Origin of the sequence: Paenibacillus maysiensis (assembly GCF_000520815.1) — a bacterium.
GTDB lineage: Bacteria > Bacillota > Bacilli > Paenibacillales > Paenibacillaceae > Paenibacillus > Paenibacillus maysiensis.
The window spans coordinates 1-57,671 of the sequence record NZ_ASRY01000141.1 but is presented as its reverse complement, the minus strand read 5'-3'; the positions used below and the strand labels follow the sequence as shown (position 1 = coordinate 57,671).

Here is a 57,671-nt window from a genome sequence, read left to right as displayed (position 1 = left end):
ATCGAATTTATACAACGATAAATAAGAAAGTTTATAACGATATGCGGCAGATTGCATCCAATCCGCAAAGCTTTTCTCCATACAGTAAGCAGAAGGGGCTCGAGCAGATTGCAGCCATCATGATTGATCATAAAACGGGGGCTATACTCGGTATGATCGAGGGTAGAGACTTTAATACTGAGCAAATGAACTATGCAACCCAGATGACGCGTCAGCCCGGTTCTGCCATGAAGCCTATTGCAGCCTATTTGCCTGCTTTGGAAAAAGGCTACACTCAGCCTGCTGGTCTTATTGATGATTCGCAAATTGTATTGAAAGACGGACGTAAAGGCTATCATATCCCTAAAAATTATAACAGACGGTACGAAGGACTGATGACAGCCCGCGAAGCACTCAATCGGTCAATCAACATTCCTGCGCTGAGATTGTTTTTATATGAAGTTAAAATTCCAAACGCCTGGAATTTTGTTCGTGCTCTTGGGATTACGACGATTCAGCCGCAGGATGAACATGCTCAGACAGGCGTTCTGGGTGGGCTCAGCAAGGGAGTATCTGTCAAGGAACTGACAGCGGCATACGGCACGATTCCTAATATGGGCGTATACAATGAACCCCATTTGATCAGTAAAATTACGGATGCCGACGGCAAGATCGTTTATGAATTCAAACCGCAGGCGAAGCGTGTATATTCCCAGCAAACCGCGTTTTTGATGACAGATATGCTCAAAACGGTTATATCGGACCCGAGGGGTACGGGCAAACGTATACAAAATGCTTTTAAAAGCTACGGTACCATTGACATTGCAGGCAAGACCGGTACGACACAAAACTTTGGCGATGTGTGGTTCATGGGCTATACCCCGGATGTTACACTCGGCGTCTGGGCAGGTTACCGTCAACAGGTTAACACACTATCTCAAGAAGGGCATTCCAGAGCACAATCGGTGTGGGCGCTTATCATGAACGAGGCAGTCAAGGATCAGCCCCAGCTTTTCAAAAATAAGCATTTTATACAGCCGGAAGGTGTTGTAAAAGTTACAGTCTCCCGTATTACAGGTAAGCTGCCGGGAAGTTATTCCCGTCAATCCGGTCAACTCGTGACAGACTGGTTTAACCAAAAATACGTGCCAACGGAAGTTGGGAGGGAACAACGACCACGTTCATCCACACCTGCCGTGCCGTCCAAACCGGATATAAAGGATAAAGCAGCTCCGGAGAAACAAGAACCTGCAACGGATCAGAAGGAGATTCTACCAGAAGAAACAGTACCTTCTGATCCTGACACAGAAATAGATACGAATGGTGAGAGTGATGATTTGCCACCAGCAGATAGTTCGCTGCCATCTGTTGAAAATAAGCAGGAGCCTCCTTCTGAACCAGAAACCCAGAATGAAGCACCAGAAAATAAACCTAGCGAAGCTATTCATACCGAAACACCTGATCAGCCGAAAAACTAAATAAAAGGGAGCGGACTAATTCAAAATGCCGTTCCCGACAATATCGACGGTGATCTGTGGGTGAAAGCGAACATTAGGGTACTCTTTATTCCATTCCAGACCTTTCCATAAGGTCGGGTGATGGGCAATCAATTGTCTGCCGATGCCAAAGCATCACAACCGCTTTTTTTGAAGCATACGGATAATTTCCTCCGCATCCTGGGTCATGATTTCCGAAAGCTGACGGTTCAGGTACGATGTCTTCTCCATCTTTGGAGAGACAGGGAAGAACAAAGTCCTGTCCTGGACCAAGCATAGGGGGAAGCAGTGTTTCTAGCGTCACTTCGGGAAATACACACATTTCCTCCAGGCTTCGGATTTTTTCGTTATAAATTCGCCGATTAAGAGGCTGCCTACACTTTTCTTGTTCATTAATTCTCCAACTGATCCTTCTACTATAGCTACCTTTACATGTGAGGTTGGGTGATCCGGCTCCCGATACAGGACATCCAGATATGGATACAATCTTTTTGGGCCAAGCTTGTGCCATACAAAGTAACTCCATATTTAACGCTTCGTCGCTATACCTCGTGGCTGCAAGTCTAAATCATAGAAAAAGAGTCGGGTGAGTCTGGAAGAGGGGGGAATGGCAGGCATCCCGCGTACAGGCTTGCTTTGCGTCTTATCGTACAGCGTGTGGCTGCCCATGCAGATGAGTATGGTCTGGACGCAGGTACAGGGACGGGGAATCTGGAGGGGGTGTTCGCTGAAAAGGGCATTCGTATGGCAGGTGTGGATCAATCGAATGAAATGCTCAAGTGTCCTGCCGTAGTAAATTTCCGCAGGTGGAGACAAGGCTGGGAGATATGATGTCGATTCCTTATATGGACGGGACCATTGACTTTGTGGTCAGCAGTTATGCCCTGCATCATCTGACAGGTGAACAGAAAATACTCCTCTGTCGGAAATGCAACGCACGCTTAAACCTCATGGACGTATTTGCATCGTGGATCTGATGGTGGATGTAGCGGAGCTGCTGGAAGCGGGGGAAAAGGTGTCCACGCCAGGAAAGGAGGAATCCAAGCTCCCAGTAAATTGTGCAGAACGCCCCCAATTTTGCGGCTTCCTGGCATATTACAGGGCGACTGGACCAAGGCAGCGGCATGGCTGCAAAAGCTAAGCACTGGCAATCCAGCTGCTCTTACTGCTGCGCAGGCCCTGCAAATGGCTACAGTCAATGTAGCCAAGCTTAAACTTTGAGCACAAAACCGGCACACTTGAGGTGGGGAAAAAGGCGGATATCATTCTGATAGATATGCAAAAGCCGCATTTACAGCCAATACACCAGATAGAGTCACTGCTTGCTTACAGCGCAAGCGGCGCGCATATCAATACGACAATTGTGAATGGGCGTGTGCTCATGCGAGGAAGACAGTTGCTAACAATAGACGAGAAAGAGGTGCTCACACAAGCAACGGTACGCGGAAAATGCATCGTGCAAGGATTGTAAACGAGACTACACAGTCGAGTGGCTTTGGGTCACATCAATTCCCAAATAATGTCCCAGTTCCCGTCGAACCTCGCTGCGTGCAAAGGAGGAAAGCATGAAAAACCGCTTGTGGTAGCCACGGCATACATAGAGAACCTCCACGCCTTCGTGATTCCGGGTTTCGTTGTATATTTTAACTCCCTGCCTTTTCATTCGCGCCTTTGTCTCCGCCAATTGAACAGCTACACGCTGTTGCACCCCGGTCAGACTGCGAACGTACAGATCGGGCATTTTTAAGGCAGAGGCATTCAGAATGCGAATGTCCCGCTCCAGCACATCCAGCACGAGGGTCAGAAGTACACAAGTTTTGATCAGCCCTGCGTCTTCCTCGGAAGGCAATGGGGCCTTATTCTTGTTGTCCAGTATCTTTTTCATAAGAAATCTCCTTTACTCATAACAGGAATACAATTATAATCAGCATACAGAACAAATGTTCTTTTTATACTTCATCATAGAAATTATTTCTTTGCCAAAGCAATCATCAATTATTGGAAAGAAAGAAGGTATACATATTGTCACGCTCGTTATATGCGGCGCTATTGCTGCTAAGCCTCATTTGGGGCGGATCGTTTTTGTTTATCAAGGTATTACTGCTCCATCACGTAGGACCTTGGACTATTGTATTTCTTCGTTCCGGCTTTGGCCTCATTTGTATTGTTTTGTTGATGCTGCTTATGCGCAAGCCATTTGAATTCAGAAGTATTCCATGGAAATCGGTTATTCTCGTAGCTATGGTGAACATGGTTTTGCCATGGGCCTTGATTAGTTTTAGCGAGACCAGAATTGCTAGCAGCATGGCTTCCGTATTGAATGCCACCACGCCAATCTGGACCATGTTGGTCGGACTTGTCTTGTTCGGAGCTATCTTTCATCGAATGCAGTGGTTTGGAATGGGACTCGCTTTTGTAGGAATCCTTATTTTACTGGGTATTAATCCTGTATCCATTATTTCTGTCGACCCCGTCGGCTTTGGATGTATGCTGCTTGCGACTCTCTGCTACGGCTTTGGAACGCAACTGTCCAAACGGTTTTTATCCAATCTGTCGATGTATCAGGCAACCTTTGCGACACTATTGGGTGCGACGGCAGGGGGCGGCATCATGACGGCAATTGTGGATCGACCTGATCTGTCGGTCGTCTTCATCCCCGGTATATTGGGTTCCCTTATAGGGCTGGGGGTTTTGGGATCGGGAGTAGCTTATATTTTGTTCAATTATATGATTTTGCGGGGAAGTCCGGAATTTGCCTCCTCGGTGACTTATTTTGTACCGGTGAGTGCTATCGTATGGGGCTTTTTGCTTCTGGATGAACACATCGGCTGGAACGTTCTGACCGGGCTGATCCTCATACTCGGAGGGGTCTTTATGGCCAACCAGCGCAGAACAGTCAAATTAGCCGGATAGTATCACTGAAAACCTGCATAAACCAAACTATAATGCACATTGTATATGCATTCGCCAAACCTTCGGTATAATGCGGTTATTCGCACATACAATAAAGCATGCTCACACATAAAATAAAAATATGGTGCGGCATAAAAAGCAAGCTGTTTAGCAGGTGGTAAGGTGTGGTATAATAAATAATAGAATTACATGTACCACAGAAATGTCGGAGTTTTATTCCACAAAAGAAAGGATCAGGATACCATGTGTCCCCGAAGGATACTTCCCCAAAGGACGATTTGGAAACGATTTGATCTGTCTTATACTTAGCTTTTCCGCGGAGTAACGTCAAGTTGCGAAAGCCAACTCTGCGGAAGAGGGGATTGTACATGCGAAGGACCAAGTCCTCCAGGCACATCTTACCCGGTAGCTTCCGTAAGAGTGGGTTCATCCACATCAAACTTACGAGAAACCGAGGGAGCCTGTATGAGGAAAACTTACGAATCTATCGTGAACAATGGAGCATTAAGGCAGATTGCTGTCATGCTGCTCGGAACATGCATTTTAGCTTTTACGTATTATCACATCAATGCTCAAAATCATTTGTCAGAAGGTGGATTTGCGGGCCTGGCTCTGCTGGGACATTACGCATTTGGCGTGTCTCCGGCTTGGAGTATGCTGCTGCTTGATATCCCCGTCATATTATTGGCCTGGGTACTGAAGGGCAGAAGATTCATGCTGCTGGCATTAATCGGGGCGGTCGCCTTTTCCCTGTTTTATGCAGGATTTGAAAAGTATTCGACGCTGGTGATAGATCTGCACGGCAACTTGCTGGTAGCGGCTCTGCTTTGCGGAGTGCTTACAGGCTTGGGAGCCGGGATCGTACTGCGATTTGGTGGAGCAACCGGGGGCGATGATATTTTATCCCTGCTGATCAGCGAGTGGCGTGGATGGAAAATCGGTAACGTGTTTATCGTTAGTGACATCATCGTATTAGGATTATCGCTGTTGTATCTGCCTGTGAAGGAAACAATGTTTACCATACTGGCTGTGTGGCTCGCCGGAAAAATAATTACATGGACGACAACGTTCCAACTACACCGACCTGTGAAAAAGGTACTGCCTGCGGCTATTCCAGCCCAAAAGGTAGTTGCCAAAACAGTGCCGGTCGTCCACAGCCTTCGTCAATAAGGAAAGGGTGTTACGTTAGAAGAGAAATCTTCCTGCGTAACACCCTTTCGCTGTATGCAGGCTTCAGCAGGAAGGCTTCAAAGTAGAATGAATACGTCCGTTCCGGTCATGAATAATCGCCAAAATCTGCTGGCGGTCTACTCATTTTTGAGCCTCGTCCACCGCTTCATTTTTGTGCTTGAAGGTTGAAGCAGGCTCGTCATGTCCTTCTTCCTTAATAGCCGAGCGGTCCTCATGTGGCACGACATGAATAGGCTCCTGAGACCCGGAAGAAGCGGAATCATTGCCTTTCCCATTTCCGCTTAAATGCTGTTTTTCATGTTTTTTCTGCTTCCCGTCTCGTTCAACTGGATGATTATCGTTCCATTCCTCGGCTTGAGAGGTTGCAATCGCAATGGAACGTCCTTCTTCATAGCCGTCACGAAGTAGTGCGTTAGCAATATTAACGGCTTTTTCCTGCACACGCGGCTCCAGATTTTTCATAGATGGAGGATAATCATGTTTGGTCCAAGGCATATCCAACACTCCTTATAGCAAATGATGTATTATGTATTACCCGCTGTCCGCTTAAACAAACGAAAAATCAAAGAAATGAATATATTGTAAAATGTATTTGGAGAAAAAGCGTATAATGGTGTGCAGAATACCTGAAAAGGAGTGGAGCAATTGCTTGCCTGGAGTTTCGTCTTTATGCTAACCATCATTATACATACTACAGACAGCTTGACCTATGCCCTCCGTCTTGGCGGTTTACGAGCGCGTAGAATTGGATTGGCCTTAACCGTAGCGGGCATGCTGCTGTTGGTTTCGCGCACCTCTAATATGGCGCAGGGACCTTTACTGGGAGGTATGGTCGATCAGGCGAAGGCTGCCATACGAGCGGGTGGGGCTAATGTTAGGCTGGAGCTGTACATGCACGGGGTTCTACTGGCAGCAACCGTCGGGACCATGATCGCTATTATTTTGTATCCGACCGTGGTACGCATGTCGGCCAGATGGATTGTGCATCTGGAGCATACCGGCTCTATTCCTGCACTGGTGCGTTATTTAATGGTGCACAACCGCTGAAAGCATGCAGGCTACTACATGAAGCGTCCAACCGTGTCCATGCTTACCTCGCTGTTCAGGGGAGCGATCCCCAAGCGCCTGATTACCCTGAATATGACTGTGACCGCGATATATACGACTGGAGTGGTATCTGCTTTATACGCATCTTTCCTCTGGCCCGCTCAAGGGACGACAATGTCGATGTCATCAGGTCTAATCAATGGTATGGCAACGGTGTTGCTGACCCTGCTAATTGATCCCAGATTGGCAGTATTGTCTGAAAAAACGCTGCGTGGGGAGCTGCCTTTGAACCGTATGAACAGCATGTACGGCTGGATGATCATCTCGCGTCTGGGAGGCACGCTGCTTGCACAGTTGCTATTGGTGCCGCTCGCATTCTGGCTTGGGTGGATTATGGGCTGACGGGAAGCACATATACTGATTTAATTCAAAAAAAGCTGACCCGAGGTCATCTGCGAAAGATGATTTCCGGGCCAGCCTAAAATATTTTTGAAGTCTATTTACTTTTCAAATAGTGACTTATAGTCTCCATAGCCTTCACGTTCCAAGTCTTCCTGAGGCACAAAACGGAGAGCGGCGGAATTAATACAATAGCGCAGGCGATCTGGACCCGGGCCATCATCAAATACGTGTCCCAAATGGGAGTCGGCTTCGCGACTGCGGACCTCGGTACGAATCATAAAATGGCTGAGGTCTGTTTTTTCTTTGACATTATAGCTGCGTAACGGACGAGTGAAGCTGGGCCAACCACACCCTGCATCATATTTATCAAGCGAGCTGAACAAAGGCTCTCCCGATACGATATCCACATAAATGCCTTCACCCTCATGGTCCCAAAACTCATTTTGAAAAGGGCGCTCGGTCGCGTTCTTTTGTGTTACTTCATATTGAATAGGTGTCAGTCGCTCTTTCAAATCAGATTTATCGATTTTACCTGACCAATTTTGCTCAATAAAATCTTCACGTCCAGAACCTTTACGGTAGCGCTTGTAATGCGCGGGGTTCTTCTTATGATAATCCTGATGATATTCTTCCGCTTCATAGAAGGTTGCCGCAGGCAGAATCGGTGTAGCAATGGGGGTGTCAAAACGGCCGCTTTCACCCAGCGCTTTTTTGGAAGCTTCTGCCTTGATTCTTTGTTCTTCGTTATGATAGAAAATAGCTGTTTGGTAGGACGAACCTCTATCGTGGAATTGTCCACCTTCATCCGTCGGATCAATCTGCTGCCAGAACAGCTCTAACAATTTTTCATATGGGAAGACTTGCGGATCAAATGTAATCTGTACGGCTTCTACATGTCCAGTTGTTTCGGAGCATACCTCTTCATAGGTCGGGTTTTCCGTATGTCCCCCTGTGTAACCGGATCTTACCTTTAAAATGCCGGGCAGTTCCTCGAAGGGGGAAACCATGCACCAGAAGCAGCCGCCTGCAAAAGTTGCCTTCTCCACGGTGTTTGGATTGTTGGTGCTCATATTTGTCACTCCATTCTGAGAAAGTTTCAATTAGTTGTTATTTAAATAGCTTACAATTAAATTATATACGACATGTCCGCAAAAACCAATGGAACGACAGAAACAAACCAGCTTTGCAAATTACTCTGGACTAAAAAGCCAAGGCCAATCTACATCCTTACAGTCCTAGCGGCAGGCTCACAGAGCTATGATTTATGGGCACGTTGAAGCCTCCTGCGGTAGAGCACAAAGCCTCCACCCACCAGTGCTGTATACAGCAGTAAAATGAGCAATCCAGTCACAGGATGTTCTGCAATTGTACCGCCTGCATAAGCGTATACCCCAATTGCAGGAAGCTTTCCAATGGCCGTACCCAGCATAAAGCTCCAGAACGGAAAGCCTGCGACCCCGGCATATACATTCACCGCTGCCTGCGGGATGATCGGAATCAGACGGGCCAGCAGCACAGCAGCAAAAGGTTCTCGCTCCATGACCCGATTCAAGCGCTCCAACGCTTGAATTCGCTCCAGATAAGCTCGTCCTTTGTCACGGAAGAGAATACGGACCGCGCCGTAAACGACCAGCGCAGCGAATGTAGTGCCAAGCCAGCAGATCAGAGCGCCTTGCCAGGCACCTGCTGCATAAGCAATGGAAGCGATAATCAGCTTGTAAGGTACAAATGGAATTAACGCGAACAGAAACGCGAGCAGCAGCAGAGCCGGAAAAGAGGTTTGCTTGTTCGCCCAGGCGAGCCAATCATCTTTGTAGATAAACGCGATGCAGAGCAGCGAAACATAAGCCGCAGCGAGTAGCCATTTTTTCATTTACATACCTCTTTCAATATCCCTGTTCGGCCTGTCGCTTATACAGAAAAAAATAGGGTTCACATTCCCAATAATGTGTGCTATACTGCCACTAACAGAATAGTTCCCAAAGGGGAGTAGCTCAACGAGTAAAGTCGTCATTACGGGATTTTAAAATCCCCGGCTTTATTGGCAACGTAATGTTGTAAGCGAGACCTTTGCCAGGATTTTTGGAATCCGGGTAAATGGTCTTTTTTTGATGCTAAATTTGGGTCAAGCGCCGTTTCCGGATTCCGTGAAATGGCGCTTTTTTAGTATAAAGCGCAGAACTATGTACAGTATAACAAATAAATAAAGAAGGTGGGAGAAACGTATGGATTTTTTGTCAATCGAGTTTTTGACCGCATTATTGTCCATCATTGTCATTGATTTGGTGCTGGCTGGTGACAATGCGATTGTGATTGGTCTGGCAGCCCGTAATGTCGAGAAGGCCAATCAAAAAAAGGTCATTATTTGGGGGACGGTCGGCGCGGTTGTCATTCGTGTTATCGCTACTTTGCTGGTCACGTACTTACTGGAAATTTACGGCTTGCGTTTAATCGGGGGGCTTGCGCTCATCTACATTGCTTACAAGCTGCTGGTTGAGGAGAAAAAACATGAAATCTCTGCAACCAATCAAATGTGGGCCGCGATTCGTACCATTATTATTGCTGACACCATGATGGGGCTCGACAATGTGCTTGCTGTTGCGGGAGCTGCTCATGGAAATATGTTGCTTGTTATTTTGGGACTGGCGATTTCCGTTCCGATTATGGTATGGGGCAGTACAATTATCTTGAAGCTGACCGAACGTTTTCCGATGGTCATTACAATTGGAGCTGCTGTACTGGCCTATACTGCTGCCAAAATGGTAGTGGCCGAGCCGCTGATTGCACATTGGTTCACGAATGGGGTCGTCAAATACGGATTTGAAGCTCTGATCGTTGTTCTGGTCGTAGCCATTGGAATGCGTGTTAAAAAAATAAAAAGTGAAAAAACAAGAAAACAAGCGCTGCACGCCTAAGCTGAGCACACTGAAATCATCGTAGCTGAAGCTGGACGCTCATGCATAGAGGCTGTTCCGTCAGGTCTAACTGGATCGGGGACAGCCTCTTTTCTTTGCTTGTCAGCGGACTTCCATGTAAACTAGACAACAGAAGAAATGAGTCATCAGAGGTGGGTATGATATGAATAAGCAAACGAAAACAAGAGTGGCTATTGCAGGTCTGGGCGGTATTGCCCGCAAAGTGTATTTGCCGCTGCTGACTGCGCACGAAGGTGTAGATATTGTAGGTGTCATGAACCGTTCGCAGGAGCCGGTTAGTTCCATTATGGAGCAGTACAGGCTGCCGAGAGGAACGACAGATGTAAAGGAAATGCTGGCATGGGAGCCGGAGGCTGTATTCATTCATGCTGCGACCGAAGCCCATTTTGATCTGGTTATGGCGTGTATTGAAAAAGGTGTTGCGGTGTATGTGGATAAACCGCTGTCCTATGATGTGCGTCAAAACCTGGAAATGACCGCGTTTGCGGAGGCACAGGCTGTGTTGCTGGCGGTCGGCTTTAACCGACGTTTTGCCCCGCATTATGTAGCTGCTAAAGCGTGGCTGGAGGAAGCAGGAGGTTTCAGCCAATGCGCGGCGATCAAGCATCGGACGGGATATGGTCCGAGACCTGCGGCACAGACGGTTTATGATGATTTGATTCATATGCTCGATCTGCTATTGTGGCTGGGTGGCGATGATTATGAGCTGCTGCACAGCAGTCTAGACACGACGAGTGAAGGATATATGAACGCTGCTTTCGGGTCCGTACGTTTGGGAAATGCCTCCGGTAGCTACAGTATGAACAGACAGGCAGGGGCTGACATTGAGAAGGTGGAGCTGCATGGTGCGGGTCGTTCCGTCGAGGTGACCAACATGGAACAGGCTATTTTTATGCAAAAAAATAAGCCGCCATTGTCACAATCATTCGGAAGCTGGGACACGATTTTGGAAAGACGGGGATTCACTGGAGTGGTAAATCATTTTCTGGAGCATATTCATCGTCCAGAGGAATGCAGTGTACGTGCTGGCAGGGTGCTGGAAAGTCATATGTTGGCGGACGAACTCATTAGCCGTTTGGATGACTAACACAAAACGAACGACAGCCGTCAAGGTTGTCCAGACATCTAGAAACAGATTGAAGGAGAAATGAACGAATGGAAGAGTACAACCGCGGTAAACAGCTAGAAGAGGCTATCATCGAAAATTATAAGCAGGAAGAGGATATGATGATCCTTGTGTTTGCGCAATGGTGCATCAATCACGGGCTGGAGCCAGAGGAACTGTATCGTGCAGCTTATCCGCAGCAGGATAGCAATGAGCGTCTGCTCCGAGTACGCAAGCTGACCGTATCGCGTGAAGAAGCGGGAGATATCCCGCTGGACACAGTATTAGGAGTACTGTCCATGTTCGGAAATGAGGACTTGGCGATGGTCGTATCGGAAGCGGCTGCCCAGCTCCCGCCGGAACGGAAGTAAGGTCCTCCAGCCGCATGTACTCAGGACGTTGTTGAAAGAGAGGGTAAGCCGATGATGGATGCTATAACCGCACCAAACACCTGTAAAGGGTGTGGAAGGGACATCGCTATTTCGGAAGAGCAAATTACCAGAATTATAAACAACATGAGGCCCGGAATGGAATGTGTGACCGATGATGTGTACAAGACCAGACTGTTAGCCTGCTCGCAATGCGATGAGTTAATGGGTGGGCATACGTGCAGGATCAGCGGAAGTATTGTCCGTGTGCGTGCTCTGGCAGTCAATCAAAATTGTCCCGGCTATAACGGCTCTCACTGGCATGGGATATCCTTGAAATGAATAGGCACACACGATCACGAGTTAAAGTGGTCATACCAAAAAGTCTGCCTTGAGGGCAGACTTTTTGGTATGGGTGGAGCTATGGCTTAACGATTGACAAATAGAAGGCGATAAAATATATTAAACATATAAAACGTTTTTATTTAATTATTAATATTTATATTTACTATCAAGCTGTTACATTGGATGATTGTAAACGTTTAGATGGAAAAGAGATCAGCTACGCCATATTTTTTAATTTTATGAAAGCGCAATCACTGAAGTGTATGATCCCCATGCACTTTACTATTTTTGAGGAGGGCTTGTCATGAAGGGTTCTATTGTTGTCCACACGGATTGGGAGCAAGGCGTTATTAATAAAAATATTTACGGACAATTTGCCGAGCATCTTGGACGATGTATTTATGAAGGTTTGTGGGTTGGACAGGATTCCCCGATTCCAAATACGGACGGGATTCGCAATGATGTGATAGAAGCGCTCAAAAAGCTGAACATTCCTGTGCTGCGTTGGCCGGGAGGCTGTTTTGCCGATGAATATCATTGGAAGGACGGCATCGGGCCGAAGGAAAATCGCAAAAGAATGGTCAACACGCATTGGGGCGGTGTGGTGGAAAATAATCATTTTGGCACCCATGAGTTTTTTCAGCTGTGTGAGCTGTTAGACGCAGAGCCTTATATTTGCGGGAATGTTGGCAGTGGTACGGTGCAGGAAATGTCGGAGTGGGTAGAGTATATGACATTTGACGGGGAATCCCCTATGGCCGCATGGCGGCAGGAAAATGGGCGTGAGCAGCCATGGAAGCTCAAATATTTTGGCGTAGGTAACGAAAACTGGGGCTGTGGCGGCAATATGCGTCCGGAATATTATGCCGATCTGTATCGTCGTTATCAGACGTATGTTCGTAACTATGGGGAAAACCGGATTTATCGGATTGCAGGTGGGGCGAATGTGGACGATTACCGCTGGACTGAAGTGCTGATGCGTGAAGCTGGGCATCTTATGGATGGCTTGAGTCTGCATAACTACACGGTCCCGGGTACCTGGGAAGCGAAACGGCAAGCACTTGGTTTTGACGAAGCGGAATGGTTCGAAACGATGAAAAAATCGTTGCACATGGATGAATTGATCACTCGTCATTCTGCCATTATGGACCGATATGATCCTGACAAACGGGTTGGAATGATTGTGGATGAATGGGGGACCTGGTTCTTGACCGAGCCGGGTACAAATCCAGGCTTCCTGTATCAGCAAAATACGATGCGCGATGCGCTTGTAGCCGGACTGCACCTGCACATTTTCCACGATCACCATGACCGTGTACAAATGACGAATATTGCCCAAATGGTCAACGTTTTGCAGGCTATGGTTCTGACCGAAGGGCCTGCTATGCTACTGACGCCGACATACCATGTATTTGAAATGTTCAAGGTGCACCAGGATGCACAAGCGCTTGCTACCCATGTAACCGTAGGCAATTATGAATATGATGGTGATTCCATTCCACAGGTGAGTGTATCTGCGTCCAAGGCGCAGGACGGATATATACATGTGAGTTTGTGCAACGTTCATCCGGGCGAGGTGGCTTCCTTGAATCTGGAGCTGAGAGGGCTGGAAAACGTTAAGCAAATTAGCGGTGTTGTACTCGCCAGCGACGATATGCAGGCACACAATACCTTTGACCAGCCGGAGCGTGTGAAAACGGAAACCTTCACGTCCTTCCAGCAGCAAGGTCACAGCCTGGATGTTACACTGCCACCGATGTCGGTAGTGATGCTGACGATTGCACCGTAGAACCTTTATAAGCTCAGAAGAAGAATGATTGAGAAATGGGAACAAACAAAACCTTGATGGAGCCAAGAAAGGCTCTCTCAAGGTTTTGTTTTGTTCCCAATATTACAATTGCTCACGGTGGATCACTCTGAATTCCTTGGGCGACATGCCGAAGCGGGAGCGAAATACGCGGTGAAAATACGTATAGTTTGCAAAACCGGACGATTCGGCTGCCTGTTCCAAAGACATGGGGCTGAAAATAATGCGCTCCCTCGCCATGTTGAGCCTGATATCCAGTGTGTACTGCATAATACTCGTATCGAATGTTTCCTTGAACAGATGTACAGCTCTGGATACGCTGATGCCGATGTGTGAGGACACGTCATCCAGCTTAAAATTGGAAGAAGCATTTTCTTCGATATAATTTTTAATCTGATAAGCGAGATAATTATGATGGGTGGAAGTCGGATGCTCGGACAGCATACGGTCAAACTCCAGGCAAAGAATGCGCATGTAATAGCTTGATATTTCCGGATAAGGATTAGAAATACGCCGCTGCTCCATCACAAGCTGCCGAAATAGGCCAAGCAGGGCTTCGGTAAGCTGAACCTTGATGCGGTTGGGTCGTTTGTGATGGTGCCACCACTCATCTACCCAGGAGCCTCCAAAAAAAATGTGATAATCTCCGCTCTCCACGACCTGTTCCCCCATTGGATTTAACTCACTGTGAATGTCCAGCTCATAAGGCTCGGTAGGATTGAACAGCAGCAGGTCACCCGCCTCAATCCGTGTCATTTCCCCGTTAATGCGGGCCTGGCAGCGTCCGTCTGTTTGTAGACGAAACAAATAATTTTTGATCCCTTCAGGCTGGTTCGAATAAAAAGGCTTACGATGGAAGGAATAGCCTGCGGTTAGAACCTGACAAGGCTCGACGATAGACATGATGATGACTCCTTTGGGTATATGGCTGCTTCAAATATTGACCAGATTGTTCATGTTTTAATCATATTATTCATTTTAAACGAAACGGAAATAGAATACTATTGTGTCTGTAAGGCTTATAGCAGAATACAGAACATGTTGGAGGCCAGGGGGTGTGACGACGTGGAACGAATGAAGGCCGGGATTATCGGCTGCGGTAACATTAGCGCGGTATATCTTGAAAATCTCCAAAACAGTCCGCTTATCGAAGTGGTGGCCGTGGCTGATTTATTGGAGGAAAGGGCCAAAGCGAGGGCCAATGAATTTAACATTGAAAACGCATACAAGGTAGATGAATTGCTTCGCCAGCCTGAGATTGAGCTTGTATTTAATCTAACCGTGCCTGGCAGCCATGCACTGACGGATATGGCGATATTGGAGGCAGGCAAGCATGTGTACAGTGAAAAGCCTTTGGCGGTTTCCTTGGAGGATGGCAAACGTGTTCTGGATCTAGCCAAGGCAAAAAACCTGCGTGTCGGCTGCGCCCCGGATACATTTCTTGGGGCGGGTATTCAGACTGCACGTCATGCCATACAAAACGGAATGATTGGGCAGCCCGTAGCCGCTACTGCCTTTTTTATGGGGAGAGGCCCCGAGTGGTGGCATGCTGATCCGGAATTTTTCTATGCCGCTGGAGGCGGTCCGATGTTTGACATGGGACCTTACTATTTGACGTCGCTGATCCATGTGCTGGGTCCGATCCGGCGAATCAGTAGTTCAGTGGGCATTCAGATTCCTGACCGTCACATACATTCTGGTCCCAAAAGCGGCACGCCGCTGCGGGTACAGACACCAACGCATTTGGCCGGAACGATGGATTTCCATAACGGACCCATTGTAACGCTCATTACCAGCTTTGACATTCAGGGGGCGTCAGATCTGCCACGTATTGAAATTTATGGTACGGAAGGAACCTTAAGTCTGCCTGATCCGAACTTTTTTAACGGAGATGTCAAGCTTCGCCGATCTGGAGAGGAAACCGCAGAGCTCGTGGAACCTTTATTTGAGTGTGGAAAGAACGAACGCGGAATAGGCGCGGGTGAGATGGTGAGAGCCATTCGCAGCGAAAAGAACCATCGTGCCAATGTGGAGCTTGCCTATCATGTATTAGAGGCTATGCATGCTTTTCAGCGCTCCTCATTGGAAGGTAAGCATATTACGTTGGAAAGTACATTTGAGCCAGATGAAGATTTGTATCATGGTACAGACATAACGGTTCATCCATCCTAAATGAAGAGGTGAAGGGTAATGGCTAAAGTAGGATTGCAATTGTACACAGTAAGGGAAGAGCTTGAACAGGATTTTGAAGGTACGTTGCGCAAGGTAGCTGAGCTGGGCTATAAAGGGGTAGAATTTCATACCTTTTTCGGACGCAATGCCAAGGATGTCAGAGCGCTTTTGGATGAACTGAATCTGGAAGTTGTCGGAACTCATGTACAATATACCAGTCTGTTGGATCATTTGGATGAGGAGATCGCTTATCACAAAGAATTAGGGAATAAGTACCTGATCGTTCCTTATTTAACCGAGGAGCAGCGCCAGTGGGATGAGCTTTTTGCCAACCTGAACCGAATTGGTGAAAAAGTGAAGGAACAGGGCTTGATACTGGCTTATCATAATCATGATTTTGAATTGACGGAAAAAATCAATGATCGTCCAGTATTCGATGCTTTATATGATGCGGTTTCGGCTGATTTGTTGCAGGTCGAAATGGATACATGTTGGGTATACTACGGAGGCTATGATCCTGTGGAATACATCGGACGTTATAATGGACGCCTGCCTATCATTCACTTAAAGGATATGGCACGTGACGAGCACCAAAAAGCAGTTACCGTAGAGCTTGGCAAAGGAGAAGTGCAGCTTCAGGCCATTACAGACGCCGCTATTGAGGCAGGCGTGGATTGGGTTGTTGTGGAACAGGATTTCAGCTCAAATCCTCCAATCGAAAGCATTGAAACCAGCTTTAAGTGGCTCCAACAATACGCAGCTCAGGGAGGAAATATTCATGTCTAAAACACTCAAAATCGGAATTATTGGTTGTGGGGGGATTGCCAACGGCAAGCATTTGCCTAGTCTTGCCAAGCAAAAACGTGCAGAGATCGTCGCTTTCTGTGACATTATTCAGGAACGTGCTGAGGAAGCGGCAGAAAAATTTGGTGTTGAAGGTTCACAAGTTTATAACGATTATCGGAAGCTGCTTGAAAATAAAGATATTGAAGTCGTACATGTATGTACACCCAACGACTCGCACTCGGAAATTACGGTAGCCGCGCTTGAGGCAGGTAAGCATGTGCTGTGCGAAAAGCCGATGGCCAAAACCGCCGAGCAGGCTCGGGAAATGCTGGATGCCGCAAATCGTACAGGTAAAAAGCTGTCCATTGCGTATCAAAACCGTTATCGTAACGACAGCCTGTATCTGAAGCAATTGGTCGAGCAGGGAGAGCTTGGCGAGATTTACCTGGGCAAAGCTATTGCTCTGCGTCGCCGCGCGGTTCCGACGTGGGGAGTATTTCTGGATGAAGAGAAGCAGGGTGGAGGGCCGCTGATTGATATCGGGACGCATGCGCTCGACCTGACCCTCTGGCTGATGGATAATTACAAGCCTAAAAGCGTGCTGGGCTCTACCTTCCATAAACTTGGAGATCGTAAAAACGCGGCAAATGCCTTTGGTCCGTGGAACCCTGAGGAATTTAAGGTGGAGGACTCTGCTTTCGGATTTATTACCATGCAAAATGGAGCCACTATTGTGCTGGAATCCAGTTGGGCACTGAACGTTTTAGAATTTGGCGAAGCGAAGACGCTGTTATGCGGAACTGAGGGCGGAGCCGATATGCAGGATGGTCTGCGCATTAACGGGGAGAAGAATAGTCGCTTGTTTGATACGAAAATTGATCTGGACGCAGGCGGTGTAGCCTTTTACTCTGGAGAAACGGAAAACGAAGCGGATCGCGAAGCCCGTCTGTGGATCGAAGCCATTCTGGACGATAAAGAGCCGGTTGTGAAGCCCGAACAGGCGTTGGTGGTTACTGAAATTTTGGAAGCTATCTATGAATCGGCTCGTACAGGAAAAGCTGTCTATTTCGATTGAGATTAAGCCCGTAAGCAACCGAATAGGTCATCATTATAAGATAAGCAGCTTCTTTTGCATATGATACAGGGAGGGATTACGTTTGAAACTTGGAGTATTTATGGTATTGTTCGGCGGACGTTCATTGGAAGAGGCTCTGGACTATGTAGCATCCCAAGGACTGGATGCAGTAGAAATCGGTACAGGTGGTAATCCGGGCGATAGGCACTGCAAGCCGGATGAACTGTTGGACAACGAAACAGCGCTCAAAAACTTCAAAAAAGCAGTAGAGTCCCGTGGACTGACTATTAGTGCACTCAGCTGTCACGGCAACCCGCTCCATCCGCAAAAGCATTTGGCACAGGCCGATCACGAAACGTTTCTTAAAACGGTTCGTTTGGCGGAAAAGCTGGAAGTTCCTGTTGTAAACACCTTTTCTGGCTGTCCGGGTGATCATGAGAATGCGAAGTACCCGAACTGGCCTGTTGCGCCGTGGCCCAATGATTTTCAGGAAGTGTTAAAGTGGCAATGGGAGAATAAAATTATTCCTTACTGGACCGAAGCGGGAAAATTTGCAGCAGACCATCATGTTAAAATTGGGCTAGAGTTACACGGGGGCTTCTCCGTTCATACACCAGCGACCTTGCTTCGTTTGCGTGAAGCAGCGGGAGAGGTCATTGGTGCTAATCTGGATCCGAGCCATATGTGGTGGCAGGGAATTGACCCAGTGCAGGCGGTTCAAATTTTGGGCCGAGAGGGAGCTATTCACCATTTCCATGCCAAGGATACGACGATTGATCCGGTGAATGTAAATAAATATGGACTTACCGATATGCAGGAATATACGAAAATGCTAGATCGCGCATGGCAGTTCCGTACCGTCGGCTATGGGCATGATATCAAAACCTGGGCGGATATTATTAGTGCTCTCCGTCTGGTGGGTTACGATTATGTAGTGAGTATTGAGCACGAGGATGGTCTGATGTCCGTCGAGGAAGGCTTTACTAAAGCCGTTCACAATCTTCGCCAGGTCCTTATTGAAGAACCGCTGAGCGAGATGTGGTGGGTCTAACCTAATAGGGGGAAGTATTGATGATTAACGTCACCATTTGGAATGAATTTTTGAACGAGAAGCTGAATGATGAAGCCAAACAGGTATATCCTGATGGAATACACACGGCATTGGCTAATGGCCTGTCAGACGAAGGATTCGTCATTCGAACGGCTACATTGCGTGATGATGCCCAGCATGGTTTGGGAGAAGAAATCCTGAGTTCCACAGATGTGCTGCTGTGGTGGGGGCATAAAGCACACGATCAGGTAAGTGATGAAGTTACAGCCCGTGTTGTAAAGCGGGTACAGGAAGGCATGGGCTTGATCGTGCTGCACTCGGGACATTTTTCCAAGCCGTTCAAAGCCCTGATGGGCACAAGCTGTGATCTGAAATGGAGAGTGGCAGACGAACAGGAAATTATTTGGTCCGTCAATCCGTCCCACCCTATTGCGGAGGGCATTGACGCTAAAATTCTGTTGGAGCACGAAGAGATGTACGGTGAGTTTTTTGATATCCCGACGCCGGATGAATTGGTCTTTGTCAGCAATTTTGAAGGTGGAGAGGTGTTCAGAACCGGTTGTACCTTCCGTCGTGGCAGTGGTAAAATATTTTATTTCCGCCCGGGTCATGAAACGTATCCAACCTATTACCAGCCCGATATTCTGAAGGTTATTGCTAACAGTATTCGTTGGGCTTATCCGACAAGCATTGTTCAACCAGTTTATGGTAAAAGCCAGCCTGTCAGACCTCTCGGTGGTATATTGGTATAATTGCCATTTATTGATTCCTATAAGCTTGATATTGAACAGACTGATAGGCGGAAATCTCTTGAGATTCCGCCTGTTTTTGATTTAACGTATTTGCCATATACCTCTTATGCAGGTTTGTTGTATAATCAGCTGTGGTCATGGCAACTTTATCGGATTGGGTATTAAATTAAGAAGAAAGTGTTTTCTTTCGGGATAAAGTATGCTAAAATGATATATACTAACAAAAGGAAAGCTTTATCAAACCGAAATGCTAAAGAAGGTGAAAAATATGGAGGGTCAACCGCAACTTGCGAAAATGTGTCCGCGTTTTGAAAGTGCCTTTTCGTGTCTGGGTAAGCGCTGGAACGGACTGATTATTCAATCTATGATGAGCGGTCCCAAGCGTTTTAAGGATATTTCCAATCTGATTCCCACAATGAGCGATAAAATGCTGTCTGAGCGGATGAAGGATCTGGAGAATGCAGGGATTCTTACACGTCATGTATACCCGGAAACTCCTGTCCGCATTGAATATGAGCTGACGACCAAAGGCCGTGCACTTCAGCCGGTCATGGAACAGATTCAATATTGGGCCGAGGAATGGATTAGATGAGTATCAAGCCGAATAAACGTTTTTCATAGCAAAACAGCCTTTTCCTAGGAAAAAGGCTGTTTTTTATTTTGTAATACTTAATAGCCTTTGGCGCGGCCTGCGATTGAAAATAATCCGGTTGCAGTACGACGGGGGACACGGGTTTGAATTTCAAGCGCTGCCATACGGAACGTACCGAGACAGGAATGGCAAAGTCTTCCTGCATAAATCGGGGAATGGCAGGACTCGCAAGGATAATCAAGCTGACTATAGGTGGTGGGAAACTTGCCTGCTCTTACCCAGTCTGTGAGCAAATCCATAGGTGTGCCGGTTGCTTCACTAAGCTGGCGAGTATGAGTAGCGGGATGTTTCCACAAATAATTGGAACAGCGATCATAAAATAAATTTTCTTCTTGGATACAGGTATTGCAGAGGTTTCTAAGATTTTGCCGGAAAACGGAACCACATTTTGGGCAATTAGCAGTATGTATATCCATAGAAACCAGTCCTTTATATCGATTTATAGTGAATATTTAAAATTTATTAGTTACATATTACTATGACTTTATACCTATATCAATCTTTATTTAAAGAAGCGACGTTTTTTAAGTGTATGTTAAAATCTGTATTGACATAACCTTGTTACTTATGTATTATCGCTTACATAAAGTTACTAATTGATAAAAATAAATCGATGAATGATAAGGAGGTTTTCACATGATGCCATCCTTTGTTTTTAGCCCACGGATCACCTATGCTTGCTATTGAACAGACAGAATATACTGCTTTCTGGAGCAGTTTGGAAAGAGCATTCGCCCAAAGGCTATTGTTATCTTCACCGTCCATTGGGAGACGCAAACATTGACAATTAGTCGATAGACGGCATTTACGATACGATTTATGATTTTGGCGGTTTCCCACTGGAACTGTATGCAGTGAAATATCCGGCTCATGGTTTGGTGGAGCTGGCGGCCAAGTTGAAAGAATTATATGAGCAAAGGGCATTGATGTACAAACAGACCGGGTGCGAGGGCTGGATCATGGGTCCTGGACACTTCTACATCGTATGTATCCTGAGACGGATACCCGGTAGTTCAGATTTCCGTGAATCCGTTTCTATCACCAGAAGCACAATATGCTATCGGTGAAGTGTTGCGCGGGCTATTTAGGTGGAGGGGGAGTGTAAAATTAAGAGAGTGTTCTGAAAGCCATACAGCTTACAGAACACTCTCTTTTACATAAAATAAAACAAATAATTTAGATCCGGCAAATCTCACGCGGGCACAGTTCACAATGACATACACCTTGTAGCATTTCCAAATCCTTGACAACGATCATGCCGTTATCATATTCGACTGCATTTTTTTTGCGCAAATCACTCAGCATCCGGTTTACACTTTCACGGGTGGCACCGATCATATTGGAGAGGTCGGTATGAGTAATTTTTTTATGAATAAGAATATGCTCGCCGTGAGGCTCTCCATAGGTGTTGCACAGGCGGATTAGCGTGGAGCATAGAGCACCTGGCTTGCCGTACATCATCAAATCGCGAAACTTGGTCTGGGTAATACGGTGGTGGGACCCCATCCATTTCATAAAGTCAATGGCAAAATCACAGTGCTGGCAAATGAGCAGCTCCAAATCCGTATGATCGACAACACCGATATCACTGTCCTCCAGAACTTCGGCAGAAAAGGAATGCTTGGTACCGAAAAATGGATCAGCTTGACCAACAAGATCGCCGCTTTGGTACATATATAGTATAAGTTCCTTACCCTCATCCGTTGTTTTTGTGACTTTCACGCGTCCGCGCTTGATATAAAACAGCTTATCCGCTGTATCTCCTTCCCAGAATAGATGCGAGCTTTCTGGCATGACCCGATCCTTCATCATCACTTGCAGCCGGTTGAAGCTGGTCTCCGAGAAGCAACTGGTGTTGCCGCGGGCTTCCATTACGTTTGTAGGGTTTCTCATCGTCCATTTCCCCTTTGTTTCCTATGTTTTTATCTGCAACTTGATCAATTCAAATTCATTATATACCTGTGCTATGCGTTTTTGGGGCAAGAAGAGGGGGTAAAAGTGGCAGAATTCCAAACTTTGTGATTTAATTCACTTCTTAAAATAAAATTTTAAATACATTGTGAAAAAAATCACAATATATTTCGAAAAGCTGTGTTACGATCAGTGCGTGAACAAGAGATAGTACACGAGATAACAGGAGGATGAGGGAAATGGCTGTTAAAAACGAGGTTATCCAAAAAGAGCAAAGCGCTGAGCAGTATATTCAAACGCTGATTGACCGGGGGAACCGGGCACAGCAGGCTTTCATGAGTATGAATCAGGAGCAGATTGACGAAATCGTACAAGCAATGGCACTCGCAGGAATGGATAAGCATATGCACCTGGCGAAGCTGGCTGTTGAAGAAACAGGACGCGGTGTGTACGAGGACAAAATCACCAAAAACATGTTTGCAACTGAATATGTCTATCATAGTATCAAAAATGAAAAAACCGTCGGTGTCATTGAGGACAATGATTTTGACAGTTTTCAAAAAATAGCAGAACCGGTCGGTATCATTATGGGGATCACTCCTGTGACTAACCCGACTTCCACTACAATGTTTAAAGCGTTGATTGCCATTAAAACACGCAACCCAATCATATTCGGTTTTCATCCATCCGCTCAATCGTGTAGTGCGGAAGCAGCTCGTGTTTTGCTTGAAGCAGCCGTCAAACATGGTGCTCCGGCCGATTGTATTCAATGGATTGAAGCTCCTTCGATGGATAAAACCAATGTACTTATGAATCACCCGGATGTGGCGCTGATTCTGGCAACTGGTGGATCAGGCATGGTTAAGGCAGCATATAGCTGTGGTAAACCTGCACTAGGTGTAGGTCCTGGTAACGTGCCTTGCTTTATTGAAAAAACAGCAGACATCAAGCAGGCTGTGAATGACCTCATCCTCTCCAAATCTTTTGATAACGGTATGATCTGTGCTTCCGAGCAAGCGGTTATTATCGAAGAGTCAATCTTCGAACAAGTGAAAAAATTGATGATCGCTAACGGTTGCTACTTTGTAAATAAAGAAGAAGCAGCTAAACTCACTCAGGGAGCTATTAATGTAGAAAAATGTGCAGTGAACCCGGCCATCGTCGGACAGTCCGCTGTAAAAATCGCTGAAATGAGCGGCATCACAGTACCGGCAGGGACAAAAATTTTGGTCGCTGAGATTGAAGGGGTAGGAACGAAATACCCATTGTCCGCAGAAAAATTGAGTCCTGTACTGGCTTGCTACAAAGTGAAAAATGCGGAACAAGGTATTCAACGCGCTGCCGAAGTCGTGGAATTCGGGGGCATGGGTCACTCGTCCGCTATTCACTCGCAGGATGAGGACGTTATCGCCCGGTTCGCAAACCGTTTACAAACAGGCCGTATCATTGTAAATGCACCTTCCACACATGGTGCGATCGGTGACATCTACAACACCAACCTTCCATCGCTGACGCTCGGTTGTGGTTCGTACGGACGTAATTCGACTTCGTCGAACGTATCGGCAGTCAACTTGATTAATGTGAAAAGGGTGGCGAAACGTACGGTGAATATGCAATGGTTCAAAGTACCTTCCAAAATTTATTTTGAAAAAAATTCGACTCAGTATCTTACTAAAATGCCTGATATCACACGTGTAGCCATTATCACAGACCCTATGATGGTGAAACTCGGATATGTGGATCGTGTCATCCATTATTTACACCAGCGCCAAACACCAGTAGCTATCGAAGTGTTCTCGGAAGTAGAGCCAGATCCGTCGACAGATACAGTAGAACGTGGTACTGAAATGATGAGACGTTTCCAACCGGATTGCATTATTGCATTGGGCGGTGGTTCGCCGATGGATGCAGCTAAAGGCATGTGGTTGTTCTATGAATACCCAGATACTGATTTCAACAATCTGAAACAAAAATTCATGGATATCCGCAAACGGATCTACAAGTACCCACGTCTGGGTCAAAAAGCGCAATTTGTAGCCATTCCTACAACTTCGGGTACAGGTTCGGAAGTTACGTCATTCGCAGTTATTACAGACAAAAATCAGGGCAACACGAAGTATCCGCTGGCTGACTATGAGCTGACGCCTGATGTGGCAATTATTGACCCAGTGTTTGTATATTCGCTGCCTAAAACGGCTGTAGCGGATACAGGCATGGACGTTCTGACACATGCCATCGAGGCTTACGTGTCTGTAATGGCTAGTGACTACACAGATGCTCTGGCGATTAAAGCCATTCAACTGGTATTCCAATACCTGGAGCAATCGTCTCTGACTGGCGACAAGCTAGCTCGTGAAAAAATGCATAATGCTTCCGCACTGGCAGGGATGGCGTTTGCCAATGCGTTCCTAGGAATTAACCATAGCCTTGCGCATAAATGGGGCGGACAATATCATACAGCCCACGGCCGTACGAATGCCATTTTGTTACCACACGTCATTCGCTATAATGCGAAAAAACCGACAAAATTTGCTTCGTTCCCTAAATATTCGCACTTTGTTGCGGATGAGCGTTATGCAGAAATTGCGCGCATACTGGGACTGCCTGCCCGTACGACTGAAGAAGGGGTTAACAGCTTGATCGAAGCAATCCGCAAGCTGAACAAAACACTTGGTATCGAGGAATCGTTCCAGCAAATCGGCTTTGATGCGAAGGATTTTGAATCGCGTGTGGATTATCTGGCTGACCGCGCTTTTGAGGATCAATGTACAACTTCGAATCCGAAGCTGCCGCTGGTTACCGAATTGGCTGATATATACCGTGATGCCTTCTACGGACGTTTTGACCAATAATATAATAGGTACGAAGAGGCTTGTGACTAAGCATTTTCCCGTTCAATACCAACGCAGGCTCTCTATATAGAGGGCCTGTTGGTTTGGGAAGGGGGGTGAACGGCAAAGGTACGGGCGTGAAGCTAGGAAAAATAAAGTGATAAATATCACCTGTATTGTGATTTTTGTCACATACTACACTCTATCATTATTCTACAATAAGGGTGTAAGAAAGGTCCCGACACTGAGCGTAAGACATCGGTGAAAAGGCCGGGCTCGAGACATTATTTAATTGTGAAAAAAATCACAAGTCCGGAAGACCAAACAATTTGGAGGGATTTACATGTCGGTGATTGAGAGAGAATTACAAGAGCAACAATCTGGTTGGAGAGGCTTCAAAAAAGGCAAATGGACTAAAGAAGTTAACGTCAACGATTTTATTGAAACCAATATCTTACCTTATGTCGGCAACGAAGAATTTCTGGTTGGCCCTACCGCCAACACAACTGCACTGTGGGATATTGTATCCGATCTTACCAAAAAAGAGTTGGCAAACGGCGGCGTGCTTGATGTAGACGTGAATACGCCATCCACCATTATTTCACATAAGCCGGGCTATCTAGACCGGGATAAAGAACAAATCGTCGGTGTACAAACAGACGCTCCATTTAAACGCTCCTTGCAGCCGTTTGGTGGAATCCGGATGATGATCGACGCTTGCAAAGCCTATGGCTTTGAAGTACCGCAAAGCATTGTTGACATCTTCACTCATATTCGCAAAACGCATAATCAGGGTGTATTCGACGCTTATACTGATGATATGAGAGCAGCTCGTAAAGCGGGTATTATCACTGGTTTGCCAGATGCATATGGTCGTGGCCGTATTATCGGTGACTACCGTCGTGTAGCACTGTATGGTACAGATTTCCTGATTAAAGACAAAAAGGCTCAATTGAAAAGCCTTGAAGTGGATTCAATGGAAGAAGACGTAATCCGTCTGCGTGAAGAAATTTCCGAGCAAACTCGCGCTTTGAACGAGCTGAAACAAATGGCTGCTGAGCATGGTTTCGACATCTCAAAGCCTGCTAACAACGCGAAAGAAGCTTTCCAATGGGTGTATTTTGGCTATCTTGCAGCGATCAAAGAACAAAATGGTGCAGCAATGTCCTTGGGACGTGTATCTTCCTTCCTTGATATTTATACTCAACGGGATATGGAAGAAGGCACAATGACAGAAGAGCAAGCACAAGAATTGGTCGATCATTTTGTTATGAAACTGCGTATTGTTAAATTCCTGCGCACACCTGACTATAATGAACTGTTCAGCGGAGACCCAACATGGGTAACTGAATCCATTGGCGGTATGTCCATTACTGGAGAAACTCGGGTTACTAAAAACAGCTTCCGTTTCTTGCACACCCTGTACAATTTGGGAGCTGCACCGGAGCCAAACCTGACTGTACTGTGGTCAGAAAAATTGCCTGAAGGCTTCAAAAAATATTGTGCCAAAGTTTCTATTGAAACTAGCTCCATTCAGTATGAAAATGATGATCTGATGCGTCCGATTTATGGCGATGATTATGGTATCGCTTGTTGTGTATCGGCAATGAAAATCGGTAAACAAATGCAATTCTTTGGTGCCCGTGCCAACTTGGCTAAAGCTTTGTTGTATGCCATCAACGGTGGTGTGGATGAAAAATCAGGTGCTCAAGTGGGTCCTGAATATCCTGCAATTACAGGTGAAGTGTTGGATTACGAGGAAGTGCTGAGCCGCTTCAAGCCAATGATGGAATGGTTGGCAAAACTGTACATGAACACTTTGAACGTTATTCACTACATGCATGACAAGTACAGCTACGAACGGATTGAAATGGCACTGCACGACCGTGATATTGTCCGTACGATGGCTTGTGGTATTGCTGGTCTGTCCGTTGCTGCCGATTCCCTGAGCGCCATTAAACATGCGAAGGTTAAACCGATCCGTAACGAAAAAGGCATCGCCATTGACTTTGTGATTGAAGGGGAATATCCTTGCTACGGTAATAACGATGATCGTGTAGATAACATCGCAGTAGAACTGGTAGAGTCCTTCATGGGCATGATCCGCAAGCACAAAGCTTACCGGAATGCGATTCCTACTCAATCTGTACTGACCATTACTTCCAACGTGGTGTACGGTAAGAAAACAGGTACAACACCGGATGGACGTAAGGCTGGTGAACCGTTTGCACCAGGTGCGAACCCAATGCACGGACGCGACAAAAAAGGTGCTTTGGCTTCCCTTAGCTCCGTAGCTAAGTTGCCTTACGAGCACAGTCTGGATGGTATCTCGAATACCTTCTCCATCGTGCCTAAAGCACTGGGTAAAGAAGAAGAAACACGCAAAACGAATCTCGTTTCCATGATGGATGGTTACTTTGGAAGCCATGCGCATCATCTGAACGTCAACGTGTTTGCTCGTGAACAATTGCTGGATGCGATGGATCACCCAGAAAACTATCCACAGCTTACGATTCGTGTATCGGGTTATGCCGTTAACTTTATCAAGCTGACTCGTGAACAACAGTTGGATGTTATTAACCGTACTTTCCACGGTACAATGTAACAAAGCTTTACGTATCATATATTATAACGACGCACGCATAGCGGATGCGGGAAGGAAGATGCAACATGCTGAAAGGTCACATACACTCATTGGAAACCTTCGGGACCGTAGATGGTCCCGGCATCCGCTTCGTGCTTTTTATGCAAGGATGCTTGTTAAAATGTCAATATTGCCACAACCCGGACACTTGGGCTTTAAATGAGGGCAATCCAATGACACTGAAGGAGGTATTGGCTGAAATTGAGCCATATTTAGCCTACTACCGTTCTTCGGGAGGCGGTTTGACCGTATCCGGTGGAGAACCGACACTGCAAGCTCATTTTGTGGCAGAGCTGTTCAAAGAAGTGAAGCAACGTTGGAATTTGCACACGACGCTGGACAGTAACGGTTTTAATGATGCAGGCCGTATCCAAGAACTGCTGGACGTAACGGACTTGGTGTTGCTGGATATTAAGCATATTGACAACGACAAGCATATTAAGCTTACAGGCAAGTCCAACGATCGTATGCTAAGTACGGCACGCTGGTTGTCTGAACAAGGGCGCAAGATGTGGATTAGACATGTTTTTGTACCGGGTATTCATGATGACGAGCAGGATCTGCTGAATTTGGGTCGATTTATAGGAACGTTGAACGGAGTCGAAAAGTTCGAAATTTTACCCTACCACCAAATGGGTGTATACAAGTGGGAAATGCTCGGCAAGGCGTATCCGCTGGAAGGGGTTCCGTCCCCCACAGAAGAAGAGGTTCAACGGGCTTACCGTCTCATTGAAGAAGGCCGCATGGAGACCGCAGGGACAAATGTCGTCGGCAGTTCGTCATAATGTTGAATGGTCTTTAAATTACTTTCTGGTTATGAACCGCCGCCCATCAGGTCAGATGGGGCGGCGGTTTTTTGTTATAAAATTTCTTGCAGTGACAGGAGGAAGTTCCCTTTTTTTCATGTTCAGCAAAATTCCCAGCAACTTTTGGACAACAGCTGCGTCTAATAGTATGACTTTTTACGGGAATGATAATAATTTGGTAATAGAAGGAGACAGAGAATGAATTTCAAGAAATGGACCATGCTCACCGCGCTTGCGGTAGCTCAGGTGGCCGCAGTAGCCCCTGTAGGAGCAGAAGCAGTATCCACTGTTCAATCCACCGATTCGGTTAGCGGACAGCAGGCTCAGGCCAATGTCACAGATTCCGGCGTTCAGAATAGCATCGGGGGACAAGATAACACTGGAACACAAAATGACACGGTGACACCTGATAACACAGGCGTATCTAATGATCCTTTGTCTGGCTTGCCGACGGATACAACCAACGGATCGAACGTATCCAATGATGTATACGGTGGAGACGGAACGATCACCAATCCTGGTGGTTCTCCAACATCCATGAGTGCAAATCAACTGATTTTGTATTTGAACAGCGCAAAAATGGAACAAAACGGACAGGTGTATACAGCGACTCAGCCGATGACAGTCAAGAATGGTGTTTCTTATGTAGCTATCCGTTCGCTTGTCAGCCGCGTCGGATTACAGTTTAGTTATGACACTGCTACCAAGGAAACCGTTATCACCCAAGGTACAAACGTGCTGCGCTTCAAGACTGACAGCAAGGTTTACACGGTTAACGGTGAAGCTAGACAAATGAAGGGGCCGGCATTCCAGCAAAAGAACGTATTTATGGTGCCATTGACGTCTATTACACAGGCCTTGAATATTCCTTATACTGTAAATAATATAACAAAACAGGTTATTATGGATTTGAATCAAAAGCCTAAAGCTTCCTTCACGGTTCAGCAAAAAGATATCTATGCAGGCGAAACCCAAGTTACGTATTTGACGAAGGAATCTTCTCCTACAGGTCTTCCGATTGTGAATCAACGTTGGGAAGGCAAGCAGGACGTATTTCAGGAGCCAGGTACATATGTAGTTACCTATTCCGTTCTTGACTCCGCAGGGAACTGGAGTGATCCATACTCAGTTACGATTACGGTAAGACCGCCGAATCAGCCGCCAGTGGCTCTGTTTACAACAGATAAAAAAGAATACAAAATGGGTGAAAAAATCACGATTACGGATCTGAGTACGGATGATGAAAATGCGATTACCAAACGTGATTGGGTGAATAAGAAACTGGCATTTTTCGAGCCGGGTGATGTGACCATTACGCTGACCGTGACTGATAAGCATGGTGCAACAGGTACTGTAAGCGAAACGATTAAAATTACGAATGAATTGCTGTACAACGAAGATGATTTTAACAAAATCTTCACGCCTTATGGTGATAAATACAGTGTGGACGGCAGTCAGGTGACCACGATGGCTACTATACCTTTGACCAGTACATCTTCACCACGTCTTCTGATCCGTGCTAACAGCCCGGAACGTGTATTCCAAGATGGGATTGTGTATCAGGAAATGGGATCAGGCAGCACACGTGTACTCGTCCATCATGTGAATGAAACGGGCCGAGATGTGAAAATGTACGTAATCGCGACCAATAATAATATTACTGCTGCTAATATGAACGTCGAAAATTCCGGTTTTGCCGGACCATCTGAGTTTGCAACCGCTGCGGGTAAAATTTCGATCCAACGGTACTTTCAATCTATGCAGGATGGAAGCAAACGCTCCAGCACAGTCCTGAATCCGGGCGAAAGCCGCGTTATTTTACAGGATCTGAGTGCGCAAAAAATTAAGCAAAAACAGGTTATTTCTCTCTTGTCTGATCTGTATACAGATCAACCGATCCAATACACAGTTATTGTGCTAGATGCAAATGTAGATCCACTTACCGTAATGCCTACCTTGGCAAAACTGCCGAAGGATGGAATTCATAACCGCGGAACATACGCTAATTCCGATATCTCGCTTGAATATACAGAAGAGGTTGGTAAAACAGCTCAGCGTATCGTTCTTGGAGATAATAAGACTGACCCGAACCTGATTGGTACGGATGGTCTGGACGGTTCTTCTGCCTCCAATGCGGGTAACTTTGGTGTTGTATACAAAATCAAGCTGGACCATGTAGCGCCGTATTCCCTGATTACATTTAACCCGCGTGGTGGTGAATACTCCGGCTATGCTATGGTGAACAATCAGGTCGTGGGCATCCCGACGAACGGCTCCGTATGGGCTCCGAATGAGATGAGTGTACTGTATCGTACAGGTCATATCGAGGAAAGTGTAGAAATGTATTTCACTGCTGCTGCGGGTAGTAACTTGCCAGTTTCCGTAGTAGTTATGCCATTACCAGCTATTAAAAATTAATATGAATATCCGGTTTTGTTTATCGGCTTAGACCGTAGGGTCTCATCATTCACCGTTTAAAGTCAGATCACTTACAGAATAAAGGCGTTCTCCTGCTGCGGATTCGGTTCCAGTACAGGAGAGCGCTTTTTTCTTTATCAAGAGCGCGAATATCTCTTATAACTTTGACTTTAATCGTGGTATAATAAGTAGATGCAAGCCTAAGCCTGCATCAGAAAACCTGAAACTACAGACAGGGGAGGGTGAAACGCATGCTGACAAAGGATGAGATTATCGCAACAATGTCCGCTCAGGGGCTGCGTATTACGGATCAGCGCAAGACGCTGGCCACGTTATTTTCCGAGAATGAAGGGTATCTGTCCCCCAAAGACGTTTATGAATATATGGGTAAAAAATACAGTGGACTCAGCTTCGACACCGTTTATCGTAATTTGCGTGTAATGCAGGAATTGGGTGTGCTGGAGCAGGTATCTTTTGAGGATGGAATGAAGTTCAAGGTGAGCTGTAATGAGCATCATCACCACCACCATATGATTTGCTTGAGCTGTCAGAAAACATTACCGATCTCTTTCTGCCCGATGCAGATGACAGATACGATAGATCAGTTTCAAATCGTCGAGCACAAGTTTGAAATATTCGGCTATTGCAAGGAATGCCAGGGAAAGAACGGGCACGCAGAAGCCAATTCTAAAAGGGGATACAAGCAGGCGAGCGGTCACACTCACAGCCACGTAGGCTACTGAAATGAAGATTACCACACGAAGAGTGGTTCAAGCTCCGATTAAGTTATACCGATCCTATATTTCACCATTAAAGCCACCGACCTGCCGCTTCTATCCGACGTGCTCACAGTACGCGCTGGAGGCGGTGGAGGTGCATGGAGCGCTCAAGGGCTCCTGGCTGGCCGCCAAACGTATAGCGAAGTGTCATCCCTTTCATCCAGGCGGTGTAGATCTGGTGCCTCCTGCTAAAAAGAGGGCAAATAGATCTGACGAAGATCGTTTTGCTGATCGTGCCGGGAAGGGCTTGACTTGACATAGCTATGCGCGTTTGGTTATATTTTGGGTAATAATGTTTTCCTGCGAAGGGATGAGTAGGGTCAACCGTCCAGTACAGAGAGCCGGGGTTAGCTGCAAACCGGTCTGGAACGAAGCCTGAATATGGTCCTGGAGGAACCTTTTTCGAGCGTGTTTGCCACCAGCTCAATGGTGATAGGGCGAACGACCGTAAGGGAAAGGCGTGATCCAGCGTTAATGGGCGGTCAGAGTGACCGGTGAAGCCTGTAGTCTGCGAGGATACAGGAAATTTGGGTGGTAACGCGTGAGGTGACTCTCGTCCCATAGGGGCGGGGGTCTTTTTTGTGCCCAATTAGTGTGAAAAGCACGAATTGGAGTACCAAATTCAAGGGAGCATGTCTTATTTCGCTACCGTGAACAAAACAGGAGGCAATACACATGTCCAATGAGAAAACATTTTACATTACGACACCGATTTATTATCCAAGCGACAAGCTACATATCGGTCATGCGTACACTACGGTAGCCGGAGATGCAATGGCACGCTACAAGCGGCTGCGCGGCTACGAGGTGCGCTATTTGACAGGAACGGATGAGCATGGTCAGAAGATTGAGCAGAAAGCGAGTGCGGCTGGCAAAACACCGCAACGTTTTGTTGACGATATTGTGGCAGGGATTCAGGATTTATGGCGGAAGCTCGACATTTCCAATGACGATTTTATCCGTACAACGGAAGAGCGTCACAAGAGTGTAGTACAGGAAATTTTTGATCGTTTGCTCAAGCAAGGGGACATTTACAAAGGCGAATATGAAGGCTGGTACAGCATTCCTGACGAGACTTACTACACAGAAACTCAACTGGTTGACGTGGTGAAGGACGCAGAAGGCAATGTAGCTGGAGGTAAAAGCCCGGACAGCGGACACCCTGTAGAACTGGTCAAGGAAGAGAGTTACTTTTTCCGTATGAGCAAGTATGCTGATCGTTTGCTGCAATTTTATGACGAGAACCCGCAGTTTATCCAGCCGGAATCCCGTAAAAAAGAGATGATTAACAACTTCATCAAGCCGGGGCTGGAGGATTTGGCTGTATCCCGTACAACCTTTGACTGGGGCGTTAAGGTGAAGGGTGATCCGAAGCATGTCGTATACGTGTGGATTGATGCGCTCTCCAACTACATTACAGCCCTGGGCTATGGTTCCTCCAATACCGAGCTGTACGATAAATTTTGGCCTGCCAATGTGCATATCGTAGGGAAGGAAATTGTACGGTTCCACACGATTTACTGGCCAATCATGCTGATGGCGCTGGATCTCCCGTTACCTAAAAAAGTATTTGCACACGGCTGGCTACTCATGAAGGACGGTAAAATGTCCAAGTCCAAAGGTAACGTCGTAGACCCTGTAACGCTGATTGACCGCTATGGTCTGGATCAACTTCGTTACTACTTGCTGCGCGAGGTGCCTTTCGGCGCGGATGGAACCTTTACTCCGGAAAGCTTCGTTGATCGGGTCAATTCTGATTTAGCGAATGATCTGGGCAATTTGTTGAACCGTACCGTAGCGATGGTAGACAAATATTTTGAAGGCAAGGTCCCGGCTTATGAAGCGAATGTAACAGCATTCGACGGGGCTTTGGAAGAAATGGCAACAGTGACTTACAGTAAAGTGGAAGAAGCAATGGAAAACATGGAGTTTTCCGTGGCGTTGACGGCGATTAGTCAATTTATTAGTCGCAGCAACAAGTATATTGACGAAACACAACCATGGAACCTGGCCAAGGATGAGGACAAGCGCCGTGAGCTGGCATCCGTTATGGTGCATCTTGTAGAAAGCCTGCGCATTGCGTCTATTTTGCTCCAACCGTTCTTGACCCGTGCCCCGCATAAAATTTGGGAACAACTGGGCATCAAGGAAGGCGAACTGACTGTATGGGACAGCGGGAAGCAGTTTGGTCGCATGCCGGAAGGAACGCAACTCGTCAAAGGCAATCCCATCTTCCCGCGTCTGGATTCAGAGCAGGAGGTTGCTTTCATCGTGGAAGCGATGACGGGCGGCAAGAAGGCGGAGGAAGCTATTGTGCAGGTTCAACCGCAGAATGCGGCGGAGGAGGGCCAAGAAGCGCCAGAGGCGAAGGAAGAGATTGGTATTGAAGACTTTGCCAAGGTAGAGCTGCGCGTCGCTCAGGTTATCGCCTGTGAGCCTGTGAAGAAGGCCGATAAGCTGTTGAAGCTTCAGCTTGATCTTGGTTATGAGCAACGTCAGGTGGTATCAGGCATTGCCAAGTTCTATACGCCGGAGGACATGGTTGGACGCAAGGTGATTTGTGTGACCAATCTCAAGCCTGTGAAGCTGCGCGGGGAACTTTCTCAAGGAATGATTTTGGCAGCATCGCACGGAGATCAGCTTACGCTAGCTACAGTACCGGAAAGCATGCCTAATGGCGCGATTGTAAAATAAATAAAGCTCGTCATGAGCGTATGTCTTTCGGCTTGTACGCCGTGGCATACGCTTTTTGGGGTTGCAACATATTTGGCTGCTTCCTCACGTATGTTTTAGTAATAGGGCTTGTTTGCTCGTGTTTACTTAAGACAGGCGGGAGGAAATGCTGATGACGGATGTTAACGCCGGGCTGGCGATCATAGCGGGACTGGTTTCTTTTTTCTCACCTTGCTGTTTGCCACTGTACCCCTCTTATTTATCTTATATGACAGGGATGTCGGCACGCGAGCTGGCCAAAGGACGGCATAAGGCTGAGGTGCGTTACCGTACGATGGGACATACCCTAGCTTTTGTACTGGGCTTTTCCGTAGTGTTCTATTCCTTGGGTGCAAGTGTAGGGTTGCTTGGAGAATGGTTTGGCAATTATAAGGATACGCTAAGGGTAGTTGCGGGGCTATTGATCTTAGTGATGGGGCTGGTATCTCTTGGCGTGGTACGGCCTTTGATTTTGATGCGGGAGCATAAGCTTCGCTGGACATGGAAGCCTGCCGGTTATGCCGGTTCCTTTGTGATCGGAATCGGATTTGCGGCAGGCTGGTCTCCCTGTATTGGTCCCATGCTGACAGCTATTATCGCTTTGGCGGCAGTAGAGCATCATACCTGGTTCAAGCTGGTCACAGGCTACGCGCTTGGTTTTGCGATTCCATTTTTTGCATTGGCTTTATTGGCCGGCTCTGTTCGTCTATCCTCGCGTTACACGTCAATTATCGTCAAAACAGGCGGTATACTGCTGATCATTACCGGGATTTTACTAGTAACAGATCATATGACGGATGTAACGCTGTATTTACAGCGGATAGCGCCGAATTGGATGCTGGTTATGTGAAATATTCAATACGACTTAATGGAAAATGTTCAAAAATGCGCTCTGTGATAAATTCTCGCAGTGCGTTTTGCTGTTCATCGGGATAAACGTATTTGTTCTGTCCCCAACGGCCCCATTTTTTCTCGCGTTTTTCCATGTCCATTTCCAGCTTGGTTTTTGGATAACGCTTCTCAATCACAGCCTTGGACGTTTTGGTAAAACGATGCTGGATCAATTCGAACGTCAGATCATTTGTGGCATCCTGAGGCAAGGTTTCACTCAATTTGCGCAGCAGCTCGCCATATCCTTCTTCCCAGCCGTCATACCAGATGATCGGCGCAATAATAAAGCCTAGCGGATAACTGGCTCGGGCGATTTTACCTGCCGCTTCAATGCGTTCCTCGAAGCGCGAAGTCGCAGGCTCAAATTGTTTAATAACATAATCGGAATTAATGCTAAACCGGATGCGAGTATGTCCATTATGCTTAATATCCAGCAGTGGATCAACATGATGATATTTGGTAACAAAACGCAGGCGACCCCATTCTTCGTCTGCCATAAAACGAATCAGTTCTCCGAGCGATCCGGTGATATGCTCCAAACCAACCGGATCAGAGGTGCAGGCTGCTTCAAAACGAGTTATTTCGGGCGCACGTTCCTCGATGTAGCCTTTAGCTGCCGATAAGATATCATCGGTATTGACATAGACGCGTATATACGGCTTTGCCCCTAATGTCGTTTGCAAATAACAATAGTGGCAGTGTCCCATACATCCGGTCGAAATGGGAATGGCATATTCAGCAGAGGGCTTGGACTGGTCAAAGGTTAGCGTTTTGCGAATACCGACGACCAGCGTTTTTTTAGCCATTCTATATTTTTCAACTTCGGTTTCGCCCGGTAAATTGGTAATCCGGTTATGGGATGTGGTCATACGATACGGAATGTCTTTGACTTTTACCCATTCCATAATACGCTGACCCTTGGGATAATTCAGTGCGTCCGGCTCGAAGAATACCAGATCAGGCAGGAACGGTTTGGTTCCTTTGGTTTTGACAGGAGTACGCTCAAGCGTGGACATGGGTAACGCTCCTTTCAGGAATAAATTATCCAGTAGTAGCTTGGGTGTCCAACTCTAACTCATGCCATAAGGAGAACGATACAGGGACGCTATTAGTGTGCCCTGCTTAAATTGAACAAATCGTGGCAATAGCTGTGAGCGGGGGGATGAGACTTGCCAATAGGCAATGATAACATGTATCATTACATATGTAGGTTCAACGCAGGAAATGAAGGCGGTAAGCGCCCGTTCAATAACAGAAAAGAGGGAAACAAGTGCCAACGCCAAGCATGGAAGATTATTTGGAGCGCATTTACCAACTGATTGATGAGAAGGGATATGCCCGTGTCTCAGATATCGCAGAAGGTCTGGAGGTTCATCCTTCGTCCGTTACCAAGATGATCCAGAAGCTGGATAAGGACGACTATCTCGTATATGAGAAATATCGGGGATTAATTTTGACACCCAAAGGGAAAAAGGTCGGCAAACGGCTGGTTGATCGCCACCAGTTACTAGAGCAATTTCTGGATATGATTGGGGTCGACAAAGACCTGATCTATAAAGATGTGGAAGGTATTGAGCACCATTTAAGCTGGGATTCCATCACCCGCATTGAGACATTGGTCGAATATTTCCGCCGGGATGAAGATCGTTTGCGCCAGCTTCACGATATACACAAGGAATTGAGTGGTGATTCCTGACAGGCATCGTCCGTAAGGACAGGTGCTTTTTTATTTGTCCCTACCGCAACAAATACCCGGGTATTAGCGTCTATCCATTATATAGCAGGACAAGACAGGGTTAAAAATTAACGGGTTAGCGGAGGATTGTAATCATATGAATTGGAAGAAAACATGGACACTGGCTGCGGGTTTACTGCTGGCGGTGCAGACGGCAGTGGTGCCTGGAGCGCAAGCGGCTCCAAACGGAGAGATTGAAATTATATTGGACGGGCAATTGCTGCAAAGTGATGCGTCACCGTATATTGTGCAAGGAGCCAACGTAACGATGGTGCCTTTACGAGTGATTAGTGAGGGATTAGGCGCTCAAGTCAACTGGTCAGCATCGTCCGGTGCGGTAACCATCACAGCGCAGGATAAAAACATCTCTATGGAGAACGGCGGACAGAGTGCTACGGTGAATGGCAAGTCAGTTCGATTGGACGCATCTGCGCGTATGACCAGCGGAAGAGTCATGGTGCCGCTGCGTTTTGTTGGGGAAGAGTTGGGATTAAAAGTGGACTGGCAGGCTACAGAGCGAGTCATTACGTTAAGTAGTGGTAAAGAAGGTGCCTCCACAGGCGGAACAACATCTTCCGGTGGCGGTTCCAGCTCCAATACGTCCACACCTGATAATCAGGGAAGTGTAGGTACGAATCAGGGAATCGATGATGATGAGCAGGCGAGCGTCATTTCTCCGTCTACTTCAACCAATGAGGGCAGCTCCAATTCTTCGCAGGGAAATGTCGTGCAAGTGAAAGCTTCGACTTCCATGCGCGGGGCTTGGATTTCTACGATTAACGGGGATTGGCCTTCTTCTGCCGCCCGAAGCAGCACCGAGAAGCAAAAGCAGGAATTTACCAAAATGCTTGATGATTTGCAGGGGATGGGTATTAATGCGGTTTTTGTTCAGGTCCGGGCCAGCGGTGATGCGCTGTATCCGTCCAATCTTGTGCCATGGAGCAAGTACCTGACGAACACCCAGGGGAAAAATCCGGGCTATGATCCTTTGAAATTTATGATTAGCGAATCGCACAAGCGGGGGATGGAGTTTCATGCCTGGTTTAACCCTTTCCGCGCCAATTCTACAGGAACGACCAGTGGCTTAGCTGCAAACCATGTGGCTAACCAGCATCCGGATTGGATCGTTAAGAATGGCAGTCAACTCTACATCAATCCGGGAATTCCTGCTGCTCGCCAGCATGTCATTGATGCGATTATGGAAGTTGTGGATGGATACGATATTGACGGTGTTCATTTAGACGACTATTTTTATCCATACAGCGGCACTTTTGATGATAATGCGACCTTTAAAGCGTATAACGCTAACAAAATCTCTGACAAAGGCGACTGGCGGCGAGATAATGTGAACAGCTTTGTCCGTGATCTGGGCAAAAGCATTCATGCAAGCAAGTCCAAGGTGCAGTTCGGGATTAGTCCTTTTGGTGTGTGGCGCAACAAGTCTCAAGACTTGACCGGATCAGACACCAAGGCTGGAGTTACAGCGTATGATACGACGTTTGCGGATGTACGTACCTGGATTAACAAAGGCTGGATTGATTATGTAGCTCCACAGATTTATTGGAGTATCGGTTTCCCGGCTGCTGGCTATGACAAGCTTGTGGCATGGTGGTCCAATGAGGTCAAAAATTCAGATGTTAAGCTGTACATCGGACATTCCCCCTATAAAATCGGCACTCCTGAAAAGGGTTGGCAATCCGCCGAAGAGTTGATTAAGCAACTCAAGCTGAACGAGAATTACAATCAGGTTAAAGGGGATATTTATTTTAGCGCACAGCATTTACGGAAAAATCCGTACGGACTCATTCAGCTACTTCAAAATTATTATCAATAATTATGTAAACTGGGTCATATAGGTTCTAAATAAGCCTTCGTTCTCATACATAAGCAGTAGAACTGCTTACTCCCAAGAGAACGGAGGTTTTTTGATCTATGCTGATCAATGCTGTGTTCCAGGGTGGAGGGGTTAAGGGTATATCGCTGGCGGGTGCAGTTAAGGCTGCGGAGGAGCATGGAATTGTATTCAACCGCGTAGCGGGTACATCATCAGGTGCTATTGTAGCTGCTTTGTTGGCGGCAGGATATTCGGCAGATGAAATGAAAGCCGTGATCGAGAAAACCCCCTTGGTCAGCTTGTTACGGCGTTCTCCGGTGTTTAACATCAAATGGGTTGGACCGGCAGCTCGTATTTTTCTTAAAAAAGGACTGTACTCCGGAGAAGCATTGGAGCATTGGGTGCGGGAGCTATTGCTTGCCAAGGGAGTGCGTACGTTCGCGGATCTGCCTCCCGGCAAGCTGCGCATTATTGCTTCAGACATAACGAACGGACGCATACTGGTGCTTCCTGAGGATATCAAACGTTTCGGTATGAATACCTCTTCACTGGAGGTGGCCAAGGCCATTCGGATGAGCACAAGCATCCCATATTTTTTCGACCCCGTTATGCTAAGACTTGATCCTTTGCACACGAGAGGGAAAAAATTCTCACAGCAATTTGTGTTTGTAGTCGATGGGGCATTGTTAAGTAATCTGCCTTTATGGCTTTTTGATGAGCCTGTAAACGAGCAAAAGGCTAAAACTATTCCAACAGTAGGTTTTCAGATGGTAGGCAAAACGGGAGCCGAAACGAAGGTTTCTTATATACGGGGACCGTTGACGATGCTGCAAGCTATTTTTGATACGATGCTATCAGCGCATGATGAGCGTTATATTGAGCAGGAGAATCGATATCGGACGATTAAAATCCCGACGCTGGGCATTCGCACAGCACAGTTCAACATTTCTCTTGAGCAGAGCAATTTGCTGTATGATTCTGGTGTGCAGGCAGGAGACGCTTTTTTCCACAAATGGAGCATCACATCTTACCAACAGCAGTATAACAAGTATCAATTAATGAAGGATACGATGTATGCCATGAAATAATAACTTGTTAGTTGGAGGTGTAATCAAAAAAGGAGCCATTCCCGGTCATTTTCACTACGCGGGTGATGGCTCCTTTGTGTATCATGTTAGAATGTGATCGACTAATGATATTTAGGTTGTTCTTCTTCATTTTTGCCCTTAGAACCTTCAATAACATGAAAAGGATACGCTTTGCGCTTGCCTGTAGTCTGCTGCTTGCGTGTATTTGCTGTTTTGGCCATAGTGCGTGCAGAGGGTTTAATCTTGGGAGTACGGGGGCGTCGTCCTGGCAAGTATTTGTACAGCAGAAATATAACTGCAAAAATAAGGACAGGAATCAATAAATTCATAAGAAAGCCCCAACTTCCTCTCCATACCATATCCACAATCCCATATGCGCCCAAGGCAAGGGTAAGCCAGAAAATAACCGCATGTCTGTTCATCATTCACTCATCCTTTCACAGGATCAAGGACCGAGCTGTTAAAGGTCTCATTTACAGGTACATTTTCCAACTCGGCATCCAACTCCAGCATACGCTTGAATGAAGCAATGGATACCTCTACTTGATCATCGGTCGGTTCTTTGGTTGTCAGTAGTTGCAGCCACAGACCGGGGTATCCCAAATAACGGAGTACCGGAATCTCCCGCAGGGCATTGGTCAGCTTGAGAAATTCAAAGGAAAGCCCCAGCACGATTGGAAGCAGCAAAAGCCGCTGTCCCATACGCTCCAACAGATTATCATACGTAAACAGGGAATATACGAGTACCCCGATGATCACCGTGAGCATAATAAAGCTACTCCCGCAACGGTAATGCAGACGACTGTATTTTTGCACATTAGCAGGAGTTAGTTCTTCACCTGCTTCATATGCGGTAATCACCTTATGTTCCGCTCCGTGATATTGGAACAGTCGCTTAATCAACGGAGTTTGGGAAATCCCCCACAAATAACCCAATAGCAGAATTAGCTTAATCGCCCCTTCCGCGAGGTTATGCAAAATCTGCTCGTGAAATAAATTTCCAAACAGGAAGTCCTCTACGACAACCGGAACGAGGGTTAACACAATTTTGCCGAATAAAAAGGATAAAATCCCAATCGCCGCCACACCGATCATCATACTCAGGCTCCAGCGAGATTCTTCTTTTTTCTTTTGTTCAGCGCGTTCTTCCGGGTCCACTTCATCATCGGCGTAGGCATCGGCTGAATAGTTTAAATGCTTTGTACCCTTGGCGCTGGAGTCGATGATGCTTACAATCCCCCGTAACAATGGGATTCTGCGAAATTTGGACACCCAGGATTGCTCCTTGCGCGGTACTTCCAAATATGTGATTTCGCCAGTCTTGCGGCGAACTGCCGTGACATTGACACGCTTGCCGCCGAACATGACACCTTCAATGACTGCCTGACCACCGTAGCTTACAGGCTTGGATGCTTGTGACAACCGCCTCACCTCTCTTTACACGTGCTTTTTATATATTGTATCGAATTTGGAAGGGAATATCTAGTTGGGGGAAAATGAGAGGTGGTATTTAGGCCGCTCCAAGCTCGGATCATCCTTCCGATCGCTGTTATCCCCCAGATTTTTTGATTTTGTAAAAGATGTAATGGTAAAAATCCGGGGATAAAGGCGAACGCTACCGCTTCTTTAGGACGATTCCGAGCTTTCCGCTACCACCTACCTCTCGATTTGCCTTGGTTGGGGAGAGTAAGATTTTTCCAAACTCTATTTTAGAGTGAAAATCTAGTTGGCCTTACAGCCAGAAGGCTTTTAGTCCTTTTTAGCTTGTATCGAATTTAAAAGCCTTACGGTTGGGAACAATTTGCGAAGTTCTTGCCTCCGTAGTAAAATTCCTGTATCAATATTTACTAAAAGTCCGATTTTACTGGCTTTAACCTTAACAAGGGATGTGAATTTATAGACTCAGAGCTTTTGAGTGTTGAATAATAAACGTAAATACGTTTCTTTTCTAATGCTTGTTGTGGGTGGTGAAAAGCAAAAAAGTTGGCTTAACCACATAAAGCAGTGGAGAGAACGGAATCGTTCTGAAGAAGCGATAGCGTCCGCCTTTGCCTCCGGATTTCTACCCTTGGGGGTATAAATCAGAAATCTGGAGGCAACAGCGATCGGAAGAATGATCCGTTCGCGTAGCGGCCACATACACACGTAGTAGAATTCATAAGCAGTCTTCGCCACACAACCCCCTCATCATGTAACAACAACTCATCAAGTTCAGTGTTAAACTCATCCCCATCAGAGCATACTACCTAGCAAAATGGATATGCACGAATCCATCGGAAATGCAGCCTTCTTCATGCGCCAATAAAAGTCATCCTTTTAGCATGGAAAAAGTTTTGCATCTTGAAAGGGGATCAAACAACATGAGCGAAACCTACTCCATACCCAATGCAGGCCATGATCAGGAGCAGTCTAGCCAATCTCAGGATCAACGCGACCATAACAATAATAACAGCCGTAGAGGCAGGCAGCAGTCGGGCAAAATACATACGCCTCTTATTCCTTTTGCACTCGAATTGGGCTTTTTTGCAGGCTTGCTCTGGGGATTACTGCGCTGGTTGTTTTATACATTGCATTTTACGGTAGTCGCACCGGGATTTTTGGCAGAGCCTTTTTTCAAGCATTCGTTCATGAAAACGACGGCGGGACATTTGGTGGGTTTACTGTTTTTCATCGCATTATCAGTTGTAGTGTCACTGGTGTACACATTGATGTTTCGTAGATATAAGGGGCCTGTACCTGGCATCGTTTACGGTCTGGTCTGGTGGGTTATTTTATTCGTGTTGACAGGTCCCAAGCTCGGGATGATGAATCCGCTCCATCGTTTGACCTGGGATTCCATATATACGGAAATTTGCGTGTTTATACTGTGGGGACTGTTTATCGGATACACCGTTGCTGTTGAGTATACGGACGAGAGAAAGCGCGAGCCTGAGAAAGCAGGGGACTGAGCGTAACAAAAACTTCTCAAGCGGCTATCGCCTGTGTTAAAATAGCATTTGGTTATTTGACAGAGGGGAGCGGGATGAAAGATGAAGAATGACCGGGTGTTAAAGCTGCGGCAGGCGCTGGGCGAGCATGATCTGCGGGCTATACTGATCACAAGCCCTGTCAACCGCCGATATTTGACAGGCTTCACCGGTTCGGCGGGGTATGTGCTGATTACGGAATCTCACAGCTATCTGCTGACCGACTTTCGTTATATGACGCAGGCTGCCGAACAAGCGGAAGGCTTCACGGTGGTACAACATGCTGCGCAGGTCATGGAAACGGTGAAAGAGTTGCTGTCCTCCCATCAGATCGGTGAAACAGGCTTCGAGCAGGACCATGTATCTGTTGCGACGCATAAAGCTTACAGCGAAGATTTGTCACCTGTTACATTAATTCCGGTATCGGGAATTGTTGAAAAGCTGCGGGTGTACAAGGATGCGGAAGAGCTGGAAGTGATGCAGCGAGCGGCGGATTTGGCAGATGCTACATTTGCACACATTTTGCCTTATATCAAACCGGGTGTCAGCGAGCGTGAGCTGGATCTGGAAATGGAATTCTTCATGCGCAAGCAGGGAGCTACGTCTTCCTCATTTGACACGATTGTGGCATCCGGGGTTCGTTCGGCACTGCCTCACGGTGTAGCCAGCTCCAAGCTGGTACAAGCGGGCGAACTGATTACGTTTGATTTCGGTGCGTTGCTGGATGGCTATTGCTCCGATTTGACACGTACAGTAGCCACGCAAGGGGATTTGTCACCGCAGCTACGTGAGATCTACGATATTGTGCTCAAGGCGCAGCTTCACGCGCTGGAACATATTAAGCCGGGCATGACGGGCCGTGAAGCGGATGCACTGACTCGGGATATTATTGCAAGCCATGGTTATGGAGACAATTTCGGACACAGCACAGGTCATGGTCTAGGTCTGGAAGTCCATGAATCGACGCGTCTGTCGAAGGCAAGCGATGATATTCTGAAGCCCGGCATGGTTGTAACAGTTGAACCAGGTATTTATGTACCTGGATTGGGCGGCGTACGGATCGAGGATGATATCGTTATTACAGATAGCGGCATCAAGGTATTAACACATTCAAGCAAAGAATTTACAGTCGTTTAATAACGATAACAGTCCTGTAGGAGGGGTATTTTAGTGATTAACGTTAATGATTTTAAAACAGGCTTGACCGTCGAGGTAGACGGAGATATTTTTACAGTTCTGGACTTCCAACACGTAAAACCGGGTAAAGGTGCGGCATTCGTGCGCTCCAAGCTGAAAAACCTGCGTAACGGCAACACTGTTGAACGTACATTCCGTGCGGGTGAAACGATTGGCCGCGCGCAAATTGAAAATCGTGGTGTGTCTTACCTCTATGCGAGCGCAGATGAGCATACATTCATGGACAACGAAACGTACGATCAATTCACACTTTCCAGTGATCAACTGAAATGGGAACTTAACTTCCTGCAAGAAAACATGAATGTAAACATCATTAGCTATAATGGTGAAATTCTTGGGATTAACCTGCCTAACAGCGTAGAGCTGAAGGTTATTGACACTGAGCCTGGTATTAAAGGCAACACTGCTACAGGTGCTACCAAAAATGCTAAAGTTGAAACAGGGCTGAATGTTCAGGTTCCTTTGTTTATCAACCAGGATGATGTATTGCTGATTGATACACGCGATGGTAAATACATTTCCCGCGCATAGAATGGCCTAGCTTCTTTATATCCTCTGTCCTTGTCAAGGACAGGGGATTTTTTGCTATGAACAACTGTTATTAAAAAACATTGGCTCCACACAGCACTTTCGTATTATACTGTACTAAAGTTATGCCGTAGGATGTCACGTTCAAAGTCGGTTGTGCCATCTCAAGGTTACATACTGCTGAGTCTGAGGGAGTGAATGTCGTTGTCTTTGTATGTCATGAAATTCGGAGGCAGTTCCGTCGGTGATACGGAGCGCATGAAACGTGTGGCAAAACGCGTTGTTGAGAAACAGAGTGAAGGGCATCAATGTGTAGTTGTTGTTTCCGCAATGGGAGACACAACTGACGAACTGATCGACCAGGCCAAATTGCTGAATGAGCAGTTGCCTGCACGTGAGTTGGATATGCTGATGACGACTGGTGAGCAAATTTCGATTGCATTGTTGTCGATGGCTATTCAACAGTTGGGACATGAGGCGGTATCGTTTACAGGATGGCAGGCTGGTTTCCGTACGGAATCCGAGCATGGTCGAGCGAGAATTACGGACATCCAACCTCAGCGGGTACTGGATGCACTAAGCAGCAATAAGATTGTCGTGGTTGCGGGTTTCCAGGGGATGTCTGCTGAAGGAGATATTACGACGCTGGGACGTGGTGGCTCTGATACGACGGCGGTTGCACTGGCGGCGGCGATCCGGGCGGATGCTTGCGAAATTTACACAGATGTGGATGGCATATATTCTACAGATCCACGAATCGTAAAGGTTGCCCGTAAGCTAAAAGAAATTTCCTATGATGAAATGCTGGAACTAGCCAATCTGGGTGCGGCAGTATTGCATCCACGTGCGGTAGAATATGCGAAACATAACCGGGTACCACTGATTGTGCGGTCCAGTTTTAACCATAATGAAGGAACGGTCGTAAAGGAGGATGCAGTAATGGAGCAGGGCGTGGTAGTCAGTGGGATTGCTTATGATAAAAATGTAGCAAGAATCAGTATTTTGGGCGTAGCCGACACTCCTGGTGTACTGGCGAAAGTATTCGGAACGCTGGCGGGAGCCAAAATTGATGTAGACATTATTGTACAAAGTGGTGTTGAGGCTGGCAAAGCAGACTTTTCCTTTACAGTGGCTCTTACGGATCGTGAAGCAGCCTTGAAGACATTGGAGAGCATTCGCCTAGAGCTTCCATACCGTGAAGTGACGTCTGAGGAAAACCTCGTCAAGGTATCCATTGTAGGAGCGGGCATGGTTAGCCATCCAGGGGTTGCAGCGCAAATGTTTGCTGTGCTAGCAGACCAAGGCGTGAGCATTAAAATGGTAAGCACATCTGAAATCAAGGTATCGTGTGTGATTGAGGCAGGCAAACTCCATGAGGTCATTCAGGCGTTGCATACAGCGTACAATCTGGATACTGAGGAGCAAGCATTTGTGGGTGGACCTCAGGATCGTCGGTAATTGAATGGGAATATTGCGCCTCCTATTTATAGTTTGATAATCATAGAATATAGCAATAGGTTAAGAGGTTGTCTTTTCAGCGAGTGTCAGGCTGAATGGCAGCCTCTTTTTTAGTGTGAATCTATTGTTTTTGTTCCAGGGTATCCCTTAGCGGTCAAGGCTTCGGGGTGCCTTTTTTGATTTATGAAGATTCCCAGAAGGGGCTTTAGAGGGCGGGGAATATGTTTGCAGAAAGCCGATAGGAGCTTTGAAATTAACGACTAGGTTTTCAATATATTTTCGGCATAAAAAGCGAGAGTCGGCCATAGACTTGTCTTAAAGAAAAAGGACAACTGTGGAGGGGGCGGCATCGGTATGGAATGGCTGGAGTTATTTCCCGAACCGTTGCACGGTATACTCGGAAAGCTTCCGGAAACGGTATTCAAGCAACTGGAAGAAATTCGGGTCCGGGAAGGAAGGCCGCTGGAAGTTAATACGAATGGTGAACATCATTTTGTAACGTCCGCCGGTCGGCTGACTTTGAACCATATGGAAGCCTATAAGCCGGACCGGGAGGATGCCCACCGTTTGCTGGATTTTATCAGCAATCATTCCCTGTACACCATGGAGGAGGAGCTTCGCAAAGGGTTTATTACCATTCCTGGGGGGCACCGGATCGGGTTGGCAGGAAGAACTGTCCTTAGCCGGGGGCGAGTGGAGCATTTGAGGGATATTAGCAGCTTTAATGTAAGAATTGCCCGGGCAATTCCCGGTATAGCGGATCGTATATTGCCCTATGTAGCGGATCGGAAGTCCGGTAAAATCCTTCACACCCTCATCTTGTCCCCACCTCAGCATGGCAAAACAACACTGCTTAGGGACTTGGCCCGGCAACTAAGCTACGGTGGGCTGGAAAGCAACGGGGGACGACGAAGCGGACTCAAGGTAGGCATCATAGACGAACGCTCGGAAATTGCCGGCAGTCACAAGGGCATCCCCGGTTTTGACGTCGGACCTCGAACCGACGTATTGGATGGATGTCCGAAAGCAGAAGGCATGATGATGATGATTCGTTCCATGTCGCCAGATGTGCTGATCGTCGATGAAATCGGACGACCAGAGGATGCCGAGGCGGTGCGTGAAGCGCTCCATGCGGGGATTGCAGTCATTGCTTCCGCACATGGGCGCGATGTAGCTGAAATGGCGACCCGGCCTGCATTTGCCGGATTGACGACAGGGCAGGAGCTGTTTCAGCTTTACGTCATGCTGGAGCGGACGAGCCGGGGCGTCTCCTTCCGGCTGGCAGATGCCAAGCAGCGTAGGCTGACGCTGCCCGGAGAAGGGCAGCACGGAGGTATTTCCTATGCTTAAGCTGCTGGGAGCCGCTTTGGTTATACTTGCCGCTACACTGGCGGGCTGGCAGCGGGCAAGGCAGTATGCACTGAGGCCGCGGCAGATCAGAGAACTGATTCTCGCGCTGCAAAGGCTGACCACTGAGGTTTCCTATGGGGTGTCCCCGCTGCCGGATGCTTTTGCCAAGACGGGAGAGCCGTTGCGGGAGCCGCTGCGAACCTTATTCCAGCAAGCCTCACACTGGATGCACCCCTCCTTTGGGCTGACCGCCAGAGAAAGCCTGCATAAAGCGATTGAGGCCTCGTGGAGCCGCTCCAGCATGCAGCAGGCCGAGAAGGAAGCGATGCGGCAGCTTGCTTACAGTCTCGGAACCAGCGACCGTGAAGACCAGATCAAGCACATTGCGCTAACCATCCAGCAGCTAACTCATGAGGAAGCACAGGCACAGGCGGATCAGGTGAGATACGAGCGCATGAGCAGAAGCCTGGGACTGCTGATCGGAGCATTGATCGTCATTTTGATCTATTAGCGGGGTGCTCGAATGAATTTAGAAGTGAACGCTATTTTTCAGATTGCCGGAATTGGCATTATTATCGCCATGATTCATACCGTACTCAAGCAAATGGGCAAAGAAGACATGGCCCACTGGGTAACGGTTATCGGCTTTGTTGTAGTGCTGTTCATGGTGGTACGAATGCTGGATAACCTTCTGCAAGAGATCAAATCTATCTTTCTTTTTCAGTAGGTGGACACATGGAAATCATTCAGGTGGTCGGCTTCGCCCTGATTGCCACAGTTCTTATTTTGGTCATTAAGGAACAGAAGCCGATGTTTGCTTTTCTAATTGCGACAGCTGCGGGAATCGTCATTTTTTTACTGTTGATTGGCAAGATTGGGTCCGTGGTTGCTGTGCTGGAGCGTCTGGCAAGGTCATCGGGCATGGATATGATTTATTTTAAAACCGTTCTGAAAATTATCGGTATCGCTTATATTGCCGAATTTGGAGCGCAGGTGGTTCGGGATGCGGGACAAGACGGGATTGCCTCCAAAATTGAGCTTACAGGAAAGGTGCTCATCATGGTGCTGGCAATCCCGATTATCAGCATAATTATTGACACGATTCTGAAGCTGATGCCCGCCTGAGGGGGTGATGCCATGAAAAGGCTGGAGGGCATGCCGAATCTCAAAGTGGTGGTCATTTTGCTACTATGCCTCTGGTGTGCCTCGGCTGCGGTTATCTTTGCAGATACACCTACGAATGAATGGATCAGACAACAGGCGGAGCAGATGCCCAAAGATGAGGTAGAGCATTATTGGGACGGGCTGATGCAGCAATACGGCGGATTTTTCCCCGATCAGAAAACGCCTTCCTTCATGGACATGCTGCTTCCGGGCGGTGAAGGGTTCAGCATTAAGGGTGTATTGAGCGCCATAGCCGACTTTTTCATCCACGAAATCCGGGTCAATGCCAAGCTGCTCGTCACCATTGTCATGCTCAGCATTATGAGTATGGTGCTGGAAACACTGCAAAGTGCTTTTGAAAGTAATCAGGTCAGCAAAGTCGCCTATGCGATTGTGTATATGGTCATTATCATCCTGGCGATTAACAGCTTTAGTGTGGCGATTGGTTATGCAAAGGAAGCCATTGACAGCATGATTCACTTTATGATGGCGATGCTGCCCCTGCTGTTTACCATGTTGGCCTCGATGGGCAACGTCGTAACGGTTTCGGTCACCCACCCGCTAATTGTATTTATGATCAATACGGTCGGGACGGTCATTCATACGCTGGTGTTTCCGCTGCTGTTCTTCTCGGCGGTGTTGTATCTGGTCAACTCATTGACAGGCAAATACAAGCTGACCCAATTAGCCGATCTGCTGCGCAACGTCGGAGTGGGGGTGCTGGGGGTGCTGCTGACCATTTTTCTGGGTGTTATTTCGGTTCAGGGATTAACGTCGTCTGTTACTGACGGATTAACGATCCGCACGGCCAAGTATGTTACAGGCAGCTTTGTTCCAGTGGTGGGCAAGGCGCTGGCAGATGCGACAGATACGGTCATTTCGGCTTCGTTGCTCGTGAAAAATGCCATTGGGCTGGTGGGAGTCATCATTATTCTGTTCCTATGTGCCTTTCCTGCCCTCAAGATTCTAACACTGGCCCTGATCTATAAAGTCACAGCAGCGATTATGCAGCCTTTGGGAGATACGCCTATTGTGGAATGCCTGGATGCAATCGGTAAAAGCATGATTTATGTCTTCGCAGCGCTGGCGGCAGTGGGGTTAATGTCCTTCCTTGCGATTACGATTATGCTCGCGGCAGGCAATATGACGGTCATGATGAGGTGAGTGAATGATCGACAATCAAACGGGGGGAGGGGAGTAACGTGACCTGGCTGGGAGGCTGGCTTAAGGAACTGGTGCTGATTGTGCTGCTGGCTTCTTTTATCGATATGATCTTGCCAAGCCGTTCCATGGAAAGGTATGTCAAGCTTGTACTCAGCCTGCTTATTCTACTGACGCTACTCTCTCCGGTCGTGCGTTTGCTGAGTACCAGTCCTTCCGAGCTTCTGGGACGCGCGTTTGATCTTCAGCGCCAAGCGGAGACAGGTAAGAACGAACCGACATTGGAGGAAATTTTGGCAAAAGGCAGCAAGTTGAAGCAGCAGCAGGAGCAAAGTTCCATGCAGTGGGCTGGTCAAGAGGTCGCCAAGGAAATCAGGGGACAGTTGGAGCAAAATACCGGGTTAGCGATTCAATCGGTTCAGGTTACGCTTGCTCAGATGAAGCAGGAATCGTCGAATCTGGAGGCTGGAACGGGGATTCAATCTGTAGTGGTTAAGCTGGCGAAGCAGCAGGCTGGACGTGAGGAGAAAAGCACGAATCATCCGCCAGGTGCGGACTCCAAGCCGATTATGGTAGAGCCTGTAGCTGAAAAAGCAGTAAATATCCACGTAGAGCCAATCCCTGCAAAAACATCAGATCAAGAGAAGGGAGCGCCGGAGAGGGCCAATAGCAGTGCGGAAACCTTTGATGGTGAAAAGATAGCGGACACGCAAACCTTCGGTCTAATTACGGGGCTACTGCACGAAAGATGGGGAATCGACAGCAAAAATGTTCAGGTGCTTTCTTCGCAGGACGGTACACATGAATGGTAACAGGAGGTGAGCAGAAATGGGCAAATGGATGAAAAAGCTGGAGCAATGGATGGGCGGCGGGGCGGACGGACCCAAAAGGTTCAATTCATTTCGCTGGCTGCTTATTCTCGGTCTTATCGGGGTCGCGATCATGCTTTTTAATTCGTTCGTTAATGTGAAAAAGGTGGACCCGGAAAACGTGGGGCGGGAGCCGCCTGGCGTGATGAAAAATGAACCCGCCCTTCAGACAACGGCGGGTGAGGAAAATTCCTTTGCCGGAATTGAGAAGGTATTCGAAGATAATATGAAGCAGATGCTGGAACAGATTGTTGGTGTAGGGACAGTCGATGTCATGGTTACGGTAGATTCCACCGAGGAAGTCATCGTACAGCGTAATGTGAAGGATATGCAGGAAGAAAATAACGAGACGGATGCCAATGGCGGTCAGCGACATACCACTCAATATACACGCGATGGAGAGATTGTCACCTATGAATCGTCAGGAGGCCAGCACACCCCAATTGTTACCAAAAAAGTAAAGCCGCAGGTGAGGGGAGTTCTGGTTGTGGCGATGGGAGCAGAAAACCCTACCGTGAAGCAGCTGATTGTGGATGCCGTACAGAAAGGGCTTAATGTCCCTTCCTATAAAATTTCAGTTGTCCCGCGTAAGCAGGGATAGATTGAAATCATAAACAGAGATAAATGAAAAACCTAATTTAATGATATTGGAGGACGGAACATGAATAACAAAAGACAAACCGTTTGGCTGGTGTCCATGCTGAGTTTAATGGTCGTGCTGTCTGCGTACTATCTGTTTACGGAGGACTCCAGCCCGGCTAACCCGCCTGTGGCGGACAGTGAGCAAGTGAGCAAGGTTAAGCAGGATACCGCCGAGGAAGCAACAGGCAAGGCAGAAGAGCAACTGAACGAGCTGAAAGTGAATGAAGTGGTGACCAATGGAGAAGTAACCGGAGAGGGTACTGCCTCTTCTGAGAAGACGGACACGGCTGCCGCAACTGATCCTGCTACCGAATCTACTACAGGCGAAAATAAAGATACGGCCGCTGCCCCGGCTACAGAGTCTGCTAAATCGGATCAAAATACTACCGCTACCGCGCCGGATACGACGTCAAAAAGTGACGATAAAACAGCATCCACCGCGAAAACGGACCAGCAGGTGCTCGATCAGGTGGCAACGGAACAAGCCGCGAAGCCTACAGCCGCTGCCGTTATCGACAACTACTTACTGGAGCGGGATGTGGCAAATCAAAAGAAAAATGACGAGCTGACGACTGCAATGAACGATAGCACTGCTAAGAAAGCCGCGGAAGCACAAAAAGAATTGCATGTGCTGGAAGACAAACAGGCGAAAATCACCGGAATTGAGGAAGAGCTTCAGCAGCAGTTCGCCAATGCGGTGGTCCGCGAGGAAGATGCCGATAAATACAAGGTAGTGGTTCTGAGTGAAAAACTGGATGCTAAACAAGCGGTAACAATTGTCGATAAAGTCATGAAAGAATTGAATGTAACACAGGACAAGATCAGCGTCCAGTATGTTACACAATAAGACAAAAATCGAGAAAAAGCCCGGATTTCTGCACATTTCCGGGCTCTTTCTATTTTTAATGATTGTGATATAATACATAAAGCTGTTTCAACAATGTTATCAGCAACCGGCAAAATGCTGAAGGAGTGATTAATAGAGATGTTCAAATTAAGCGAGATTAAGGAATTGATCAAGCTGGTGGATGAAACGTCTGTACATGAGCTTGAAATTGAAAATGAAGGAACTCGCCTGTTGATCCGTAAACCGGGCAAAAGCGAGATTGTTACGGTACAGGCTCCTATGGCAGCACCTGCTTATGCAGTGGCACCACAGGCTGCTATTCCGAATCCACAAGCACAGTCTGATGCAGGACATACATCTGTTGGGGAAACCAAGGAATATGGAAGCAATCTACATAAAATCGTATCTCCGATGGTAGGCACTTTCTATAGCTCTTCATCCCCAGATACGGCTCCGTATGTGAGTATTGGCAGCAAAGTGGGCGAGAAAACAACGGTGTGTATTATCGAAGCGATGAAGCTGATGAACGAGTTGGAAGCTGAAGTGAAGGGCGAAATTGTGGAAATTTTGGCCGAAAACGGACAGTTGGTTGAGTATGGCCAGCCATTGTTCCTTGTGAAACCGGAGTAAGACGCTTGCCTGTACCCTTTTTTGAGGGTTCAGCCAGACTGCTCCCAGGGAGGATAAAGTCATGACATTTCAAAAAGTATTGATTGCGAATCGTGGAGAAATTGCGGTTCGTATCATTCGCGCTTGCCGCGAAATGAATATTTCGACGGTTGCCGTATATTCGGAAGCCGACAAGGATTCGTTACATGTGCGTCTCGCAGATGAGGCTTACTGTATCGGACCGAAGCTGTCCAAGGACAGCTACCTGAATTTTACGAACCTGATGAGCGTTGCGACATTGACTGAATGTGATGCGATTCATCCAGGTTACGGATTTTTGGCTGAAAACGCCGACTTCGCTGAAATTTGCGAATCTTGCAATATTACGTTTATTGGTCCTTCTCCAGAAGCGATTAACAAAATGGGGGATAAGGCTGTCGCCAAGCAGACGATGAAGGATGCCGGGGTTCCGGTCATTCCCGGTTCGGACGGGCTGGTGGAGGATTTGCAGGATGCCATTACCATTGCTCGCGATATTGGCTATCCCGTGATTATCAAGGCCACAGCAGGTGGCGGTGGTAAAGGTATCCGTATCGCTGAGGATGAAGATAATCTTATTCAACAAATCACTACCGCCCAGCAGGAAGCGCAAAAAGCTTTTGGCAACGCGGGTGTATATCTGGAAAAATATTTGACCGGTATGAAGCACGTGGAGATTCAGATCATAGCGGACAAGCATGGCAATGTTGCGCATCTGGGCGAACGGGACTGCTCTGTGCAGCGCCGTCGTCAGAAGCTGCTGGAGGAAGCTCCGTGTCCTGTACTTTCGCAGGATGTGCGTGAAGAAATGGGTCAGGCAGCCGTTCGTGCGGCTTTGGCTGTACAATACTCCGGTGCGGGAACGCTGGAATTTTTGCTCGGACCGGACAATCAATTTTATTTTATGGAAATGAACACGCGTATTCAGGTAGAACATCCCGTAACGGAGATGATTACCGGTGTGGATTTGATTAAGGAAATGATTTTGGTCGCTGAAGGGCATCCGCTTTCCTTTACACAGGAAGAAGTCACCATCAGTGGATGGGCGATGGAGTGCCGTATTAACGCCGAGGACCCTGATCGCAATTTTATGCCTGCACCGGGTAAAATCGGATTTTATCTGCCTCCAGGCGGTCCTGGGGTACGCGTAGACAGCGCAGCTTATCCGGGTTACAGCATTCCTCCTTATTATGACTCCATGATCGCCAAATTGATTGTGTGGGCACCTACACGTCAGGAAGCGATTGCCAAAATGAAGCGGGCTCTGTCCGAGTTTGCTATTGAAGGCATACCAACAACGATTTCTTTTCATCAACGTTTGTTGGAGCATCCGACCTTCGTCAAGGGCGATTTTGATATTAAATTTTTGGAGGAAAACGAAGTTTAATCGGTATATTTCCTCAGTTTGTCATAATGAACGCCAAATGATATAGTATGGATAATAAGTGAGCATGTCTGCTTTGAAATCCAAAGCTGAAGTGAAACTTATTTTACCGAAAGGTGTTGAAGGTATGAGCACAGTGCCAACCGAATTCGAGCGTACAGAAATTGGGGAGATTCAGATTGCCCCGGAGGTTATTGAAGTCATTGCCGGACTGGCAACCGTTGAGGTGCCAGGCGTAGCGGGAATGAGTGGTGGATTTGCAGGCGGATTTGCCGAACTGCTGGGCCGCAAAAATTTATCCAAAGGTGTAAAAGTGGAAGTCGGACAGCGTGAAGCAGCTGTAGATGTCTCCGTCATTATCGAGTACGGTAACCGTCTGCCTGAGGTGGCTGCTGCTATTCAGCACAATGTTAAGCGTTCTATTGAAACTATGACAGGTCTTAATGTTGTTGAAGTGAACGTGCAAATTCATGATGTTCAATTCAAAAGTGCCGAAAAAGTAGAAGAGCCGGAAGTTCTGGGCGCCGGACGGGTTAAATAGAGCGATACTTTGTACAAACCCCCGACCCTTAAGGGTCGAGGGTTTACTCTAATTTAAGGAGGCTGTGCGTTTCGTGGCTAAAGTTATGGACAGACTTCTGCTGTTCTTGTACAGCTTAAGTATCGGAATTATTTCCATTCTCGCCATCCTCCTCCTGAGCGGGGCCATTCCGTATGCCTTAAGCATTCAGGATGAACGGATTGTGTGGTTTACCAGCCTGATTATTGCAGGAGTGCTGCTGCTTTTGAGTCTCCGGGTTTTCTATATCTCCATTCGCCGGAACCAAACGGTACAGCATTCTATAGATCAACGAACGGAGTACGGTGACATTCAGATTTCAGTGGATACCATCGAAAATCTGTGTCTCAAAGCGGCCTCCAGATTTCGTGGGATACAGGACCTTAAAGCACGTATTCGCGTGCTGGAATCGGGACTTGATATTACGATTCGGGCGGTTGTAGACGGGGAAAGCTCCATTCCGGTGTTAACCTCCGAGGTACAAAAGGGGGTACACGACCATGTGGAAGAAATTACGGGAATTCCTGTGTCCAATGTGTCTGTGTACATCGCCAATGTTTCTCAGTCACCAAGCTTTAAGAGTCGTGTGGAATAGAGGTGATTTTCCCTGATGCCCTGGAAAGAAATATGGGGAAGTTACAAGGGCCGGATCACGGGAATTACGGCCGGCATTTTTTTCGGGTTTATTTATTTGTGGGCAGGCTTTTGGAATATGTTGTTCTTTGCATTGATGGTGTTCATCGGATATACGCTAGGAAGACGTAGTGACTCAGCGCTAGGTTCCCTCCTCCCTTGGAAGGAATGGAGCGACTGGCTGTCGCAGCGTTGGCGTCCTTTTAAATGAACCCTGTGATACGCTTTCTCCAAAAATAGAGCTGTAGCTTCTTTGCGCCCAACGTTTTGGAGGATGCGTTCACAGGTTTTTTTGTGGAATTGGTTAAAATGAAAAAATAGATACAGGCAAGCGTAGGAGGCAGGGCATGAAAAGACGTCTAGCAAGGGAAATAGCGGTACAAAGCATGTACCATATGGAAATGAATGAAGTGGATGCAGCAGCGGCAGTAGATATGCTGCTCCAGGAAGCGGCAGAGGATAACGAAGCGGAAGTCGTCATCAAAAATGCAGCAGTGTTAAGGGCTTACGTATTGGAGCATGTGCGGGGTACCTGGGAACACAAGGAAGCAATTGACAAACTTCTGGTGGATTATCTTAAAGGCTGGCAGATCAGCAGACTTTCACGCGTGGATCGCCAAATTTTGAGACTGGCGGCATATGAAATGATCTTCCGTGAGGATGTGCCTGCTAAAGTCGCAGTCAATGAAGCGATTGAATTGTCCAAGCATTTTGGCACCGAGGAGTCAGGTAAATTTGTCAACGGTGTTCTGGGACGGATTATACAAGAGCTGGAGCAACTGAAAGCACGGTTTTAAGTTGAGATTATTTTACTCAGGTTGGGGAGTGGTTGAACATGTCAGCACCGATCATTGATGGCAAACAAATCTCTAAGGATATTCGCGCAGGCATTCAGCAGGAGGTCGTCCGTCTGAAGGAGCACAACTTTCAGCCTGGACTGGCTGTCGTACTGGTAGGTGAAGATCCTGCTTCTCAGGTGTATGTTAGAAACAAGGAAAAGGCATGTCATGATCTCGGTTATTATTCCGAGGTACATCGGTTGGCAGCAGATACTTCGCAGGAAGCGTTGCTGGAGCTGGTGGACAAGCTGAATCACCAAAGTAATATTCACGGGATTCTGGTACAGCTTCCGTTGCCAAAGCACATTCATGAAAAAGCAGTCATTGACGCTATTGCAGTCGAGAAGGATGTAGATGGATTCCATCCTGTGAACGTGGGGAATCTGGTTATCGGTGATGATAGCCTCCTGCCTTGTACTCCTGCTGGAGTCATTGAGCTGATCAAGCGTACCGGGGTAGAAATTGCAGGCAAGCATGCGGTGGTCATTGGTCGCAGTAATATCGTGGGCAAGCCGGTATCGCTGTTATTGCAGCGCGAAAATGCTACGGTGACCATGTGTCACTCTCGTACGGCCAATATGGCCGAGTTGAGTCGGCAAGCGGATATTTTAGTTGTTGCCATTGGCAAAGCCAACTTTATTGATGCTTCGTTCGTGAAACCCGGAGCAGTGGTTATTGATGTAGGCATGAATCGTCTGGAGAGCGGAAAACTGGCGGGTGACGTTGATTTTGAGAGCGTGAAGCAAGTTTCTGGTCCGATTACGCCTGTTCCCGGCGGTGTAGGTCCGATGACGATTACTATGCTCATGCAGAATACGCTCGTAGCGGCCAAGCGGTCGCACGGTTTGGCATAAGGGCGGTTGCCTGTGGCTGAACAGCGTATTTACTCTATTAAGGACCTGAATCGCTATATCCGGATGAAACTGGAATCGGATCAGGTACTGTCCGACGTATGGATACGCGGAGAAATTTCTAACTTTACGCATCATTCGAGTGGTCACATGTACTTTACGCTCAAGGATGAGGGCAGCCGCATTCGTTCGATTATGTTTGCGACCCATAATCAGCGGCTTCCCTTCGTACCCAAAGAAGGTACGCGTGTTATTGCCCGGGGAAACGTATCCGTGTACGAACGGGATGGACAATATCAATTTTATGCGACTCAAATGCAGCCTGACGGTATAGGAAGCCTCTACCTCGCTTATGAACAGCTCAAGCAAAAGCTGGATGCAGAGGGGCTATTTGATACTGCTCGCAAGCGTAATCTGCCTGCTCATCCGGCAACGATTGGTGTGATTACGTCACCGACTGGAGCGGCTGTGCGTGATATTATCACTACGCTTCAACGGCGATACCCGCAGGCTGGAATTGTGCTGTATCCTGTGCTTGTGCAAGGAAAAGGTGCCTCTCCCTCGATCGTCAAGGCAATTGAAGCCATGAATCGTATGCAGGAGGTTCAGGTGATGATCGTCGGACGGGGTGGTGGCTCGTTGGAAGAACTGTGGGCGTTTAATGAGGAAGCGGTTGCGCGCGCCATTTACGCATCGGTCATTCCTGTTATTTCGGCGGTTGGACATGAAACGGATTTCACCATTGCCGATTTTGTGGCCGACCTGCGTGCGGCAACGCCGACCGCAGCGGCTGAGCTGGCTGTGCCTCATCAGGGAGAGCTACGGGATCAGCTTCTCCAGCGGGAGCAA

Annotated in this window: 61 protein-coding genes and 2 pseudogenes (1 of these 63 running past the window's edge); 51 read left to right on the top strand and 12 right to left on the bottom strand. The window is 47.2% G+C overall.

Going from position 1 to position 57,671, the window contains the following annotated elements:
- Positions 1-1,457, top strand: the 3' portion of a protein-coding gene (locus L696_RS0109125; RefSeq protein WP_025683377.1) for a transglycosylase domain-containing protein. It extends 1,060 nt beyond the left edge of the window; only the last 1,457 of its 2,517 coding nucleotides appear in the window; the start codon falls outside the window, past its left edge; it ends in the stop codon at positions 1,455-1,457.
- A gap of 15 nt (positions 1,458-1,472) precedes the next feature.
- Here the strand turns inward: L696_RS0109125 and L696_RS31860 are convergent, their stop codons facing one another.
- The gene (locus L696_RS31860; protein WP_245233326.1) at positions 1,473-1,589 is read right to left on the bottom strand and encodes a hypothetical protein; all 117 of its coding nucleotides are present in this window, start codon (positions 1,587-1,589) and stop codon (positions 1,473-1,475) included.
- Entirely contained in the window at positions 1,543-1,986 is a 444-nt protein-coding gene (locus L696_RS0109120; RefSeq protein ID WP_025683376.1) for a hypothetical protein, read from the bottom strand. Before L696_RS0109120 ends, L696_RS31860 begins: the two co-directional genes overlap by 47 nt.
- Positions 1,987-2,111: 125 nt before the next feature.
- Between L696_RS0109120 and L696_RS32665 the strand changes: the two genes are divergently transcribed.
- From L696_RS32665 to L696_RS31850, 4 genes are all read left to right on the top strand, one after another.
- Positions 2,112-2,306, top strand: coding sequence for a class I SAM-dependent methyltransferase (locus tag L696_RS32665; protein WP_025683375.1), 195 nt, complete (start codon positions 2,112-2,114; stop codon positions 2,304-2,306).
- Positions 2,303-2,452 (top strand): class I SAM-dependent methyltransferase, encoded by a 150-nt coding sequence (locus L696_RS32660; protein ID WP_425339307.1) that lies wholly within the window; start codon positions 2,303-2,305, stop codon positions 2,450-2,452. The genes L696_RS32665 and L696_RS32660 overlap by 4 nt, the downstream gene beginning before the upstream one ends.
- A 100-nt stretch (positions 2,453-2,552) precedes the next feature.
- The gene (locus L696_RS31855) at positions 2,553-2,696 is read left to right on the top strand and encodes a hypothetical protein (RefSeq protein WP_245233328.1); all 144 of its coding nucleotides are present in this window, start codon (positions 2,553-2,555) and stop codon (positions 2,694-2,696) included.
- Positions 2,697-2,718: 22 nt separating this feature from the next.
- Entirely contained in the window at positions 2,719-2,946 is a 228-nt protein-coding gene (locus tag L696_RS31850) for a hypothetical protein (RefSeq protein WP_245233325.1), read from the top strand.
- A 6-nt stretch (positions 2,947-2,952) separates the two neighbouring features.
- Here L696_RS31850 and L696_RS0109100 read toward each other — a convergent pair whose 3' ends face one another.
- Positions 2,953-3,360 (bottom strand): YhjD family protein, encoded by a 408-nt coding sequence (locus tag L696_RS0109100; protein WP_025683372.1) that lies wholly within the window; start codon positions 3,358-3,360, stop codon positions 2,953-2,955.
- 137 nt (positions 3,361-3,497) lie between these two features.
- On the opposite strand from L696_RS0109100, the gene L696_RS0109095 reads away from it, so the two are divergent.
- Entirely contained in the window at positions 3,498-4,388 is an 891-nt protein-coding gene (locus L696_RS0109095; protein ID WP_025683371.1) for a DMT family transporter, read from the top strand.
- Positions 4,389-4,853: 465 nt separating this feature from the next.
- A complete protein-coding gene (locus L696_RS0109090; RefSeq protein ID WP_014282274.1) occupies positions 4,854-5,558 on the top strand; it encodes a YitT family protein in 705 nt (234 codons plus the stop codon).
- A gap of 141 nt (positions 5,559-5,699) precedes the next feature.
- On the opposite strand, the gene L696_RS0109085 is transcribed toward L696_RS0109090, so the two are convergent.
- Positions 5,700-6,074, bottom strand: coding sequence for a DUF2188 domain-containing protein (locus L696_RS0109085; RefSeq protein ID WP_049827316.1), 375 nt, complete (start codon positions 6,072-6,074; stop codon positions 5,700-5,702).
- Between the two features lie 174 nt (positions 6,075-6,248).
- On the opposite strand from L696_RS0109085, the pseudogene L696_RS0109080 reads away from it, so the two are divergent.
- A pseudogene (locus L696_RS0109080) lies at positions 6,249-7,028 on the top strand (lipid II flippase Amj family protein).
- 98 nt (positions 7,029-7,126) lie between these two features.
- Here L696_RS0109080 and msrA read toward each other — a convergent pair.
- Both msrA and L696_RS0109070 read right to left on the bottom strand, forming a co-directional pair.
- Positions 7,127-8,098, bottom strand: a complete 972-nt coding sequence (msrA, locus tag L696_RS0109075) for a peptide-methionine (S)-S-oxide reductase MsrA (protein ID WP_025683370.1) — start codon at positions 8,096-8,098, stop codon at positions 7,127-7,129.
- A 185-nt stretch (positions 8,099-8,283) separates the two neighbouring features.
- Entirely contained in the window at positions 8,284-8,901 is a 618-nt protein-coding gene (locus L696_RS0109070; RefSeq protein WP_025683369.1) for a TVP38/TMEM64 family protein, read from the bottom strand.
- Positions 8,902-9,253: 352 nt separating this feature from the next.
- Between L696_RS0109070 and L696_RS0109065 the strand changes: the two genes are divergently transcribed.
- The 5 genes from L696_RS0109065 (at position 9,254) to L696_RS0109045 (ending at position 13,571) form a co-directional block, all read left to right on the top strand.
- On the top strand, positions 9,254-9,943 hold the full coding sequence (locus L696_RS0109065) for a TerC family protein (RefSeq protein ID WP_025683368.1): 690 nt from the start codon (positions 9,254-9,256) through the stop codon (positions 9,941-9,943).
- A 163-nt stretch (positions 9,944-10,106) separates the two neighbouring features.
- Positions 10,107-11,051, top strand: coding sequence for a Gfo/Idh/MocA family protein (locus L696_RS0109060; RefSeq protein ID WP_025683367.1), 945 nt, complete (start codon positions 10,107-10,109; stop codon positions 11,049-11,051).
- 68 nt (positions 11,052-11,119) lie between these two features.
- On the top strand, positions 11,120-11,440 hold the full coding sequence (locus tag L696_RS0109055; protein ID WP_025683366.1) for a hypothetical protein: 321 nt from the start codon (positions 11,120-11,122) through the stop codon (positions 11,438-11,440).
- A 51-nt stretch (positions 11,441-11,491) separates the two neighbouring features.
- The gene (locus L696_RS0109050; RefSeq protein ID WP_425339306.1) at positions 11,492-11,779 is read left to right on the top strand and encodes a DUF6171 family protein; all 288 of its coding nucleotides are present in this window, start codon (positions 11,492-11,494) and stop codon (positions 11,777-11,779) included.
- A 307-nt stretch (positions 11,780-12,086) separates the two neighbouring features.
- The gene (locus L696_RS0109045; RefSeq protein ID WP_025683364.1) at positions 12,087-13,571 is read left to right on the top strand and encodes an alpha-N-arabinofuranosidase; all 1,485 of its coding nucleotides are present in this window, start codon (positions 12,087-12,089) and stop codon (positions 13,569-13,571) included.
- A gap of 102 nt (positions 13,572-13,673) precedes the next feature.
- Here the strand turns inward: L696_RS0109045 and L696_RS0109040 are convergent, their stop codons facing one another.
- Positions 13,674-14,492 carry an AraC family transcriptional regulator gene (locus L696_RS0109040; RefSeq protein WP_025683363.1) on the bottom strand — a complete coding sequence of 273 codons (819 nt, stop codon included), beginning with the start codon at positions 14,490-14,492 and terminating at the stop codon, positions 13,674-13,676.
- Between the two features lie 162 nt (positions 14,493-14,654).
- Here L696_RS0109040 and L696_RS0109035 point away from each other — a divergent pair, with 162 nt between their 5' ends.
- The 6 genes from L696_RS0109035 (at position 14,655) to L696_RS0109010 (ending at position 20,017) form a co-directional block, all read left to right on the top strand.
- Complete coding sequence (locus L696_RS0109035) at positions 14,655-15,761, top strand: Gfo/Idh/MocA family protein (protein WP_025683362.1); 1,107 nt, start codon at positions 14,655-14,657, stop codon at positions 15,759-15,761.
- An 18-nt stretch (positions 15,762-15,779) separates the two neighbouring features.
- Positions 15,780-16,547: a sugar phosphate isomerase/epimerase family protein gene (locus L696_RS0109030; protein WP_025683361.1), complete on the top strand. Its 768-nt coding sequence runs from the start codon at positions 15,780-15,782 to the stop codon at positions 16,545-16,547.
- Positions 16,540-17,622 (top strand): Gfo/Idh/MocA family protein, encoded by a 1,083-nt coding sequence (locus tag L696_RS0109025; RefSeq protein WP_025683360.1) that lies wholly within the window; start codon positions 16,540-16,542, stop codon positions 17,620-17,622. Before L696_RS0109030 ends, L696_RS0109025 begins: the two co-directional genes overlap by 8 nt.
- 82 nt (positions 17,623-17,704) lie before the next feature.
- Positions 17,705-18,673: a sugar phosphate isomerase/epimerase family protein gene (locus L696_RS0109020; RefSeq protein ID WP_025683359.1), complete on the top strand. Its 969-nt coding sequence runs from the start codon at positions 17,705-17,707 to the stop codon at positions 18,671-18,673.
- A gap of 20 nt (positions 18,674-18,693) precedes the next feature.
- A complete protein-coding gene (locus tag L696_RS0109015) occupies positions 18,694-19,425 on the top strand; it encodes a ThuA domain-containing protein (RefSeq protein ID WP_025683358.1) in 732 nt (243 codons plus the stop codon).
- A 268-nt stretch (positions 19,426-19,693) separates the two neighbouring features.
- On the top strand, positions 19,694-20,017 hold the full coding sequence (locus tag L696_RS0109010) for a winged helix-turn-helix transcriptional regulator (RefSeq protein WP_025683357.1): 324 nt from the start codon (positions 19,694-19,696) through the stop codon (positions 20,015-20,017).
- 77 nt (positions 20,018-20,094) lie between these two features.
- On the opposite strand, the gene L696_RS29360 is transcribed toward L696_RS0109010, so the two are convergent.
- The gene (locus L696_RS29360; protein WP_245233324.1) at positions 20,095-20,373 is read right to left on the bottom strand and encodes a hypothetical protein; all 279 of its coding nucleotides are present in this window, start codon (positions 20,371-20,373) and stop codon (positions 20,095-20,097) included.
- A 340-nt stretch (positions 20,374-20,713) separates the two neighbouring features.
- Here L696_RS29360 and L696_RS31845 point away from each other — a divergent pair.
- Positions 20,714-21,160: pseudogene (locus tag L696_RS31845) on the top strand (DODA-type extradiol aromatic ring-opening family dioxygenase); the annotation flags it as partial.
- 93 nt (positions 21,161-21,253) lie between these two features.
- Here the strand turns inward: L696_RS31845 and L696_RS0109000 are convergent.
- On the bottom strand, positions 21,254-21,970 hold the full coding sequence (locus L696_RS0109000) for a Crp/Fnr family transcriptional regulator (protein WP_025683355.1): 717 nt from the start codon (positions 21,968-21,970) through the stop codon (positions 21,254-21,256).
- Between the two features lie 257 nt (positions 21,971-22,227).
- Between L696_RS0109000 and adhE the strand changes: the two genes are divergently transcribed.
- From adhE to L696_RS0108955, 8 genes are all read left to right on the top strand, one after another.
- Entirely contained in the window at positions 22,228-24,840 is a 2,613-nt protein-coding gene (gene adhE / locus L696_RS0108995) for a bifunctional acetaldehyde-CoA/alcohol dehydrogenase (RefSeq protein WP_025683354.1), read from the top strand.
- Between the two features lie 322 nt (positions 24,841-25,162).
- Positions 25,163-27,424 (top strand): formate C-acetyltransferase, encoded by a 2,262-nt coding sequence (gene pflB, locus L696_RS0108990; RefSeq protein WP_025683353.1) that lies wholly within the window; start codon positions 25,163-25,165, stop codon positions 27,422-27,424.
- A 65-nt stretch (positions 27,425-27,489) separates the two neighbouring features.
- Positions 27,490-28,248: a pyruvate formate-lyase-activating protein gene (pflA, locus tag L696_RS0108985; RefSeq protein ID WP_025683352.1), complete on the top strand. Its 759-nt coding sequence runs from the start codon at positions 27,490-27,492 to the stop codon at positions 28,246-28,248.
- 219 nt (positions 28,249-28,467) lie between these two features.
- Complete coding sequence (locus tag L696_RS0108975) at positions 28,468-30,687, top strand: copper amine oxidase N-terminal domain-containing protein (RefSeq protein WP_025683351.1); 2,220 nt, start codon at positions 28,468-28,470, stop codon at positions 30,685-30,687.
- 251 nt (positions 30,688-30,938) lie between these two features.
- The gene (locus L696_RS0108970) at positions 30,939-31,430 is read left to right on the top strand and encodes a Fur family transcriptional regulator (RefSeq protein ID WP_025683350.1); all 492 of its coding nucleotides are present in this window, start codon (positions 30,939-30,941) and stop codon (positions 31,428-31,430) included.
- A gap of 1 nt (position 31,431) precedes the next feature.
- Positions 31,432-31,722, top strand: a complete 291-nt coding sequence (gene yidD, locus L696_RS0108965; protein WP_025683349.1) for a membrane protein insertion efficiency factor YidD — start codon at positions 31,432-31,434, stop codon at positions 31,720-31,722.
- Between the two features lie 419 nt (positions 31,723-32,141).
- Positions 32,142-34,160, top strand: coding sequence for a methionine--tRNA ligase (gene metG, locus L696_RS0108960; RefSeq protein WP_025683348.1), 2,019 nt, complete (start codon positions 32,142-32,144; stop codon positions 34,158-34,160).
- A gap of 151 nt (positions 34,161-34,311) precedes the next feature.
- The gene (locus tag L696_RS0108955; protein ID WP_025683347.1) at positions 34,312-35,028 is read left to right on the top strand and encodes a cytochrome c biogenesis CcdA family protein; all 717 of its coding nucleotides are present in this window, start codon (positions 34,312-34,314) and stop codon (positions 35,026-35,028) included.
- Here L696_RS0108955 and splB read toward each other — a convergent pair.
- Positions 35,021-36,085, bottom strand: a complete 1,065-nt coding sequence (splB, locus tag L696_RS0108950; protein ID WP_025683346.1) for a spore photoproduct lyase — start codon at positions 36,083-36,085, stop codon at positions 35,021-35,023. The two genes, L696_RS0108955 and splB, sit on opposite strands and share 8 nt — an antisense overlap.
- 254 nt (positions 36,086-36,339) lie before the next feature.
- Between splB and mntR the strand changes: the two genes are divergently transcribed.
- The 3 genes from mntR to L696_RS0108935 all read left to right on the top strand — a co-directional run bounded on the left by mntR (position 36,340) and on the right by L696_RS0108935 (position 39,726).
- Entirely contained in the window at positions 36,340-36,765 is a 426-nt protein-coding gene (gene mntR / locus L696_RS0108945; protein WP_007430946.1) for a transcriptional regulator MntR, read from the top strand.
- A gap of 136 nt (positions 36,766-36,901) precedes the next feature.
- Positions 36,902-38,638 carry a family 10 glycosylhydrolase gene (locus tag L696_RS0108940; RefSeq protein WP_025683345.1) on the top strand — a complete coding sequence of 579 codons (1,737 nt, stop codon included), beginning with the start codon at positions 36,902-36,904 and terminating at the stop codon, positions 38,636-38,638.
- A gap of 98 nt (positions 38,639-38,736) precedes the next feature.
- Positions 38,737-39,726, top strand: a complete 990-nt coding sequence (locus L696_RS0108935) for a patatin-like phospholipase family protein (protein ID WP_025683344.1) — start codon at positions 38,737-38,739, stop codon at positions 39,724-39,726.
- A 101-nt stretch (positions 39,727-39,827) separates the two neighbouring features.
- Here L696_RS0108935 and L696_RS0108930 read toward each other — a convergent pair whose 3' ends face one another.
- A complete protein-coding gene (locus L696_RS0108930) occupies positions 39,828-40,148 on the bottom strand; it encodes a YihY/virulence factor BrkB family protein (RefSeq protein WP_025683343.1) in 321 nt (106 codons plus the stop codon).
- A gap of 7 nt (positions 40,149-40,155) precedes the next feature.
- Positions 40,156-41,148 (bottom strand): DUF1385 domain-containing protein, encoded by a 993-nt coding sequence (locus tag L696_RS0108925; protein ID WP_025683342.1) that lies wholly within the window; start codon positions 41,146-41,148, stop codon positions 40,156-40,158.
- 938 nt (positions 41,149-42,086) lie between these two features.
- Here L696_RS0108925 and L696_RS0108920 point away from each other — a divergent pair.
- From L696_RS0108920 to xseA, 20 genes are all read left to right on the top strand, one after another.
- Positions 42,087-42,674 carry a YqhR family membrane protein gene (locus L696_RS0108920; protein ID WP_025683341.1) on the top strand — a complete coding sequence of 196 codons (588 nt, stop codon included), beginning with the start codon at positions 42,087-42,089 and terminating at the stop codon, positions 42,672-42,674.
- Between the two features lie 81 nt (positions 42,675-42,755).
- Positions 42,756-43,829 carry a M24 family metallopeptidase gene (locus L696_RS0108915; RefSeq protein WP_025683340.1) on the top strand — a complete coding sequence of 358 codons (1,074 nt, stop codon included), beginning with the start codon at positions 42,756-42,758 and terminating at the stop codon, positions 43,827-43,829.
- 33 nt (positions 43,830-43,862) lie between these two features.
- Positions 43,863-44,420, top strand: a complete 558-nt coding sequence (gene efp / locus L696_RS0108910; RefSeq protein ID WP_023989259.1) for an elongation factor P — start codon at positions 43,863-43,865, stop codon at positions 44,418-44,420.
- A 201-nt stretch (positions 44,421-44,621) separates the two neighbouring features.
- Positions 44,622-45,875 carry an aspartate kinase gene (locus L696_RS0108905; protein ID WP_025683339.1) on the top strand — a complete coding sequence of 418 codons (1,254 nt, stop codon included), beginning with the start codon at positions 44,622-44,624 and terminating at the stop codon, positions 45,873-45,875.
- Between the two features lie 354 nt (positions 45,876-46,229).
- The gene (spoIIIAA, locus tag L696_RS0108900) at positions 46,230-47,225 is read left to right on the top strand and encodes a stage III sporulation protein AA (RefSeq protein ID WP_025683338.1); all 996 of its coding nucleotides are present in this window, start codon (positions 46,230-46,232) and stop codon (positions 47,223-47,225) included.
- Positions 47,218-47,736, top strand: coding sequence for a stage III sporulation protein SpoIIIAB (gene spoIIIAB, locus L696_RS0108895; RefSeq protein WP_025683337.1), 519 nt, complete (start codon positions 47,218-47,220; stop codon positions 47,734-47,736). The genes spoIIIAA and spoIIIAB overlap by 8 nt, the downstream gene beginning before the upstream one ends.
- A 12-nt stretch (positions 47,737-47,748) precedes the next feature.
- Positions 47,749-47,952, top strand: coding sequence for a stage III sporulation protein AC (gene spoIIIAC / locus L696_RS0108890; RefSeq protein ID WP_010345636.1), 204 nt, complete (start codon positions 47,749-47,751; stop codon positions 47,950-47,952).
- An 8-nt stretch (positions 47,953-47,960) separates the two neighbouring features.
- Positions 47,961-48,350 (top strand): stage III sporulation protein AD, encoded by a 390-nt coding sequence (gene spoIIIAD, locus L696_RS0108885; protein ID WP_025683336.1) that lies wholly within the window; start codon positions 47,961-47,963, stop codon positions 48,348-48,350.
- A 12-nt stretch (positions 48,351-48,362) separates the two neighbouring features.
- Entirely contained in the window at positions 48,363-49,553 is a 1,191-nt protein-coding gene (gene spoIIIAE, locus L696_RS0108880; RefSeq protein WP_025683335.1) for a stage III sporulation protein AE, read from the top strand.
- Between the two features lie 38 nt (positions 49,554-49,591).
- Positions 49,592-50,362 carry a stage III sporulation protein AF gene (gene spoIIIAF / locus L696_RS0108875; RefSeq protein ID WP_025683334.1) on the top strand — a complete coding sequence of 257 codons (771 nt, stop codon included), beginning with the start codon at positions 49,592-49,594 and terminating at the stop codon, positions 50,360-50,362.
- A gap of 16 nt (positions 50,363-50,378) precedes the next feature.
- Positions 50,379-51,020 (top strand): stage III sporulation protein AG, encoded by a 642-nt coding sequence (gene spoIIIAG, locus L696_RS0108870; protein ID WP_025683333.1) that lies wholly within the window; start codon positions 50,379-50,381, stop codon positions 51,018-51,020.
- Positions 51,021-51,080: 60 nt separating this feature from the next.
- The gene (locus tag L696_RS0108865) at positions 51,081-51,908 is read left to right on the top strand and encodes a SpoIIIAH-like family protein (RefSeq protein ID WP_025683332.1); all 828 of its coding nucleotides are present in this window, start codon (positions 51,081-51,083) and stop codon (positions 51,906-51,908) included.
- Between the two features lie 138 nt (positions 51,909-52,046).
- Positions 52,047-52,538: an acetyl-CoA carboxylase biotin carboxyl carrier protein gene (gene accB / locus L696_RS0108860; RefSeq protein WP_025683331.1), complete on the top strand. Its 492-nt coding sequence runs from the start codon at positions 52,047-52,049 to the stop codon at positions 52,536-52,538.
- 61 nt (positions 52,539-52,599) lie between these two features.
- Entirely contained in the window at positions 52,600-53,943 is a 1,344-nt protein-coding gene (gene accC / locus L696_RS0108855; protein ID WP_025683330.1) for an acetyl-CoA carboxylase biotin carboxylase subunit, read from the top strand.
- A gap of 124 nt (positions 53,944-54,067) precedes the next feature.
- Positions 54,068-54,481, top strand: a complete 414-nt coding sequence (locus L696_RS0108850; protein ID WP_007430927.1) for an Asp23/Gls24 family envelope stress response protein — start codon at positions 54,068-54,070, stop codon at positions 54,479-54,481.
- Between the two features lie 73 nt (positions 54,482-54,554).
- Positions 54,555-55,094, top strand: a complete 540-nt coding sequence (amaP, locus tag L696_RS0108845; protein WP_025683329.1) for an alkaline shock response membrane anchor protein AmaP — start codon at positions 54,555-54,557, stop codon at positions 55,092-55,094.
- Positions 55,095-55,109: 15 nt separating this feature from the next.
- Entirely contained in the window at positions 55,110-55,343 is a 234-nt protein-coding gene (locus L696_RS0108840; RefSeq protein WP_007430925.1) for a DUF2273 domain-containing protein, read from the top strand.
- A gap of 136 nt (positions 55,344-55,479) precedes the next feature.
- A complete protein-coding gene (nusB, locus tag L696_RS0108835) occupies positions 55,480-55,929 on the top strand; it encodes a transcription antitermination factor NusB (protein WP_025683328.1) in 450 nt (149 codons plus the stop codon).
- Between the two features lie 38 nt (positions 55,930-55,967).
- Positions 55,968-56,825, top strand: coding sequence for a bifunctional methylenetetrahydrofolate dehydrogenase/methenyltetrahydrofolate cyclohydrolase FolD (gene folD / locus L696_RS0108830; RefSeq protein ID WP_025683327.1), 858 nt, complete (start codon positions 55,968-55,970; stop codon positions 56,823-56,825).
- Between the two features lie 12 nt (positions 56,826-56,837).
- Positions 56,838-57,671, top strand: an 834-nt coding sequence (gene xseA / locus L696_RS0108825) for an exodeoxyribonuclease VII large subunit (RefSeq protein WP_025683326.1), incomplete at its 3' end; no start/stop codon positions are given.

Bases quoted from the DNA above. Each gene is read 5' to 3' on its own strand.
- accC (WP_025683330.1), top strand. From the start codon at position 52,600: ATGACATTTCAAAAAGTATTGATTGCGAATCGTGGAGAAATTGCGGTT.
- L696_RS0108915 (WP_025683340.1), top strand. From the start codon at position 42,756: ATGAAGAATGACCGGGTGTTAAAGCTGCGGCAGGCGCTGGGCGAGCAT.
- L696_RS0108920 (WP_025683341.1), top strand. From the start codon at position 42,087: ATGAGCGAAACCTACTCCATACCCAATGCAGGCCATGATCAGGAGCAG.
- L696_RS0109100 (WP_025683372.1), bottom strand. From the start codon at position 3,360: ATGAAAAAGATACTGGACAACAAGAATAAGGCCCCATTGCCTTCCGAG.
- L696_RS0109090 (WP_014282274.1), top strand. From the start codon at position 4,854: ATGAGGAAAACTTACGAATCTATCGTGAACAATGGAGCATTAAGGCAG.
- L696_RS0109030 (WP_025683361.1), top strand. From the start codon at position 15,780: ATGGCTAAAGTAGGATTGCAATTGTACACAGTAAGGGAAGAGCTTGAA.
- pflA (WP_025683352.1), top strand. From the start codon at position 27,490: ATGCTGAAAGGTCACATACACTCATTGGAAACCTTCGGGACCGTAGAT.
- L696_RS0109085 (WP_049827316.1), bottom strand. From the start codon at position 6,074: ATGCCTTGGACCAAACATGATTATCCTCCATCTATGAAAAATCTGGAG.
- L696_RS0108840 (WP_007430925.1), top strand. From the start codon at position 55,110: ATGCCCTGGAAAGAAATATGGGGAAGTTACAAGGGCCGGATCACGGGA.
- L696_RS0109025 (WP_025683360.1), top strand. From the start codon at position 16,540: ATGTCTAAAACACTCAAAATCGGAATTATTGGTTGTGGGGGGATTGCC.
- spoIIIAG (WP_025683333.1), top strand. From the start codon at position 50,379: ATGGGCAAATGGATGAAAAAGCTGGAGCAATGGATGGGCGGCGGGGCG.
- L696_RS0109070 (WP_025683369.1), bottom strand. From the start codon at position 8,901: ATGAAAAAATGGCTACTCGCTGCGGCTTATGTTTCGCTGCTCTGCATC.
- L696_RS0109000 (WP_025683355.1), bottom strand. From the start codon at position 21,970: ATGAGAAACCCTACAAACGTAATGGAAGCCCGCGGCAACACCAGTTGC.
- L696_RS0109010 (WP_025683357.1), top strand. From the start codon at position 19,694: ATGGAGGGTCAACCGCAACTTGCGAAAATGTGTCCGCGTTTTGAAAGT.
- L696_RS0108850 (WP_007430927.1), top strand. From the start codon at position 54,068: ATGAGCACAGTGCCAACCGAATTCGAGCGTACAGAAATTGGGGAGATT.
- pflB (WP_025683353.1), top strand. From the start codon at position 25,163: ATGTCGGTGATTGAGAGAGAATTACAAGAGCAACAATCTGGTTGGAGA.
- spoIIIAC (WP_010345636.1), top strand. From the start codon at position 47,749: ATGAATTTAGAAGTGAACGCTATTTTTCAGATTGCCGGAATTGGCATT.
- spoIIIAE (WP_025683335.1), top strand. From the start codon at position 48,363: ATGAAAAGGCTGGAGGGCATGCCGAATCTCAAAGTGGTGGTCATTTTG.
- spoIIIAB (WP_025683337.1), top strand. From the start codon at position 47,218: ATGCTTAAGCTGCTGGGAGCCGCTTTGGTTATACTTGCCGCTACACTG.
- msrA (WP_025683370.1), bottom strand. From the start codon at position 8,098: ATGAGCACCAACAATCCAAACACCGTGGAGAAGGCAACTTTTGCAGGC.
- accB (WP_025683331.1), top strand. From the start codon at position 52,047: ATGTTCAAATTAAGCGAGATTAAGGAATTGATCAAGCTGGTGGATGAA.
- L696_RS32660 (WP_425339307.1), top strand. From the start codon at position 2,303: ATGATGTCGATTCCTTATATGGACGGGACCATTGACTTTGTGGTCAGC.
- L696_RS0108865 (WP_025683332.1), top strand. From the start codon at position 51,081: ATGAATAACAAAAGACAAACCGTTTGGCTGGTGTCCATGCTGAGTTTA.
- L696_RS0108955 (WP_025683347.1), top strand. From the start codon at position 34,312: ATGACGGATGTTAACGCCGGGCTGGCGATCATAGCGGGACTGGTTTCT.
- folD (WP_025683327.1), top strand. From the start codon at position 55,968: ATGTCAGCACCGATCATTGATGGCAAACAAATCTCTAAGGATATTCGC.
- L696_RS0109015 (WP_025683358.1), top strand. From the start codon at position 18,694: ATGATTAACGTCACCATTTGGAATGAATTTTTGAACGAGAAGCTGAAT.
- L696_RS0108930 (WP_025683343.1), bottom strand. From the start codon at position 40,148: ATGAACAGACATGCGGTTATTTTCTGGCTTACCCTTGCCTTGGGCGCA.
- adhE (WP_025683354.1), top strand. From the start codon at position 22,228: ATGGCTGTTAAAAACGAGGTTATCCAAAAAGAGCAAAGCGCTGAGCAG.
- metG (WP_025683348.1), top strand. From the start codon at position 32,142: ATGTCCAATGAGAAAACATTTTACATTACGACACCGATTTATTATCCA.
- spoIIIAA (WP_025683338.1), top strand. From the start codon at position 46,230: ATGGAATGGCTGGAGTTATTTCCCGAACCGTTGCACGGTATACTCGGA.
- L696_RS0109065 (WP_025683368.1), top strand. From the start codon at position 9,254: ATGGATTTTTTGTCAATCGAGTTTTTGACCGCATTATTGTCCATCATT.
- L696_RS0109040 (WP_025683363.1), bottom strand. From the start codon at position 14,492: ATGTCTATCGTCGAGCCTTGTCAGGTTCTAACCGCAGGCTATTCCTTC.
- L696_RS0109045 (WP_025683364.1), top strand. From the start codon at position 12,087: ATGAAGGGTTCTATTGTTGTCCACACGGATTGGGAGCAAGGCGTTATT.
- spoIIIAD (WP_025683336.1), top strand. From the start codon at position 47,961: ATGGAAATCATTCAGGTGGTCGGCTTCGCCCTGATTGCCACAGTTCTT.
- L696_RS0108975 (WP_025683351.1), top strand. From the start codon at position 28,468: ATGAATTTCAAGAAATGGACCATGCTCACCGCGCTTGCGGTAGCTCAG.
- L696_RS0108935 (WP_025683344.1), top strand. From the start codon at position 38,737: ATGCTGATCAATGCTGTGTTCCAGGGTGGAGGGGTTAAGGGTATATCG.
- L696_RS0108940 (WP_025683345.1), top strand. From the start codon at position 36,902: ATGAATTGGAAGAAAACATGGACACTGGCTGCGGGTTTACTGCTGGCG.
- L696_RS0109050 (WP_425339306.1), top strand. From the start codon at position 11,492: ATGATGGATGCTATAACCGCACCAAACACCTGTAAAGGGTGTGGAAGG.
- splB (WP_025683346.1), bottom strand. From the start codon at position 36,085: ATGTCCACGCTTGAGCGTACTCCTGTCAAAACCAAAGGAACCAAACCG.
- yidD (WP_025683349.1), top strand. From the start codon at position 31,432: ATGAAGATTACCACACGAAGAGTGGTTCAAGCTCCGATTAAGTTATAC.
- L696_RS0109055 (WP_025683366.1), top strand. From the start codon at position 11,120: ATGGAAGAGTACAACCGCGGTAAACAGCTAGAAGAGGCTATCATCGAA.
- L696_RS0109060 (WP_025683367.1), top strand. From the start codon at position 10,107: ATGAATAAGCAAACGAAAACAAGAGTGGCTATTGCAGGTCTGGGCGGT.
- nusB (WP_025683328.1), top strand. From the start codon at position 55,480: ATGAAAAGACGTCTAGCAAGGGAAATAGCGGTACAAAGCATGTACCAT.
- L696_RS0109120 (WP_025683376.1), bottom strand. From the start codon at position 1,986: ATGGCACAAGCTTGGCCCAAAAAGATTGTATCCATATCTGGATGTCCT.
- L696_RS0108970 (WP_025683350.1), top strand. From the start codon at position 30,939: ATGCTGACAAAGGATGAGATTATCGCAACAATGTCCGCTCAGGGGCTG.